The sequence below is a fragment of the Rhizobium cerradonense genome (assembly GCF_030182455.1).
Lineage (GTDB): Bacteria > Pseudomonadota > Alphaproteobacteria > Rhizobiales > Rhizobiaceae > Rhizobium.
This window is the reverse complement of the sequence record NZ_JAQJCK010000007.1, coordinates 282442-336969: the sequence shown is the minus strand read 5'-3', so window position 1 is coordinate 336969 and position 54528 is coordinate 282442. Positions and strand designations below refer to the sequence as shown.

Annotated in this window: 60 protein-coding genes (2 of these 60 cut by a window edge); 25 read left to right on the top strand and 35 right to left on the bottom strand. The window is 61.1% G+C overall.

Going from position 1 to position 54528, the window contains the following annotated elements; translation table 11 throughout:
• Together PH547_RS18410 and PH547_RS18405 are read left to right on the top strand one after the other, a co-directional pair.
• Positions 1-629, top strand: partial view of a LysR family transcriptional regulator gene (locus tag PH547_RS18410; RefSeq protein ID WP_104821722.1) — the 3' portion only. It extends 250 nt beyond the left edge of the window; only the last 629 of its 879 coding nucleotides appear in the window; the start codon falls outside the window, past its left edge; it ends in the stop codon at positions 627-629.
• A 91-nt stretch (positions 630-720) separates the two neighbouring features.
• The gene (locus PH547_RS18405) at positions 721-2355 is read left to right on the top strand and encodes a SulP family inorganic anion transporter (RefSeq protein ID WP_104821723.1); all 1635 of its coding nucleotides are present in this window, start codon (positions 721-723) and stop codon (positions 2353-2355) included.
• Positions 2356-2369: 14 nt separating this feature from the next.
• On the opposite strand, the gene PH547_RS18400 is transcribed toward PH547_RS18405, so the two are convergent.
• The gene (locus PH547_RS18400) at positions 2370-2990 is read right to left on the bottom strand and encodes a 2'-5' RNA ligase family protein (RefSeq protein WP_104821724.1); all 621 of its coding nucleotides are present in this window, start codon (positions 2988-2990) and stop codon (positions 2370-2372) included.
• A 246-nt stretch (positions 2991-3236) separates the two neighbouring features.
• Between PH547_RS18400 and PH547_RS18395 the strand changes: the two genes are divergently transcribed.
• A complete protein-coding gene (locus PH547_RS18395; RefSeq protein WP_260303290.1) occupies positions 3237-3365 on the top strand; it encodes a hypothetical protein in 129 nt (42 codons plus the stop codon).
• A 172-nt stretch (positions 3366-3537) separates the two neighbouring features.
• Positions 3538-4101 (top strand): methylated-DNA--[protein]-cysteine S-methyltransferase, encoded by a 564-nt coding sequence (locus PH547_RS18390; protein WP_104824958.1) that lies wholly within the window; start codon positions 3538-3540, stop codon positions 4099-4101.
• 32 nt (positions 4102-4133) lie between these two features.
• Here the strand turns inward: PH547_RS18390 and PH547_RS18385 are convergent, their stop codons facing one another.
• Positions 4134-4667, bottom strand: coding sequence for a hypothetical protein (locus PH547_RS18385; RefSeq protein WP_104821725.1), 534 nt, complete (start codon positions 4665-4667; stop codon positions 4134-4136).
• Between the two features lie 127 nt (positions 4668-4794).
• On the opposite strand from PH547_RS18385, the gene PH547_RS18380 reads away from it, so the two are divergent.
• Entirely contained in the window at positions 4795-5745 is a 951-nt protein-coding gene (locus tag PH547_RS18380) for a LysR family transcriptional regulator (RefSeq protein WP_104821726.1), read from the top strand.
• A 24-nt stretch (positions 5746-5769) separates the two neighbouring features.
• Here the strand turns inward: PH547_RS18380 and PH547_RS18375 are convergent, their stop codons facing one another.
• Together PH547_RS18375 and PH547_RS18370 are read right to left on the bottom strand one after the other, a co-directional pair.
• The gene (locus tag PH547_RS18375; protein ID WP_104821727.1) at positions 5770-6183 is read right to left on the bottom strand and encodes a GFA family protein; all 414 of its coding nucleotides are present in this window, start codon (positions 6181-6183) and stop codon (positions 5770-5772) included.
• Between the two features lie 140 nt (positions 6184-6323).
• Positions 6324-6695 (bottom strand): YciI family protein, encoded by a 372-nt coding sequence (locus PH547_RS18370; protein ID WP_104821728.1) that lies wholly within the window; start codon positions 6693-6695, stop codon positions 6324-6326.
• Positions 6696-6935: 240 nt separating this feature from the next.
• Here PH547_RS18370 and PH547_RS18365 point away from each other — a divergent pair, with 240 nt between their 5' ends.
• The 3 genes from PH547_RS18365 (at position 6936) to PH547_RS18355 (ending at position 9193) form a co-directional block, all read left to right on the top strand.
• Positions 6936-7283, top strand: a complete 348-nt coding sequence (locus PH547_RS18365) for a YciI family protein (RefSeq protein WP_104824959.1) — start codon at positions 6936-6938, stop codon at positions 7281-7283.
• Positions 7284-7289: 6 nt separating this feature from the next.
• On the top strand, positions 7290-8549 hold the full coding sequence (locus PH547_RS18360) for an RNA polymerase sigma factor (protein WP_104821729.1): 1260 nt from the start codon (positions 7290-7292) through the stop codon (positions 8547-8549).
• A gap of 203 nt (positions 8550-8752) precedes the next feature.
• The gene (locus PH547_RS18355; protein WP_104821730.1) at positions 8753-9193 is read left to right on the top strand and encodes a lipid-binding SYLF domain-containing protein; all 441 of its coding nucleotides are present in this window, start codon (positions 8753-8755) and stop codon (positions 9191-9193) included.
• 108 nt (positions 9194-9301) lie between these two features.
• On the opposite strand, the gene PH547_RS18350 is transcribed toward PH547_RS18355, so the two are convergent.
• Positions 9302-9937: a TetR/AcrR family transcriptional regulator gene (locus PH547_RS18350; RefSeq protein WP_285169024.1), complete on the bottom strand. Its 636-nt coding sequence runs from the start codon at positions 9935-9937 to the stop codon at positions 9302-9304.
• 107 nt (positions 9938-10044) lie between these two features.
• Between PH547_RS18350 and PH547_RS18345 the strand changes: the two genes are divergently transcribed.
• Complete coding sequence (locus PH547_RS18345; RefSeq protein ID WP_104821731.1) at positions 10045-10794, top strand: SDR family oxidoreductase; 750 nt, start codon at positions 10045-10047, stop codon at positions 10792-10794.
• Between the two features lie 98 nt (positions 10795-10892).
• Here the strand turns inward: PH547_RS18345 and guaA are convergent, their stop codons facing one another.
• From guaA to PH547_RS18330, 3 genes are all read right to left on the bottom strand, one after another.
• Positions 10893-12455, bottom strand: a complete 1563-nt coding sequence (guaA, locus tag PH547_RS18340; protein ID WP_104821732.1) for a glutamine-hydrolyzing GMP synthase — start codon at positions 12453-12455, stop codon at positions 10893-10895.
• Positions 12456-12549: 94 nt separating this feature from the next.
• Complete coding sequence (locus PH547_RS18335; protein ID WP_285169023.1) at positions 12550-13191, bottom strand: 5'-methylthioadenosine/S-adenosylhomocysteine nucleosidase; 642 nt, start codon at positions 13189-13191, stop codon at positions 12550-12552.
• Positions 13188-13634 carry a PaaI family thioesterase gene (locus PH547_RS18330; protein WP_104821734.1) on the bottom strand — a complete coding sequence of 149 codons (447 nt, stop codon included), beginning with the start codon at positions 13632-13634 and terminating at the stop codon, positions 13188-13190. The genes PH547_RS18335 and PH547_RS18330 overlap by 4 nt, the downstream gene beginning before the upstream one ends.
• 158 nt (positions 13635-13792) lie before the next feature.
• Here PH547_RS18330 and PH547_RS18325 point away from each other — a divergent pair, with 158 nt between their 5' ends.
• The gene (locus tag PH547_RS18325; protein ID WP_283048714.1) at positions 13793-14869 is read left to right on the top strand and encodes a DUF2252 family protein; all 1077 of its coding nucleotides are present in this window, start codon (positions 13793-13795) and stop codon (positions 14867-14869) included.
• A 14-nt stretch (positions 14870-14883) separates the two neighbouring features.
• Here PH547_RS18325 and PH547_RS18320 read toward each other — a convergent pair whose 3' ends face one another.
• Positions 14884-15687, bottom strand: a complete 804-nt coding sequence (locus PH547_RS18320; RefSeq protein ID WP_285169022.1) for an alpha/beta fold hydrolase — start codon at positions 15685-15687, stop codon at positions 14884-14886.
• A 327-nt stretch (positions 15688-16014) separates the two neighbouring features.
• On the opposite strand from PH547_RS18320, the gene PH547_RS18315 reads away from it, so the two are divergent.
• Positions 16015-16692 (top strand): GntR family transcriptional regulator, encoded by a 678-nt coding sequence (locus tag PH547_RS18315; RefSeq protein ID WP_285169021.1) that lies wholly within the window; start codon positions 16015-16017, stop codon positions 16690-16692.
• A gap of 6 nt (positions 16693-16698) precedes the next feature.
• Here the strand turns inward: PH547_RS18315 and PH547_RS18310 are convergent, their stop codons facing one another.
• The 6 genes from PH547_RS18310 to PH547_RS18285 form a co-directional block, all read right to left on the bottom strand.
• Complete coding sequence (locus tag PH547_RS18310; protein WP_285169020.1) at positions 16699-17784, bottom strand: DUF1513 domain-containing protein; 1086 nt, start codon at positions 17782-17784, stop codon at positions 16699-16701.
• A 5-nt stretch (positions 17785-17789) separates the two neighbouring features.
• Positions 17790-18899 carry an imelysin family protein gene (locus tag PH547_RS18305; protein WP_285169019.1) on the bottom strand — a complete coding sequence of 370 codons (1110 nt, stop codon included), beginning with the start codon at positions 18897-18899 and terminating at the stop codon, positions 17790-17792.
• Positions 18899-20458: a di-heme oxidoreductase family protein gene (locus tag PH547_RS18300; RefSeq protein ID WP_285169018.1), complete on the bottom strand. Its 1560-nt coding sequence runs from the start codon at positions 20456-20458 to the stop codon at positions 18899-18901. The genes PH547_RS18305 and PH547_RS18300 overlap by 1 nt, the downstream gene beginning before the upstream one ends.
• Positions 20459-20503: 45 nt before the next feature.
• Positions 20504-21790, bottom strand: a complete 1287-nt coding sequence (locus tag PH547_RS18295; RefSeq protein ID WP_260303300.1) for an imelysin family protein — start codon at positions 21788-21790, stop codon at positions 20504-20506.
• Positions 21791-22014: 224 nt separating this feature from the next.
• Positions 22015-23304, bottom strand: a complete 1290-nt coding sequence (locus PH547_RS18290; protein ID WP_285169016.1) for an RsmB/NOP family class I SAM-dependent RNA methyltransferase — start codon at positions 23302-23304, stop codon at positions 22015-22017.
• Between the two features lie 213 nt (positions 23305-23517).
• Entirely contained in the window at positions 23518-23847 is a 330-nt protein-coding gene (locus tag PH547_RS18285) for a septal ring lytic transglycosylase RlpA family protein (protein WP_245463961.1), read from the bottom strand.
• Here PH547_RS18285 and PH547_RS18280 point away from each other — a divergent pair.
• Positions 23741-23974, top strand: a complete 234-nt coding sequence (locus tag PH547_RS18280) for a hypothetical protein (RefSeq protein ID WP_245464004.1) — start codon at positions 23741-23743, stop codon at positions 23972-23974. The genes PH547_RS18285 and PH547_RS18280 overlap by 107 nt on opposite strands.
• 309 nt (positions 23975-24283) lie before the next feature.
• On the opposite strand, the gene PH547_RS18275 is transcribed toward PH547_RS18280, so the two are convergent.
• From PH547_RS18275 to PH547_RS18265, 3 genes are read right to left on the bottom strand one after another with little or no spacing between them, the layout of a single operon-like run.
• A complete protein-coding gene (locus tag PH547_RS18275; RefSeq protein ID WP_285169015.1) occupies positions 24284-25156 on the bottom strand; it encodes an SDR family oxidoreductase in 873 nt (290 codons plus the stop codon).
• Positions 25156-26313: a tRNA epoxyqueuosine(34) reductase QueG gene (gene queG / locus PH547_RS18270; protein WP_285169014.1), complete on the bottom strand. Its 1158-nt coding sequence runs from the start codon at positions 26311-26313 to the stop codon at positions 25156-25158. Before queG ends, PH547_RS18275 begins: the two co-directional genes overlap by 1 nt.
• Before the next feature lie 12 nt (positions 26314-26325).
• Positions 26326-27018, bottom strand: coding sequence for a glutathione S-transferase family protein (locus tag PH547_RS18265; protein ID WP_104821746.1), 693 nt, complete (start codon positions 27016-27018; stop codon positions 26326-26328).
• Positions 27019-27169: 151 nt separating this feature from the next.
• On the opposite strand from PH547_RS18265, the gene PH547_RS18260 reads away from it, so the two are divergent.
• The gene (locus tag PH547_RS18260) at positions 27170-27970 is read left to right on the top strand and encodes an undecaprenyl-diphosphate phosphatase (RefSeq protein ID WP_104821747.1); all 801 of its coding nucleotides are present in this window, start codon (positions 27170-27172) and stop codon (positions 27968-27970) included.
• 72 nt (positions 27971-28042) lie between these two features.
• Here PH547_RS18260 and PH547_RS18255 read toward each other — a convergent pair whose 3' ends face one another.
• The 7 genes from PH547_RS18255 to dnaN form a co-directional block, all read right to left on the bottom strand.
• The gene (locus tag PH547_RS18255; protein ID WP_199773511.1) at positions 28043-28207 is read right to left on the bottom strand and encodes a hypothetical protein; all 165 of its coding nucleotides are present in this window, start codon (positions 28205-28207) and stop codon (positions 28043-28045) included.
• Positions 28208-28492: 285 nt separating this feature from the next.
• Positions 28493-29473 carry a complex I NDUFA9 subunit family protein gene (locus PH547_RS18250; protein ID WP_104821748.1) on the bottom strand — a complete coding sequence of 327 codons (981 nt, stop codon included), beginning with the start codon at positions 29471-29473 and terminating at the stop codon, positions 28493-28495.
• A gap of 111 nt (positions 29474-29584) precedes the next feature.
• Positions 29585-29872 carry a DUF1330 domain-containing protein gene (locus tag PH547_RS18245; RefSeq protein ID WP_285169013.1) on the bottom strand — a complete coding sequence of 96 codons (288 nt, stop codon included), beginning with the start codon at positions 29870-29872 and terminating at the stop codon, positions 29585-29587.
• Positions 29873-29897: 25 nt separating this feature from the next.
• The gene (gene pyrF, locus PH547_RS18240) at positions 29898-30590 is read right to left on the bottom strand and encodes an orotidine-5'-phosphate decarboxylase (protein ID WP_285169012.1); all 693 of its coding nucleotides are present in this window, start codon (positions 30588-30590) and stop codon (positions 29898-29900) included.
• Positions 30587-31180 carry a histidine phosphatase family protein gene (locus PH547_RS18235; RefSeq protein ID WP_285169011.1) on the bottom strand — a complete coding sequence of 198 codons (594 nt, stop codon included), beginning with the start codon at positions 31178-31180 and terminating at the stop codon, positions 30587-30589. The genes pyrF and PH547_RS18235 overlap by 4 nt, the downstream gene beginning before the upstream one ends.
• Before the next feature lie 86 nt (positions 31181-31266).
• Positions 31267-31860: a phospholipid N-methyltransferase PmtA gene (gene pmtA / locus PH547_RS18230; RefSeq protein ID WP_283048733.1), complete on the bottom strand. Its 594-nt coding sequence runs from the start codon at positions 31858-31860 to the stop codon at positions 31267-31269.
• 163 nt (positions 31861-32023) lie between these two features.
• Positions 32024-33142 carry a DNA polymerase III subunit beta gene (gene dnaN, locus PH547_RS18225; RefSeq protein WP_285169009.1) on the bottom strand — a complete coding sequence of 373 codons (1119 nt, stop codon included), beginning with the start codon at positions 33140-33142 and terminating at the stop codon, positions 32024-32026.
• A gap of 246 nt (positions 33143-33388) precedes the next feature.
• On the opposite strand from dnaN, the gene rsmI reads away from it, so the two are divergent.
• The 5 genes from rsmI (at position 33389) to gshB (ending at position 37414) form a co-directional block, all read left to right on the top strand.
• Complete coding sequence (rsmI, locus tag PH547_RS18220; RefSeq protein WP_285169008.1) at positions 33389-34297, top strand: 16S rRNA (cytidine(1402)-2'-O)-methyltransferase; 909 nt, start codon at positions 33389-33391, stop codon at positions 34295-34297.
• Positions 34290-34658 carry a YraN family protein gene (locus PH547_RS18215; protein WP_104821755.1) on the top strand — a complete coding sequence of 123 codons (369 nt, stop codon included), beginning with the start codon at positions 34290-34292 and terminating at the stop codon, positions 34656-34658. Before rsmI ends, PH547_RS18215 begins: the two co-directional genes overlap by 8 nt.
• 103 nt (positions 34659-34761) lie before the next feature.
• Positions 34762-35757: an exonuclease/endonuclease/phosphatase family protein gene (locus PH547_RS18210; protein WP_104824961.1), complete on the top strand. Its 996-nt coding sequence runs from the start codon at positions 34762-34764 to the stop codon at positions 35755-35757.
• A 96-nt stretch (positions 35758-35853) separates the two neighbouring features.
• Positions 35854-36357, top strand: a complete 504-nt coding sequence (locus PH547_RS18205; protein ID WP_199773512.1) for a cupin domain-containing protein — start codon at positions 35854-35856, stop codon at positions 36355-36357.
• Between the two features lie 109 nt (positions 36358-36466).
• Positions 36467-37414: a glutathione synthase gene (gene gshB / locus PH547_RS18200; RefSeq protein ID WP_104821756.1), complete on the top strand. Its 948-nt coding sequence runs from the start codon at positions 36467-36469 to the stop codon at positions 37412-37414.
• A gap of 56 nt (positions 37415-37470) precedes the next feature.
• On the opposite strand, the gene PH547_RS18195 is transcribed toward gshB, so the two are convergent.
• Positions 37471-37872, bottom strand: coding sequence for a hypothetical protein (locus PH547_RS18195; protein WP_104821757.1), 402 nt, complete (start codon positions 37870-37872; stop codon positions 37471-37473).
• 133 nt (positions 37873-38005) lie between these two features.
• On the opposite strand from PH547_RS18195, the gene PH547_RS18190 reads away from it, so the two are divergent.
• Complete coding sequence (locus PH547_RS18190; RefSeq protein ID WP_104821758.1) at positions 38006-39538, top strand: YifB family Mg chelatase-like AAA ATPase; 1533 nt, start codon at positions 38006-38008, stop codon at positions 39536-39538.
• Between the two features lie 70 nt (positions 39539-39608).
• Here PH547_RS18190 and cysK read toward each other — a convergent pair whose 3' ends face one another.
• Positions 39609-40577 (bottom strand): cysteine synthase A, encoded by a 969-nt coding sequence (cysK, locus tag PH547_RS18185; protein WP_104821759.1) that lies wholly within the window; start codon positions 40575-40577, stop codon positions 39609-39611.
• A 135-nt stretch (positions 40578-40712) separates the two neighbouring features.
• On the bottom strand, positions 40713-41330 hold the full coding sequence (locus PH547_RS18180) for a LysE family translocator (protein ID WP_104824963.1): 618 nt from the start codon (positions 41328-41330) through the stop codon (positions 40713-40715).
• 128 nt (positions 41331-41458) lie between these two features.
• Here PH547_RS18180 and PH547_RS18175 point away from each other — a divergent pair, with 128 nt between their 5' ends.
• Both PH547_RS18175 and PH547_RS18170 read left to right on the top strand, forming a co-directional pair.
• Complete coding sequence (locus tag PH547_RS18175) at positions 41459-42016, top strand: cysteine hydrolase family protein (protein ID WP_104821760.1); 558 nt, start codon at positions 41459-41461, stop codon at positions 42014-42016.
• A gap of 20 nt (positions 42017-42036) precedes the next feature.
• Positions 42037-42669, top strand: coding sequence for a LysE family translocator (locus PH547_RS18170; RefSeq protein ID WP_104821761.1), 633 nt, complete (start codon positions 42037-42039; stop codon positions 42667-42669).
• On the opposite strand, the gene PH547_RS18165 is transcribed toward PH547_RS18170, so the two are convergent.
• Entirely contained in the window at positions 42670-42972 is a 303-nt protein-coding gene (locus PH547_RS18165) for an NIPSNAP family protein (protein WP_285169005.1), read from the bottom strand.
• Positions 42969-43883, bottom strand: a complete 915-nt coding sequence (locus PH547_RS18160) for a DMT family transporter (protein WP_285169004.1) — start codon at positions 43881-43883, stop codon at positions 42969-42971. The genes PH547_RS18165 and PH547_RS18160 overlap by 4 nt, the downstream gene beginning before the upstream one ends.
• Before the next feature lie 109 nt (positions 43884-43992).
• Between PH547_RS18160 and PH547_RS18155 the strand changes: the two genes are divergently transcribed.
• Positions 43993-44457, top strand: coding sequence for an Lrp/AsnC family transcriptional regulator (locus PH547_RS18155; protein WP_285169003.1), 465 nt, complete (start codon positions 43993-43995; stop codon positions 44455-44457).
• Between the two features lie 10 nt (positions 44458-44467).
• On the opposite strand, the gene dut is transcribed toward PH547_RS18155, so the two are convergent.
• Positions 44468-44938: a dUTP diphosphatase gene (dut, locus tag PH547_RS18150; protein ID WP_104821765.1), complete on the bottom strand. Its 471-nt coding sequence runs from the start codon at positions 44936-44938 to the stop codon at positions 44468-44470.
• A 92-nt stretch (positions 44939-45030) separates the two neighbouring features.
• On the opposite strand from dut, the gene PH547_RS18145 reads away from it, so the two are divergent.
• Positions 45031-46614: a peptide chain release factor 3 gene (locus tag PH547_RS18145; RefSeq protein ID WP_104821766.1), complete on the top strand. Its 1584-nt coding sequence runs from the start codon at positions 45031-45033 to the stop codon at positions 46612-46614.
• Between the two features lie 32 nt (positions 46615-46646).
• On the opposite strand, the gene PH547_RS18140 is transcribed toward PH547_RS18145, so the two are convergent.
• Positions 46647-49124, bottom strand: a complete 2478-nt coding sequence (locus PH547_RS18140) for a phospholipase C/P1 nuclease family protein (protein WP_285169002.1) — start codon at positions 49122-49124, stop codon at positions 46647-46649.
• Between the two features lie 352 nt (positions 49125-49476).
• Between PH547_RS18140 and tsaA the strand changes: the two genes are divergently transcribed.
• The gene (gene tsaA / locus PH547_RS18135; protein WP_285169000.1) at positions 49477-50001 is read left to right on the top strand and encodes a tRNA (N6-threonylcarbamoyladenosine(37)-N6)-methyltransferase TrmO; all 525 of its coding nucleotides are present in this window, start codon (positions 49477-49479) and stop codon (positions 49999-50001) included.
• Positions 50002-50081: 80 nt separating this feature from the next.
• Here tsaA and betC read toward each other — a convergent pair whose 3' ends face one another.
• Complete coding sequence (gene betC, locus PH547_RS18130) at positions 50082-51596, bottom strand: choline-sulfatase (protein ID WP_285168999.1); 1515 nt, start codon at positions 51594-51596, stop codon at positions 50082-50084.
• Positions 51597-51616: 20 nt separating this feature from the next.
• Positions 51617-52564 (bottom strand): choline ABC transporter substrate-binding protein, encoded by a 948-nt coding sequence (locus PH547_RS18125; protein ID WP_483315551.1) that lies wholly within the window; start codon positions 52562-52564, stop codon positions 51617-51619.
• Positions 52565-52661: 97 nt separating this feature from the next.
• Between PH547_RS18125 and PH547_RS18120 the strand changes: the two genes are divergently transcribed.
• Positions 52662-53564: a choline sulfate utilization transcriptional regulator gene (locus PH547_RS18120; protein ID WP_285168998.1), complete on the top strand. Its 903-nt coding sequence runs from the start codon at positions 52662-52664 to the stop codon at positions 53562-53564.
• A gap of 10 nt (positions 53565-53574) precedes the next feature.
• Here PH547_RS18120 and otsA read toward each other — a convergent pair whose 3' ends face one another.
• A protein-coding gene (otsA, locus tag PH547_RS18115) for an alpha,alpha-trehalose-phosphate synthase (UDP-forming) (RefSeq protein WP_285168997.1) crosses the window boundary here: on the bottom strand, positions 53575-54528 show its 3' portion. 423 nt of this gene lie beyond the right edge of the window; 954 of the gene's 1377 nt are visible here — the last part of the coding sequence; its start codon lies off the right edge, out of view; it ends in the stop codon at positions 53575-53577.

Genomic DNA, 54528 nt, shown 5'->3' with positions numbered 1-54528 from the left:
AGAGCGCGGTTGCGGGGCTTTCCGCCGCAGTCAAGATCAGCGCGCCGCCATCGATCGCCGCCCACCTCATCGCCCCGAAAGCGGTCGCCTTTCGTGCCGAACATCCCGATATCACGCTGACGATCGCCGGTGTTACCCGTCGCGCCGCTCTCGATCATGGAGAGGCTGATGTCGCCGTGCGCATGTCGCGGCCCGAAGAAAGCGATCTTCTGGTGCGGCGCATCGGCGTCATGCGCTTCGGGCTCTATGCTGTCCCTGAGATTGCCGCAACACCGGAGGAGAGCTGGGTCTTCATCGGCTATGATGCGGCGCTCGATCATCTGACGCAGCAGACCTGGCTGCGCAGCCTGCTTGCAGGCCGCCCGATCGTTTTCCGCGCCGGCGACGTCTTCGGTCAATTGCAAGCCGCGCTCGCTGGTCTCGGTGTCGTCGCGCTCCCCGCCTTTCTCGGCGACGGTGAAGCTGCGCTTACGCGTCTGCCGACGGAGATCCCGTCACCCACGCGCGATCTCTGGCTCGTCACCTATCCTGATCTGCGCCGCTCTCCGGCCATCCGCGCAGTGATGGATTTTGTCAGCGAAACGATCGGCAGAACGTGTCCATTGAGAGAGGCTGACGGGGCCACGTAAGCCAACGGTTCGTCATGCTTACTTTCCTGTTGCAGCCTGCCAGCGAAACTCTACACCTAGACAGATTGGCGATTCCTGTGGTCGGTGATTGATGACGAAGCTCGGCGGCTGGCCCGCGATAAACAAAGCCGATGTGATCGCGGGCATATCGGTTGCCGGCCTGATGCTGCCCGAAGCAGTCGCCTATGCCGGTATCGCCGGTCTGCCGCCGCATAGAGCGATCCTCGCCGGTATTGCCGGCTGTCTGGTCTACGCGATTTTCGGACGCAGCCGTTTCGCCATCGTCTCACCGACCTCTTCATCTGCCGCCATTCTTGCGGCGACGCTAGCGGTTGTTCCGGGAGACGCCACCGTCAAGGCGAGCCTCGCGACCATCGCCGTCGCGCTGGCCGGCATCCTCTTCGTCATCGCCGCCGCCTTGCGCCTGGGCGGCATTACCGGCTTCATCTCGCGCCCGGTGTTGCGCGGCTTTGCCCTGGGACTGGCGATTACCATCATCCTGCATCAGCTCCCGATTCTCGTCGGCGTCCCCGTGCAGGGCTCGAATATCTTCAGCTATGCCGGCGCGCTGTTGGCGGCAATTCCTAGGTGGAACATCGCAAGCGTTGCCGTCGGCATCGTGGCATTGGTCGCACTGCTATTGCTCAAGCGGCTGCCGGGCGTCCCCGGCGCCTTCCTCGTGCTCGCTGCCGGCATCCTCGCCTCTTCTGCCTTTGGCCTCGACGGCCATGGTGTCGCGTTGGTCGGGACGATCGAGGTCCTGCCGCAATGGCCTTCGCTTCCCGATGCCGGCTGGCCCGCTTATTCGCGGCTGGTGCAATTTACCGTGCCGCTGGTGCTCATTCTCTTTGCCGAATCCTGGGGTACGATGCGGGCCTTGGCGCTGCGCTACGGCGATGCTCTGGAGGTCAATCGCGAGTTGGGGGCGTTGGGCTTTGCCAATATCGCCAGCGCCGTCGTCCAGGGCATGCCTGTCGGCGCCGGTTTTTCCGCAGGTTTCGCCAGTGAGGCGGCAGGGGCCAAGACGCGGGCCACCGCCGTCTTTGCCGCCATCGGCCTTGCCATTCTGATCGCCTGCGCCGGGCCGCTGGTGGCGCGGCTGCCGGAGCCGGTGCTTGCCGCCGTGGTGATTGCGGCCCTCACGCATGCGCTCGACCCCGGCCCGATCCTTCGACTGCGGCGGCTTCATCGTGATTTCTATGTCGCGCTCGGTGCCGCGGCTGGCGTACTGATCTTCGGCGTCCTCAACGGCATGCTGCTGGCGATCGTACTTTCGCTCGTCGCAATGATGCATCGATTGGCATCCCCCTATGTCGCCCGCCTCGGACGGCTGGGAGGCAGCCATAATTTCGTCGACGTCAGCCGCCACCCGGAGGCGATAGAAACGCCCGGCATTGCGATCTGGCGTCCCGGCGAGCCGCTGTTTTTCGGAAATGCCGATATGATCCTTGGCGAGATTCTGATGCGCAGCCGCGCCGAAACGGGACTGAAGGCCGTGGTGCTGAGTCTGGAGGAAAGCTTCGATCTCGACAGCTCCGCGCTCGACGCTTTGATGGAATTCGACAATGCCATGCGCATTGCCGGCATCCGCGTGCAATTCGCGCGTGCTCATGATAAAGCCCGCGACCTCATGGCCGCTGCCGGAATGACCGATCTCGAAAATCGCTGCAGCTTCAGCGTTGACGACGCGGCCGCGGTGGTTGCACCGGCGGTGGGGAACGGCTGACCTCTGTAGCCGGCTTAGTTCAGCAGCCAGTAGCAAAGATGCTCGTGCCTGCCTTCCCCCTGGAGGCTATGGACCAGCACAAAATCCCGGACGGTCCACCCTACGGGTTCGTCAAGCACGACTTCCGGAATCAATTGACCCCGATATAGCAAGGTCATATGCGGCTCAAATTCCCTTCTATCGTTATTTGCAAAGCCGGTGAACCGCATTGCGTCATCCAGTTCTTGACGCAGCGCTTTCAGTTCCGCATTTCCTTCCTTGCACCATAGGACAAGGGGGCGATTGTCGCCATTACCGAAGCTGACGGCTCGATCGAAAACCACTTGGAATGATGGCTTCCTGACGGTCGACGCCGCTTGCATTGCCGCAAATGCGATCTCATGCGGTGGCTCATGCATGCCGGCGTAGGAGCCCAACTGGTAAAGCGTAATATGAAACAGATCCGAGGGGCGCGGCTTTGCGAAGAAACGGTATTGCCGATGCAGATCGCTTGCTAATTTGGCACTTGACGAAGCAACCTCCCGATCAGGCAGTACAGCAAAATAAAGACCAGCCGAATGCATCGGATCGGCTTCAGATTTCCTGACTCGTGATCCTCCGCCAAGATTGAGCGAAAGCTGTGCGTTGTTCTTCATGAGATCGCTTCAAAGCCAGCCGGCCTTGCCTCGTGCTGTTCTTGCTGAGCGCTGATATCCTACGGTCGCCTAGTCTTAAAATCAAGAACAAATAGAGAACAAATTGAAGTGGCCGCAATTGGCCGGGAAGATCGGATATTTCATCGCATCCCTCGATTTGGAAAAAGCACCGAATAAAACTGCCCTTCGATTGTTCACCGCAGGTCAGGGCATTTTGGCCCGCTCTCAACAAGGGAATGACCTCACATGTTGATCAAAACCATCTTCTCCGCCGTTCTTTTCGCCTTCATCGGTCTCGGCGTCTCCGCCTGCTCCACCACCGGCTCCGGCGGCGGCATGACGCAGAATTCGGCTCCGGCCGGCGGAGGGTATTGATAAGCTCCCAAGCTGGGTGGGAAGTGGTGTGGCGGATGTTGCCGTCGCAGCATCGGCATCGCTTCCTTCACTCCGCAAAATGTTGGCAACAATCGGCCTGCGCAAGAATCGGGTTGAATTCGGGTGCCAGAGGCACGATTTTCATGGCAAGTGGAAACACGGAGACTTTGCCATGAGCGAGACAAGGCAACATTATCTGATCTTCGAAACCGTCGGTGGTTTCTGTGGGATTGCGTGGAACGACATCGGTGTCACTCGCTTCCAATTGCCGACGAAAAGCGCTGAGGCGACCGAGCGCCTCATGCTTCGCCGTTTGCCAAATGCACGACCTAGCGCGCCGACGCCCGATGTCGCCGATGCGGTTGCCGCCGTAAAGCGTTATTTCGCTGGCGAAACAATCGATTTCTCCGGCGTGAAACTGGATCTCAGCGAGCAGGACGATTTCTTCAAGCAGATCTATGCCGCAGCGAGGCAGGTAGGGTGGGGGCACACCACCACCTATGGCGCGCTAGCCAAACAGCTCGGCGCCGGTCCGGAAGCGGCGCGCGACGTCGGCCAGGCCATGGCCAAGAACCCCGTGGCGCTGATCATTCCCTGCCACCGCGTCTTGGCCGCCGGCGGCAAGATAGGCGGCTTCTCCGCGCCCGGCGGTTCGACCGCCAAGGCTCGCATGCTGGAACTGGAAGGCGTCCAGCTCGCGCCGCCGAAGCCCGTGCAGCAATCCCTGGGTTTCTGAACGTTGGTCGTGTGCATAACGCGCCCGGAGGGTCACGCGTCCGTGGATGCGGCCGCATCTCCGGCGATGGCCCGAGCCGTTCCGGGCTGAGGACGCAGCAGCAGATAGAACGCGGCGACATGCGTGATCATCAATAGAGGCACATAGATGATCGGGATTGCGTAGGTGGCGCCCAACTGTCCGGCGAACCCGGGAAGGTCGAATTGGGTGCCATTATAGTAGTCGACGATGAGGTCGACTGTCCCCACAACATTGAAGGCAATGGTGAACAGCCAAAAGAGCGGACGTATCCTTACGGTGAGAAGCGCCAGCATGGCGAGCAGGCCGGTTGCAAAGTCACCATAAGCGGCTGATATCGCGAAGCCGGCGGGCAGATTGGGGCCGACGACGCCGGGAACAATGAAGACCAGCCCGAAGAAACGGAAACTGTGCAGCGTGGCGATGGCGCGTTGCGCTTCGACCTGATCCATGGATTTGAGCTTCGGCCAGACGTAGGCTCCGAAGCAGAGCAGCCAGGGGACGTAACCCAGAACGAGATGTAGCTGGAAGATGATTGCGGGCGACATGTAGCCTCCTATGGTGTGCTAGCTCATGCGGTCTCAAACACGGTGGTCGGAATGCCGAGCCGGGCCGTCCGGGTCAGATGTACGACCGCTATCGCCTGGCGACTATTCGCTATAATGTTGACGGGCCATGAAGCAGAATTTCACAGTCAGACGAGGCGCGCTCGATGGGGTGGAGGCGTTCCTGAGCGTTGCCGAGCACCGCAGTTTTCGCAGAGCGGCCGCGGAACTCGGGGTAACTCCATCGGCGATCAGCCAAGTGGTGCGCGCACTTGAGGCGCGCGTCGGCGCAGCGCTCTTCCTGCGCACCACGCGCAGCGTAGGCCTGACCGAAGCAGGAGAACGATTCCTGTCGCGCGCAAAGCCGGCCTTCGAAGAGCTCGTCGCTGCAAGCGAGGTCGCCGGTCAACTCGGAGAGCGGCCGGCCGGATTATTGCGCCTCGCCGTGCCGCGTTCGGTCGTGCCGATCGTGCTGGAGCCACTGATCGCGTCCTTCTGCGAGGCCTATCCCGCGATCGAGGTGGAGATCGCCGTAAGCGAGAAGCTGGTCGATCTCGCAGCCGAAGGATTTGATGCCGGTGTCAGGCTGGGCGAGTTCATCGACGCCGACATGGTCGCGGTACGGCTGACGCCGCCGTTCCCGTTTGTAGTCGTTGGCAGCCCCGATTACCTGTCTCGGCACAAGCGGCCGGAGCGTATCGACGATCTGCGTGACCACGCCTGCCTGCGCATGCGCCGCACAAACGGGTCGGTCGCGCCCTGGTCCTTTGTCGACGGCGGCAAGGCGGTCGAGGCAATCGTCTCAGGGCCGCTCATCGCGCATGACTACCCCACGGTCCTGGGAGCTGCCATCCAGGGTGCGGGAATTGCGCAAGTGCCAAGCCCGCTCGCCGAAGCGGCTCTTGCCGATGGCCGCTTGCAAGTGCTGCTCGCCTCCTTCGCCGTCACAACCCCCGGGGTTTTTCTGTACCACCCGGGCAGAAGCCAGGTTTTGCCCAAACTGCGCGCATTCATCGAGCATGTCAGATACCGCAGCAACGACGCTCCGCGCAGAGGCGACCCAGCTAGATCGCACCAATGATCACATCGATATGCCCGCTTGGACTCAGCTCGGCATGTTCTCGAATTGCGGAAGGTCGAGCGGCTTCACCCATTCAAGACGTCGCTTGGTGAACATCTCGAGCACCGGTTCGATGCCCGCGGAACTATCCAGGCAGCCGATCGTGGCGAAGATCATTCCGGGGAAGCTCTCCAGCTTGCTGCTGAAGACCCTGGCGCCGCAATTGGGGCAGAAGTTGCGATCCAGGCCCTTGCCGGATTGGGCGATGTAGTGAAACGCCTTCGGCTCGCCGCTGACCAGCGCAAAATCATCCTCGGGCACGCCGAAGAACGTCGCCGCCTCGCCGCCTGACGCCTTCTTGCAGTCGAGGCAGTGACAGACGGCAACAAAGGTAGGATCGGTATCAAACTCGAATTTGACGGCCCCGCATGCGCACTGACCGGTGTGCTTCTTCGCCATGTATCAGCCCTCCATATTTGACTGGCAAAGCATCCGCGCCGCTCGTCGGCTGTCAATCGCTGTATTTCAGGGATTATGCAGAAGCATCGGGCATGCGGATAAAACAGGCAAAGCCCCGCGCGTAACTTCTGCCCGTCGGATTATTGCTGCAAATCAGCCATCTCGTATAGTGGCCGGATTTCGATCTCGCTCGGTCCCGGCATGGGATTGGGGCAGCGCTTCACCCAGGCGATTGCCTCGTCCATGTCCTTGACGTCCCAGATCCAGAAGCCGGCGACCATCTCGCGACCACCGGCGAAAGGCCCATCAATGACCGCACGGCCGGGGCCTTCGAACGCAATGCGCTTGCCCTGCGAGGTGGGCTTGAGGCCGCCGGCGTCGAGCATGATGCCGGCATCTTTCAGCTCGTCATTGAATCTGCCCATCGCTTCCATCATCTCCGCCTCCCAGGCCGTGTGGAGGAACCCCTTCTCGCTGTCTTCCGTAGCCTTCACGATCACCATCACACGCATCGTCCGTCTCCCTGTTTGAGCTGGCCGCATCGGCCTGACATTGGAATGACGAACGGAGTTTTTGGAAACCGACACCGTCTCGCGATTTTTTAGCGACACGACCGTTCCCATGAGAGTAGCGTCGAGGATATCGATGGATGCCCCTAGTTTCTTCCAGTGCCCTGTCAAAATCTCGCCGGTTCAAACGTCTTTGTCGCAGCGGGCCATCAGGCTGCGCGTATCGAGAGAAAGGAACGCATCATGCAATATATGCTGTTGGTGTATTGGAACGAAGCCGAGCATAAGAATGCTAAGAAGGAACAGAAAGCCGAGACGTTTGCGGCCTATGCGGCCTATACGGAAACGTTGAAAAAGGCCGGAGCCTACGTTGCGGGTAGTGGATTGCAGGATTCCTCGATGGCAACCGTGGTGCGTGCGCCGGAGGGCAAGGCCACCGTTCTCAACGGCCCCTATATCGAAAGCAAGGAGCAGTTAGGCGGCTATTATATTATCGAGGCTGATGATCTCGATAGCGCCGTCGCCTGGGCGGCGCGCTGTCCCGGCGCCCGGCAGGACACGGTAGAGGTTCGCCCTCTCATGGTCTATTGAACTATCATGTCGCAAGGAGATGACCGGTCCGCCATCAAAGCTGCCGAAGCGATGGCGCGTCGAAGCTATGGCAAACTGGTCGCCATCCTTGCGGCCCGCACACGCGATGTGGCCGGCGCCGAAGACGCCCTGTCGGAGGCCTTTGCGTCTGCCTTGGCCGATTGGCCGGCCAATGGCGCGCCGCTAAACCCCGAGGCTTGGCTGCTTGCCGTTGCCCGGCGCAAGATGATCGACGCCGTCAGGCGCAGACGAGTAAGCGCCGTTGCCTCCGAGCATCTGAAGCTCATGGCGGAAGAGTTGGAGGCAACGGCGAGCCTCGCACCAGACATTCCAGACGAGCGTCTGGCTTTGATGTTCGCCTGCGCGCATCCGGCAATAGAGTCTGGAGTGAGAGCGCCGTTGATCCTGCAGACGATCCTTGGGTTTGACGCCCAGACAATCGGTTCCGCCTTCCTGGTCTCGCCGGCGGCAATGGGCCAACGGCTGGCGCGGGCCAAGAACAAGATCCGTCGCGCCAGGATTCCCTTGCGTGTGCCCGACAGGGCAGACATGCGCGCACGCCTGGCGGCGGTCCTGGAAGCGGTCTATGCGGCCTATACGGAAGGCTGGAGCGACCCGGCCGGCACCGATGCGAGCCTGCGCAACCTCGCGGAGGAGGCGATTTGGCTTGGCCGGCTGATCGTCGCGCTCTTACCGAAGGAGGCTGAAGCGCTCGGCCTGCTTGCACTGATGCTCTATTCGCATGCTCGGCGTGGCGCCCGGCGCAGTCCGGCCGGCGAATTCGTGCCGCTGGCCGATCAGGATCCCGCTCTATGGGACGAAGCGTTGATCGACGAAGCTGAAGATCTGCTTATTCGCGCCAGTACGCTTGACGCCTTCGACCGCTATCAATTGGAAGCGGCAATCCAATCGGCGCATGTCGTGCGACGCCGCACAGGCGCGACCGATTGGGTGGCTATCGAGCGCCTCTACGATGGCCTTTGCGCAATTACCGGCTCGCCGGTGGCGGCAATTAATCGCGCGATCGCCGTGGCGCAGACGCGCGGGCCTGCGGCAGGGCTGGCGGCGCTGCCGATACTGGCCCCTGGCAGCCGGCTGGTCGAATATCAGCCATATTGGGCAGCGCGCGCCGAACTCCATGCGAGAACGGGGGAAATGGCAGCGGCCCGCGAAGCCTATGACCAAGCGATTGCGTTGGAAATAGATCCTGTCGTCCGCCGCTTTTTGCAAAGGCGGCAGACCGAAAGCCTAACGCCGCCGCGCTGAGCTTGGTGTTCCGCTCGGACCGGTCGAGCTCGCCTTCTTGGCTGGAAGGTGTAACCCCTCATTCTCGCGCGATTATTTTGATATGTTACTATTATGGCTTGGAACTAATGACGCGCGAGACTGTTCAGTTATAACTTTGATACGACGCTAACGTCGTGCCCGGCCGGCTGGGGTAAGCGGCGCTTTTTCAGGAGTCTCTCATCATGAAGATTTCGTCCGGATTTCGTTCAGTCGCGGTTGCCGTCATCGCCGCCGCGGGAATCAGCTTTGCCAGTGCCGCGCATGCCGACAGCGGCACGATCCGCTTCGCCGTCTACAAGGCAGCCTTCTTCGTCGGTGGCTCCGGCGGCGAGGGCACGCTGACCTTCCACGGCCGGCGCTACCCCATCACGATCGGCGGCATCTCGGGCGGCCTCGCCTTCGGTGCCTCCAAGACGTATTTCAGTGGTACCGTGCGCCACATTCGCCGCGCTCGAGATGTGTCGGGAGTGTACGGCGCAGTGGGCGGCGGCGGCGCGGTCGTCAAAGGAGCCCAGGTGATCGTCATGACCAATGACAAGGGCGCTCAGCTCGAACTCACAGGCAGGCAGGTAGGCCTGCAAATCAATGCCGATATCAGCGGTCTGAGCATCACGGTGAAGTAAGGGGCTGTTGCTCCGTTCGTCATCTCCCCGGAGAGGCCCGATTTGCTGAGTTTGGCGATCGGGCACTTCCGGAAAAGTGCATTCAGGAAGTGGCTTTCGCCACTTGTGCTATGCCGCAGTGCTGCTCGCGACGAGATAAGAGTGAAACATTATCGTTAGCTGTTTTTCGGCCTCGCTTCCCACAGCCGGGGGCATGACCCGTTTGCAGAATGCCGGGACCGTTCCGTAAATCACTGCCGTCATTGTTTGGGCGATCACGTGCGGATCGGCGAAACGGCCGTCGCTGGCGGTGGACAGCATCGCCTCGATCGCCCTTTCACTCCGCCGGGACGCCGATTCGATCAGCTCGCGCGCATCAAGCTCCGTTGCAATGAGATAGAGGGCGGGCGCGACCTCGGTTTGCGCCATCCTTGCGTCAAGATAGGCCTTCACCACCGCCCGAGCTATTGTCTCCACCGGAGCGTACAGGTTTTCGTCGCTCGCTTTCTCCACGGCCTCGGCGAGAAGCGCGAGATGCCGCTCCAGCACAGCGAAAAGCAAGGCCTGCTTATGCGGGAAATATTGGTACAGCGTTCCGACCGAAACGCCGGCACGACGCGCCACGCGCGTCGTGTTCAGGCGGATCGGCCCATCGCTCAGCAAAACCTGAATGGTCGCCTCGAAAATAGCGTTCACGGTGACGATGGATCGGACCTGACGCGGTAGTTTCCGGCGGTTTAGCGGTGACGGAGTAGCGTTTTCCATATGCGAATCCAAAAACTGAATAATGCTTCATATATTACAGCCGTCGCCGATGCTCTAGCCCCGTGTGGTTGCCGGTGACGCCTTAGGAAGCGAATTAGGAGACGAATATGGGTAAATTGGACGGTAAGATCGCTGTCATCACTGGCGGTAACTCAGGAATGGGACTGGCGACGGCCAAGCTGTTCGCACGCGAAGGCGCAAAGGTGGTCATCACCGGCCGCGATCAAGCGGCGCTCGACGCTGCCGTGCAAAGCATCGGAAATGGCGCCGACGCGGTCCGCAGTGATATTTCCAGGATGTCGGACATCGAAGCGCTTCGCGAATATGTCGAGAGAAAGCATGGCCGCGTCGACATTATTTTCGCGAACGCCGGGGGCGCGCGACCGAACATGTTTGAATACACGTCCGAAGAAGAATTCGATTTCACGGTCGCTAACACGTTCAAAGGGACGTATTTTACGGTGCAGAAGCTCCTACCGCTGATGGGTTCCGGCGGCTCGATAATCCTGAACACCTCGACCCTGAGCAGACAAGGCCGCCCCTATGTCAGCGTCTATTCGGCGGGGAAAGCGGCCATCCGCTCACTGGCACGGTCGCTCACCGCGGAGCTGACCGACAAGGGCATACGGGTAAATGCCCTGGCGCCTGGCTACATCGATACGGACCAAGCACGTAAAGCCGGAGTGAGCGAGGAGATGATCGAACAGACGAAGACCCAGGTGCACGCCCAAATTCCCATGCACCGCAGCGGAACCGTCGACGAGATCGCCAAAGCCGTCCTGTTCCTCGCCTCCGATGACTCGGCTTACATCACAGGCAGCGAACTCTGCGTCGATGGTGGCTGGGCTCAGATCTGAGTGTCCCGGCGGCGCGGAGGGGGAGATACAGCGAGTGACTGCAAAAGTTCGGCAGCGAATATCGCTGCCGAGACTACGCTATGGCCGCAGCTTGCCCCTCATTCCCACTCGATCGTGCCGGGCGGCTTCGACGTCACGTCGTAGACCACGCGGTTGATGCCACGGACCTCGTTGATGATGCGGGTCGCGGCGCGGCCGAGGAATTCCATGTCATAGTGGTAGAAATCGGCCGTCATGCCGTCGACGGAGGTGACCGCGCGGAGCGCACAGACGAATTCGTAGGTGCGGCCGTCGCCCATGACGCCGACGGTCTGGACCGGCAGCAGCACGGCGAATGCCTGCCAGATGGCGTCGTAGAGGCCAGCCTTGCGGATTTCGTCGAGATAGATGGCGTCTGCCTCGCGCAGGATCTCCAGCTTCTCGCGGGTGATGCCGCCGGGGCAGCGAATGGCGAGGCCGGGGCCGGGGAAGGGGTGGCGGCCGATGAAGCTGTCGGGCAGGCCGAGCTCCTTGCCGAGCACGCGCACTTCGTCCTTGAAGAGTTCGCGCAGCGGCTCCACGAGCTGCATCTTCATGCGCTCCGGCAAGCCGCCGACATTGTGATGCGACTTGATGGTGACCGAGGGGCCGCCGGTGAAGGAAACGCTCTCGATGACATCCGGATAGAGCGTGCCCTGGCCGAGGAAATCGGCGCCGCCGAGCTTCTTCGCTTCCTCTTCGAAGGTCTCGATGAAGAGCCGGCCGATGATCTTGCGCTTGGTCTCGGGGTCGCTGACGCCCTCCAGCTCGCCAATGAAGCGGTCGGAGGCGTCGACATGCAGCAGATGCAGATTGTAGTGCTCGCGGAACATGGCGACGACATTGGCCGCCTCGTCTTTGCGCATCAGGCCGTGGTCGACGAGGATGCAGGTGAGCTGGTCGCCGACTGCCTCATGGATCAGCAGCGCGGCAACGGAAGAGTCGACGCCGCCGGACAGTGCGCAGATGACGCGCTTGTCGCCGACCTGATCGCGGATCGCCTGCACCGCCTTGGCACGATAGGCCGACATCGACCAATCGCCCTTGATGCCTGCGATATTGTGGATGAAGTTGCCGATCAGCTTGGCGCCGTCAGGCGTATGCACCACTTCCGGATGGAACTGCACGCCGTAATATCTGCGCTTCTCGTCGGCGATGAAGGCGTAAGGCGCGTTCGAGGAAGTGGCGACGACTTCAAAGCCCTCGGGCAGCGCGGTGACGCGGTCGCCATGACTCATCCACACTTGATGGCGCGAACCGTGCGACCACAGCCCTTCGAAGAGGGCACAATCCTTGTCGACGTCCAGGAAGGCGCGGCCGAATTCGCGATGGTGGCCGCTTTCCACCTTGCCGCCGAGCTGCATGCACATGGTCTGCTGGCCATAGCAGATGCCAAAGACCGGCAAGCCGCTGTCGAAGATGATCTGCGGCGCCCGCGGCGAGCCCTCATCCACGGTCGAAGCCGGGCTGCCGGACAGGATCACGGCCTTCGGCTGCAGCCGCTTGAAGCCGGCTTCGGCGGATTGGAAGGGGACGATCTCGCAATAGACGCCCGCTTCGCGCACGCGCCGTGCGATGAGCTGCGTCACCTGGCTGCCAAAATCGACGATGAGAACGGTGTCTGGATGTGCTGTCTGGGTCATGGCGAGCCTTTAATGAAAAGCGCTTTCCCTGGCAATCCGGCAAATCGCGCGAGGGCCGATTTTATTGTCCCGATTGTATCAGCCGCCGCGCCGTTCAGAACCAGAAAACGCCGTCTTCCAGCGCAGTGAACAGTCCGTCGACGGCGTAGGAGAGCTTGCGGTCGATGACGTGCAGATATTCGGTCCAGCCGGAAATGTGCTGGAGCTCGACTAGGCCATCGGAAATACCGCGCAGTCCGATCAGCGGCCGGTCGTAGAGCTGGCAGACACGCAGTACGGAGAAGGTCTCCATATCCACCATGTCGGCGGCGATCCGGCCATAGGCATCGGCGCCGGAGATGACATTGCCGCCGGTCGAGAGGCTCGCTTCCGGAATGGCGGGAATGCGCAACGGCAGCTCGATCGTGGCGGGCAGGTCGAGGAACGGCGTGCGGCCTTTCTCAAAGCCGAGCGGCGAGGCGTCCATGTCGCGATAGGAAACGGAGATGACCTGATAGACCTCCGTCTGCTCCAGCTTGGAGGAGCCGGCCGAACCCAACGAAACCACCATGTCCGGCAAATCGTCCTGCGCTTCGAGCTGAGCGAACGCTTTCGTCATGGCGATCGCCGCCTCGACTGGACCGACGCCGGTCATCAGCGGGTCGATGCGGGAGCGCAGGAAGGGGCCGTATTCCGCCTCCGCCGCCATGACGAACAGGATCGACTTTCCCGATACGCGTTTCAGTTCGAATTTCATCCGGTAATTCCCTCTCGGCCTCGGATGACCATCATCGTTCCGGTCATGGAGGCAATCAGCTTGGCAGGCCCGTCGCTGATGGCATAGGCTCGCCCATCGGCGACGATAATGGTGGAGCCGGGCTTGGTAACATCGCCGCGAAACAGAAACCGCTCGCCGCGTCCCGGGGACATCAGGTTGATCTTGAATTCGATTGTAAGAATTGATGCTGTAGGATCGATGACGCTGTAAGCCGCAAATCCGCAGGCCGAATCCAGCGCGGCGGCAATGATGCCGGCGTGTAGAATACCGTGCTGCTGCGTCAGCTTGACGTCGAACGGCAACTCGATCTCGACCGTGCCATGCTCGACGCGCGTCAACTCCGCGCCGATCGTCGTCATCGCCGCCTGTCGCTCGAAACTCGTCCGAATGCGCGCTCGAAAGTCGCTGCTTTCCCCAGTCATCCCATTCCCTTTCGCGGGGTGCGAAATTGGCATGACAGGAGGATTTGGACAAGGGCACTGCGGTGGAATTCGCCTCGCGGAAATAACGCGCGATCGACATTGTTTTCCCATGATGCTGGGTATTCGATACGCATCAACAGATTCGAGATGGAACCGAGATGACGACGATCCTGCAATCGACGAGAGCCTATGAGACCTGGATGCGGACGCAATTGGGGGACGATCTGGTCGATGCCGATCTCGACAAGAAGCACAAGAAAATGAAGAGCGGCGGTTTTGTCTTTCTGCGCGCCACCTATTGGCGCTGGGCCGAGACCATCTTCGACATCTGCCCCCATCTTGCGGGCGCGCCGCAGGTGCTGGCGATCGGCGATACGCATCTGGAGAATTTCGGCACCTGGCGCGACGAGGAGGGGCGGCTGGTCTGGGGCGCCAACGATTTCGATGATGCGGCGGTCATGCCCTATGCGCTGGACCTTGTGCGCCTGGCGACGAGTGCGATCCTTGCGCGAGGCGCCACCGCGCCGACGCCGCGCGCCATCGCCGAGGCCATTTTGGGCGGCTATCGCCGTGGGTTGAAGACGCCGTCACCGGTCATTCTGGAGCGTGATTACAAGTGGCTGCGCAACGACGTCATCCTTTCGAATGGCGAGCGCAAGGCTTTCTGGGACAAATATCGCGATCTGCCGCCCTCCGCCAAACCGGTTCCTGCGCCTTGCCTTGAAGTGCTGCGGCGATCGCTGCCAGATGAGCAGCTCCCTTTTGTCGCCAAGCCGCGCACGGCCGGCACCGGTAGCCTCGGCCGCCCGCGCTTTGTCGCCGATGTCGAATGGCGCGGCGGGCCGGTGATCCGCGAGGTCAAGGCGCTCGCCCAATCCGCCTGGTCGCTCCGACACAATCCGTCCGACACGACGATCCACACGGGCGTCATTGCCGCCGGACGCGCCCGCTCTCCCGATCCGCATTATCAGGTGGTGGGCAAGCTGCTGGTCCGTCGGCTATCGCCAAACAGCAGAAAGATCGAGGTCGAGGGCGATGCGCAGCTCCTGCTGTCGCCGGCGATGCTCGACCTGATGGGTTTCGAGATCGCCAACTGCCATGCCGATGACGCCTCCCGCATTCCAGGCATTCTAGCTGACCTCGACAGGAGGGAGGTGGACTGGCTGAGGAACTCCGCCAAGGCGGCTGCGGTCGCGATCGGCACGGAGCAGGCGGAGTTCGCGGCGAAGGGCTAAACCGGCAAAGCCGGTCAATGCCCAGCGGCTTCCAGGATCAGACGGGCGATCGTATCGGGGTGCGAGATCAGTGAGAGATGGCTGGCCTTTACCTCGATGGTCTTGGCGCCCATGCGCTTGGCCATGAAGCGTTCCAGATCCGGATTGATCGTCCTGTCTTCGGTGGAGACCGCATACCAGCTCGGCTTGCTGCGCCAGGCGGCCTGGGTGGTCTTCCCGGTCAGCAAGGCCTTTTGGAAGGGCTCCTGCACGGCATAAAGCACCTCTGCCTTGGCCCTGGGCAGGTCGCCGGCGAAATCCCGCAGGAAAGCTTCCTCTGTCAGTCGTCCTTCATCGCCGTCGAAGACAATGCCTGCCGATGCCGGAGGCGTCGGATATGTCTTGGCGAGCGCCGTATAATCTTCGCCTGCATCCGGTGCGCGGGCTGCGACATAGACCAGCGAAGAAACCTTCGGATGCACACCGGCTTCCGTCACGATCATGCCGGAGAAGGAATGGCCGACGAGGACTGTCGGGCCGTCCTGGCGATCGAGAACGCGCTGGACGGCCGCAACCGCCTCGGGAAGCGTCGTCAGGGGGTTCTGCACCGCCGTGCACTTCAGCCCCTTGGCCTGCAGCCGCGCGATGACTTCCGTCCAGCAGGAGCCGTCTGCGAAGAGCCCATGGGCAAGGACGACGTTGCGAGCCTTTGGCGGCGCCGGGAGCGCGGAACCCGAACTCGAGGCCGCGCTGCTGGCGGCCATGGCGCGCGTCGAAACTAAGGAGGTGGCGGCGCCGGCAATGAGCGCGGTCGAGAAATTCCGTCTGGTCATCATCATCATCGTGATCCTTGTGGTTAGAGGATAAACGGGCACCAGAAAGCCGTCCGCGCCGCATGTCGGAGCGGTGAGCTTCTTGAAGGTTTCGTATTTCTGGGAGCGGCATTTGCCCGAACGGATCAAATGTGCCCCGTCTTGCATTCCGGATGGGTATTCGAGGCTGCTTTATGTATGCAAGAGCGCTCTCGTTGATCGTTTTTGTATTCTCACTGGTGATATCCGTCAATATTTGGATGCGTAACAGTTGCGTGATGGAGAATTTGCATGCAAAAATGAGGCGGAGAGATGTTTTTGCATACAAGCGGTATGGGCGCGGGAGAATGAGAAATGGCTGATAGATCGGATGACACTGAGGATCGCGAATTGTTGTCTGATCGTATCCGCAACGCGCTGGCGGACGAGATCGCGGCCGGTAAGCTGAAGGCGGGCGCTGCGATGGACGAGCAGCACCTTGCCGATCGCTTCGGCGCTTCGCGCACGCCGGTTCGCGAGGCATTAAGGCAACTGGCGGCAAACGGCCTAGTCGAAGTGCGAGCGCGGCGGGGCGTCGTCGTCGCCCGTATGACGCCCGAGCGCATCATGGACATGTTCGAGACGGCAGCCGAAATCGAAGCCATGTGCGTCAGGCTCGCCACCTATCGCATGACGCCCCTGGAGCGTAGCCACCTGATCGAACTGCACGATGCATCCGAAGCTATTGTGAAAAAGGGCGATTTCGATGCCTATGATACCTTCAACCGCGCCTTCCACGAGGCGATCTATCAGGCGACCCACAATAGCTTCCTCGCCGAACAGGCAATCGCGATCCGCAATCGTCTAATGGCCTTCCGCCGCGCTCAATTGCAGCAGGAACAGCGCCTCGATCGATCCCGGGCGGAGCATGAAGCCATCATGCAGGCAATCGCAGAGGGTGACGGGGAAATGGCGTCGCGGCGCATGCGGGCGCATATGCTGAATGCGGCGACGGCGTTGCGGCGTTTCATTGAAGGCAACAAGCTAGTTTAGGCAGCGTCAGCCGCGGGTGATGCGCACGATATGCTGATCCCAGGCGACGTCGCTGTGCTCGCCCAGGAAATCGCCGCGATAGGAGGAAACGGCAAAGCCATGCCGTGCCGGTGCGATGCCAGCGGCGTCGGCGATGCTTTCCACCTTCAGCACCCTGCCTGTCTTCGCATCGAGCGTCACCGACGTGCCTTCGACCGGCGAGGCGACGCCGACGAGGTTTTCGGCGCGATTGACGGCAATGGCGCCCACATAATTTCCAAGCGCCCGGGTCGTATCGTCGGGCAGGGTTACGAAGGTCAGGTCTTCGCCCTTGGAGAAATGGCCGATGAGCGGCGGCAGGTCGTTGCGATGGCCTTCATATTGGCAGGCGAACCAGATGCGGCCTTGCACGTCGATATCGACATGGCGGGTGGAGACCCGGGCATATTGTGGCGGCAAGGCGTGCTTTTCGATCAGCCGGCCGCTGGCCGCGTCGATCAGGGTGAGCGACGGCTCCATATGATCGAGGTTGAGCTTGGTGCGGCCGAAATCCGGATGGGTCTCGATGCCGCCATTGGCAACGACTAACAGCGTCCCGTCGTCGGAAACTGTCATGTCATGCGGGCCGGTGCCGTAGGTTTCGTATTCGCCGATCCGCGCGAAGCGATTGCGGGCGTCGTAGATGCCGATCATGCCCCTGTTGTTGTCGAAGTCGTTTTCGCTGGCGTAGAGCAGCTTTCCATCAGGGGAAAACGTGCCGTGGCCATAGAAATGCCGGCCCTCGCGCGAGGTGATGACAATGGGCTCGCCCTTGTTCCAGGGATCGAAGATCATCGCATAGGTGCCGGGGCGGCGGGCGAAGGCGACGGTCTTGCCGGTTACCTTAGAAAAGGCCATGCCGTGGGCGCGGGCGGGCAGTGCCACCTGATCAAGGATCTGGCCGCGCTCGGTGACCGTCGCCACGGCGAAGGAACCGTCTGATGCGCGGATGCCGGAGGCATAGACTGCATCGGCCCGCTCCAGCGCCATCAAGGCACCGGGCTTGAGCGCCGCGAGGAAGGTCAGCCCCGCCGCCTTGACGAAAGCTCTGCGATCGATCAGGCCGCTGCGCATCGCGCTCAGTCTCCGTCTGCGAAGGAGAAGCCGGCCGAGAGCCCGATGGCGCCGCCATACTCGTCGCTGAAGCTGGTGGCGAGGTCGCGGCTGACGGAGAGCAGCTTGTCGATCTTGGCGCGCTCCGCGTCGTTGCCGATGGCGGCCTCGATATCCGGATTGATTGTCGTCGCCGTCGTCGCAAGCTCGTTCAGGAGGCCGTCGATCTTGGCGGCGACGGCGGGTTTGTCTGATGGCAGCAAGCTTGCCATGTCGGCCTTTTCCCAGAGCGTCTTCAGACCCTCGATATTGCCTGATAACGAGGTCCAGGTATTGGCCGAGCGCCAGTAGATCGCCATCTTCGGCCGGGCCGCTACCTGATCGCCCTTATAGAAGGTTTCCAACCGCTGGTCGCGGACATTGGCAGCTCCATGCACGAGGATGCCGAGCAGCGCCGTTACCGCTTCCTTGTTGTCCATGAAGTCGTTGCTGGTCTTGCCCGGAAACTTCCAGGATTTCTGCACGCCGTTCGGATCGTCCCATTCGTCGGCGATGTCCTTGGCCGTGTTTTCGATATTGCCGGCGACGGCCGCGCCATAGCGGCAGCGGAATCCTTGCTTTTCGGTGCTGAGAACGCTGGAGCCGTTGCCGTAGAGCACGTATTCCAGCGCCGTTAGGCTCATCAGTGCCACGCTCTTGCCGGCGACCGCCTCGACCGTGGTGTCGTGCTCGTCGGCCTTGGCGATCAGCGCCTGCACTTGTTTCAAGCCGACGCCCTTGCGGTCGGGATAAAAGAGGATGTGTTCGAAACGGTTCTTTTCGATGATCGGCCCGGTCTGCACGATCTCGATGCGCGACCAGCTTTTGATCGTATCGCCGAAGGCGGACTGCGCGTTGGCAAGGCTTGCGGCGGAAGGATCAGTGCAGAGCGCCTTCATCGCCGTGGTCAGCTTCGAGGCGCTGTCATGCATGGCGCGGTATCCGGGGCGGATGACATCGTCGACCGCCTTCTGCAGGACCGCCGGCACGGCTGCTTCGTTCAGCCCGGCGCCATTGGCCGTCGCGTCCTGGGCGCTTGCGGGCAGTGCCGCAAGGCTGAGGAGCAGGCTGGCCGCGAAAGGTTTCCAATGGCGCATCAAAGGGACTCCAGAAAATCGATGAGTGCTTGCCTGTCGTTCTGCGGCAGGTTTGCGAATGTATTGCGGGCCTTTTCCGCCTCTCCTCCATGCCAGAGGATGGCTTCGGTGAGCGTGCGGGCGCGGCCGTCATGCAGGTAGGCTTGCTGGCCGCTGACCGTTTGCGTCAGCCCTATACCCCAGAGAGGCGGCGTGCGCCAATCGCGTCCCGATGCCACACCGACCTGCTGGCCGTCCGAGAGCCTATCGCCCATGTCGTGCAGCAGGAAATCGGAATAGGGCCAGATGAGCTGAAAGGCCTGCGCGGCAGCCTTGCCGTCGCTTCCCTTGAGATCGTCGCGGGTGACGAATTTCGGCGTATGACAGGCAGCGCAGCCGGATTGATAGAAGATTTCCTTCCCATGCAGCACATCGGGAAAGCTCGCCTTGCGGCGCGCGGGCACGGCGAGGTTCTCGGAATAGAAGGTGACGAGATCGAGGATAGGCCCTGGTGCTTCCGTGTCGCCAAGACGCTTCTGCACGCCGGTCGGCATGGCAAGGCAGTGTGCTTCCTTGGCCGTGCAATCGCCGTGGGCGTTCGGCTGGTCGGGCGTGGAAATGCCGATATCGTTGAGGAATGCGTCGGCGACCTGATCGCGCACGGTGGCGTTCTGCGCCTTCCAGCCGAAGCGGCCGAGAGCGAGCTGGCCGGTGCGATGATCGCGGACCACGGCGGCGCGGCCGCGAATGCCGTCGCCATCCTTGTCGTCGGGGTCGGCATGGGCGAGGATATCGGCATCTGGAATGGCTTCGATCAGGCCAAGGCCGATCATCGGCGGCGCGACACGCGCCGAGACCGTCGTCGTCTGGCCGAGAGGACCGTAGGCCAGCGCGGTCACGGCATAATGGGGCTTGCGCAGCGAAATAGCTTCGCCACCTGCCAGCGTCACCGGCTCTTCCGCATAGGTGACAGCCACCTTGCCCTCGGCCGCGAGACCGGGAACGGCAAGGTCCTGCAACTGAGCGCCATAGGTCGAATCCGGAAAATTGAGCGCCTTGGAATCCTTGACGACCTGTTCTTCTTCCGGCGTGATCGCCGGCCGCGCCAGCCGCAGCACCATCGACGTGGCGGGGGCTCCCGCCGTCTCCGGCGGATGGCCACGACCGTCCCTGATATGACAGCTCTGGCAGGAGCGGGCGTTGAACAATGGCCCCAGCCCGTCGGTCGCCTGCGTGGAGGAGGGCGAGGAGACCCAGAGCTGGCGAAACAACGCGTTGCCGAGATGGAAATTCTCTTCGCGCTCCAGGCCCAGATTGGCGGAAGGCTGGGAAAAGATATTGCGGCTGACGGGGGCAATCGACGTCGTCGCGCCACTCTCCATCGCCTCATAGGGCTCGGCTTTGGAAAAATCCGCCGTCGGGCGGGTAACGTCCTGAACCCGTTTCAGCGTATCGGCCGACAGATCGGTGCGGACGGTTGGGAAATTCAGCGCATCGGCTGCCGCCAACGTCACTGCAAAAACCACAAAGCCCGCTGCGAGGGCGGGCAAGAATGCGCGGCTGACCGGAATGCGGATCATCTGGATCAGGGCGGCAGCATCGTCAGATACCGCCGCCCTCCTTTATTACTTCTTGAAGACGGCGTTAGGATTATCAAGGCTGTCCGAGCCTTCAAGCTTGATCGTGCCGAGATCGAGGTCGGCGACGACGCGCTGGATGCTCTTCGTCTGATCGAGCAGGCCGTCGATCGCTTTCTGAACGGTGGCGTTGCCGACCTTATTGCCCTCGGCGATCATCTGGTCGTACTTCTCGACGGTCTCTCCGCGATGAACCATGGCCTTCATGGCATCGAGCGTCGCGTTCAGCTTGCCTTCCATCTCCTTGTCCAGCGCCTTGTCCTTGGCGGCAACGAGATCGTGCAGCGACGGACCCTTCATCTTGGTGCCGTCGACGCGCGTGTAATTGCCGTTATAAGCCGCGGCAATGCCGATGGCGGCATTGTTGTGGGAGTTGTAGGTGTTGTCGGAGAAGCAATCATGCTCCTGCTCGGGATCATGCAACAGCAGGCCGAGCTTCATGCGCTCGCCTGCGAGTTCGCCATAGGAGAGCGAGCCCATGCCGGTCAGGATGGCGGCGAGACCGGCCTTCGGATCGGCTTCGATATGCTTGGTGGCTTCGCCATCCGGCGCCCAGTCATTGGTCATCTCCTGCATGGCGGAGACGAGCAGGGTCGAGGCCGATTTCAGGTATTCGGCGCGGCGATCGCAATTGCCGTGCGTGCAATTCTTCAGGTCGTAGTCGGTGGCGGGACGTTCGCCGGCGCCCGGGCCCGTGCCGTGCAGATCCTGGCCCCAGAGCAGGAATTCGATAGCGTGGTAGCCAGTCGCGACATTGGCTTCGACGCCGCCGGCCTGCTGCAGCGTACCGGAGAGGAATTCCGGCGTCAGATGCGAAGCGTCGACATCCTTGCCGTTGATCTTGATCGTCTTGTTGGCGATGACATTGGCGACATAAAGCGAATTCTCATCGCTCTCGGTGCCGTAGGAGGCATCGACATAGTCGATCAGGCCTTCGTCGAGCGGCCAGGAATTCACCGCGCCTTCCCAATCGTCGACGATCGGATTGCCGAAGCGGTAGACTTCTGTTTGCTCGTAGGGAACCCGCGCCTTGATCCAGGCAGCCTGGGCAGCCTTCAGCGTCTTGTCGCTGGGATTGGCAAGCAATGCATCGATCGCCTTGTCCAGCGTCTGCGCCGTGGTCAGCGCGTCCTGATACTTGGCATGCCCCACTTCGGCGTAATGCTTGATGATGGCGGCCGGCTCGGGTGCGGCTGCGAGCGCCGGAAGGGTGGACATGGCAGTCGAGGCGACGGCCAGCGCCAGGCCGGCGCCAAAATTGATTTTCAGTTTCATGATCCTCTCCTGTGACGGCGGGGGCGCCGTCAGAAACTTGGTAAATCGTCTCATGTATTAAAAACAAACTGGTGTCAAACACTCTAGTTTGGAATGATTTTAAAACGGGAAATTGATAGTTCCAGCATTGGCAAAGCAGCGCATTTGCCTGGAAAAAGCGGCAGATGTCGCGCCGTCTCGTTCCGCCGAACCAGCAAACGCGCCGCGAGCGGGATAAGCCTTGCCTATCCCTTCCGCCGCAGCCGGCAGAAGAAGAAGCCGTCGGTATCCGTCGATGCCGGCGTCAGGGTAATGGTCTTGCCATCGGAAGAGCGCGGCTTGGGCGCATCCTTTCCGAACAGCTTCTCCCAGGAGCTCAGCGCCTCGACCACTTCGAAGTCCGGATTGTTGGCTGCGAAGCGGTTGACCTGCGTTTCATTTTCTTCCGGCAGGACCGAACAGGTGACATAGAGCAACAGGCCGCCGGGGCGGACGAATTCGCCGGCCTGAGCCAGCGCTTCCTGCTGCTGGCTGGTGCGCTCGTCGAGGTTCTTCTGCGTCAGCCGCCACTTCGTATCGGGGCGGCGGCGCCAGGTGCCGGTACCGGTGCAGGGGGCATCGACCAGCACCTTGTCGAATTTGCCGCGCAAAGGGAGCAGGCCGTTTCTTTCGTCATGCACCTGAACATTGCGCGTGCCGGCGCGCTTCAATCGCTCGATAATCGGTGCCAGCCGCCGCCGATCGGAATCATAGGCATGGACCTGGCCCTTATTGTGCATCGCCGCCGACATGGCGAGCGTCTTGCCGCCGCCGCCGGCGCAATAGTCGAGCACCTGGTCGCCTTCTTCAGGCAGGACGAGATCGGCAACGATCTGCGAGCCTTCGTCCTGCACCTCGAACCAGCCTTTCTGGAAGGAAAGTTCGGCGGTGACATTCGGCAGGCGCGATGCGCCTTCGCCGGCGGGAATGCGGATACCGTAACGGGCGATCTTCGAGGCATGCGCTCCGGCGCGTTCCAGTGCCTTCACGGCCTTGTCGCGGCTGGCCTTCAGCGCGTTGGCCCGCAGATCGAGCGTCGGCCGCTCGGCTAATGCCTGGGCCTCGGCAAGCCAGCTATCGCCGAAAGCCTGTTGGAAGGAATGCTCGACCCATTCCGGAATGTCGCCCTGGATATGGCGCGGCGCATCTTCGATCTTTCGGGCGGCAAAGGCTTCCAGCGCCTCGGCGCTTGGCGGCTCGGGCGCGAATTTGTCGCCCTCGAATTCGGCGGCCAGCACTTCGGGCGTCAAGCCCCATTGGCGAAAGAGCACGGCATGGGCAAGCGCGGAGGGGCTGTCGTCGCCCATCAGCCAGGCATGAGACAGCCGCATGCGCAGAGCATCGTAGACGATGTTGCCGATTGCGGCGCGGTCGCCGGAGCCGGCGAAGCGATGGGCCAGTCCCCAATCCTTCAGGGCGTCGGCCACTGGTCGCTTGCGCGCTTCGATATCGGCAAGAACTTCGATGGCCCCCTGCAGCCGGCCGCCCAGACGCATTCACTATTCTCCTGCTTGCGCATGGCTCCGAAATCACCTGGATCACCGGAAAGGCTCATGCACCACCAAAGTGTCACTGACACCTCATCAATCCGCACGAAAAAAGCACGTGGCGGCAGATTATTGAGACGTCTCAACCGCGTGGTAGCCGCGATTGACGGAGAGAGCAAGCGTCAGGCCGAAACGCCGGGTCGTTCCCAGCGGATCCGCCGGTTATTTCGAGGCGACGACGTCGTAGCAAACACTCGCTGTGCCGGAGGCAACCATGCCGATATCCTGCGCTGCAGCACGGGAGAGATCGAGCACGCGTCCGCGAATGAAAGGTCCGCGATCGTTGATGCGAACGACGACGCTACGACCATTGTGGCGGTTGGTTACCTTCAGGCGTGTGCCAAAGGCAAGCGAGCGATGGGCGGCAGTAAAATGGGAGGAACTCATGCGTTCCCCGGAAGCAGTCTTGGAGCTTCCCCCGTACCATGATGCGCCCCCGCATCCCGTTGCTGCAAATGCGTCCGTCGAGAGGATAGCAAAAGCGGCGGATATAGTTGCGATGATCGCAACAGAACGATTGATTTTCTTCAAACCGATTTTCCCTCAAACAATTGAACTTGCGCCTGGTGAGCGGCGGGGGCTTAAATCGGGCGAAAAATGGCAAAAAAGTGCCTGCTAATATCACGGAATGTTACAGGATGTAACATTTGTGATTTATGACGATTGATATCGAGTACCGCTAAAACTAAGGTTTGATGGAAAAAACACAATAAATTCAGTTAAAAACCGAATGAATTTTCCCAAATCGATGCTGCAATGCAGAAGATCACGAAATTTGAAAAAATAATTTTCCGACTTCGCCTTATTTGCTGCCGCATTTGTGCAATTTCAGAGATCATTAACCATAAATGTGGAGCAAATTGAACTAGCCAATATGGGTTAGTAGGAATTTTCGTGCGATTGATCCGGGGGGTGAGGTCGAATTCCCTTAGCCGCGCCAGCGCCCCGAGGACCACAGTTGGGTCAGCGACATGCGGTAGTCCGGATAGCGGAATGGGAAGCCCAGCGCGCGCAGTTTTGCGTTCGAAACCCGCTTGTTCTCACCATAGAACGAACGCGCCATCGGCGTCAGCTCCGCCGTTTCGAAAGCCTGTTCCGGCGGCGGCTCGACACCCATCAGACGGGCGGCCTCGACGATGACGTCCTGCGGCGGACCGGGCTCGTTATCGGTGACATTATAAATGCCGCCCAGTTTGCGGTCGGAGAGGAACTTGGCGCAGGCGCCGATGTCCTCGACGCGGATGCGGTTGAACACCTGGTTCGCCTTGATCAGCCGCCGTGCCGTTCCCTTTTCCAGATTGCAGAAGGTGTTGCGGCCAGGACCATAGATGCCGGCAAGCCGGAGCACGGCAACCGGAATGCCGAGCCTGATTCCGACGCGGTGCCAGCCATCCTCCGCTTCGACGCGTTCAACCGAGCGGTCGGAAACCGGATGCAGCGGCGTTTCCTCGCTGACCCAGGCGCCCTTGTGGTCGCCATAGACGCCGACGGTGGAAAGATAGCAAACCCATTCGAGCTTCGGCATGAGCGCGCGGATATTCAGATGCGCCAGCCGCAGCAGCGGATCACCCGACTTGCCGGGCGCGATCGACTGGACGAGATGCGTGGCGGATTTCATCACCTCGCTCAATGCGGGATCGAATGTCTCTCCGTCGAAGACGAAAGCTTCGATGCCTTGCTCGCCAAGAGGGCCGGTCTTTTCGGGCGAACGAGTCGTGCCGGTGATCCGAATGCCCGGGCCGGCGAAGGCCTTGGCGATAGCCGTTCCCGAATAGCCGCAGCCGAAAATCATCACATGCATCACGCAACTCCCGCCAGTATCCACTCCGCGCGGACATCCGCGTCCGGTTCGTCACCTCTTTCTGCCGCAAAAGTGCGGAACTCGCCAGCCGTCATCAACCGCGACAGCGCCCAGACGGCCATGCCGCGCACGACGGCCGAGGGATCGTCCGACAGGCCACCGCACGCCGCGATCAAGCCTCGATCCCCGGAATTGCCGGCGGCGATCAGTACATTGCGAATGAAGCGGTCACGCCCGATGCGCTTGACCGGCGAGCCGCTGAAGAAGGCGCGAAAGGCGGCATCGTCGAGATCGAGCAGAAAGGCGATCGACGGCTCCCTGAGGTCGTCGCGAGCGACCAGCTTCATCTCGGCGGCCGCACTGGCGAATTTGTTCCAGGGACAGGCGGCAAGGCAGTCGTCGCAGCCATAGATGCGGTTGCCGATCAACGGCCGAAGCTGCGGATCGATCGGCCCCTTATGCTCGATGGTCAGGTAGGAGATACAGCGGCGCGCATCGAGCTGATAGGGGGCCGGGAATGCGGCCGTCGGGCAGACGTCGAGACAGGCGCGGCAGGAGCCGCAGTGATCGATCTCGGGCTGATCCGGTTCGAGATCGGCTGTTGTGAACATCGAGCCGAGAAACAGCCAGGAACCATGCGTCCGGCTGACGAGATTGGTATGCTTGCCTTGCCAGCCGAGGCCCGCTGCGGCAGCCAGCGGCTTTTCCATGACCGGCGCCGTGTCGACGAAGACCTTGACGTCCTCCTGCGATCGCGCCGCAAAGCGGGTGGCGATCTCCTTCAGCCGGCCCTTGATGATGTCGTGATAGTCGCGGTTGCGGGCATAGACGGAAATGGCCGCTTTATCGGGCTTCTGCAGAATGCCGCGCGGGTCTTCCTCGGGACCGTAGTTGAGGCCGAAGACCGCGATGGAGCGGACATCGCCCCAGAGCATGTGCGGATCAGCGCGACGTTCGCGCGTTTCCTCCATCCACGCCATGGTGCCGTGGTAGCCTTGTTCAAGGAATTGGTTGAGCCTGATCCCCGCGTCGGGAATGGCGTCCGGCCGGGTGATGCGACAGAGATCGAAACCCTGCGCCCGCGCTTCGTCGCGAAGAAAGGCCGTTAGCCTATGCCGTCGCTTGCTTTCTTTATCTATGGCACGGTCTTCGGGCATATGCAGCCCTCGTCAGAAATCCAGATCGGCGTAGTGCGATACAGGCGTGATGCCGCGCACGCGTTCCGCCAGGATCGGCCGGAACGACGGGCGCGATTTCAGCCGCTGATACCATTCCTTGGCAACGGGTGATTCCATCCAGTCGATCTCGCCGAGGTAATCGAGAACGGAAACCGAGGCGGCAGCAGCGAGATCCGCATAGCTCAGTCGATCACCGGCGAGCCATTGGCGGGAACCCGCAAGCCAGGAGAGATACTTCATGTGTTGGCGGATGTTGCCGCGAGCCATGCGCATCACCTTGGAATCGGGAGCGCCGCCGCCCTGGTCGGCAGTCATCTGCAACTTGTAGACCCGTTCGCGCACCAGAGGCCGCGTCACGTCCTGTTCCATCTTCTGCATGAACCACTCCGTCAGCCGGCGGATTTCGGCGCGCTGGAACGGGTCTTCGGCCAGAAGCCGGCGGTCTCGCTTCAAAACGCCATGCGTCTCGTCGAGATATTCGGAGATCACGGTCGCGCCGCAGAGCGCCCGCATGCTGTCGTCGACATAGACCGGCAGGGTGCCGGCCGGATTGAGCGCCAGGAAATCGCGCCGTTTTTCCCACGTCTGTTCCTCGATCAACTCCGTCTGATAGCCGTATTCGGTCAGAATCAGACGGACGAACCGTGACGGAGATGACATGGAATGATGATACAGCGTCGGCATTGATACTCGGGCTTTTGCAGTTGATGCTTATAAGAGTCTCGGGCCCACCATCTTGCGGCCCTAGTCATACGTCATCGGTTGAAGCTATAGGAGTTTGGCCTAGCTATTACAAGCGAATCGGGCCACCCCGCTCTTTGACAAAGGACACAATATGGCTGAACAAATTGTTATCGCGTTGTTTTTGGGCCTTGTGGAAGGCCTGACGGAGTTCATTCCCGTATCCTCCACGGGTCATTTGATATTGATCGGACATTTCCTCGGTTTTGATGAAGCTGCCACTTTCGACGTTCTGATCCAGCTCGGTGCTATCCTCGCCATCTTGCTCGTCTATTTCAATCGTCTCGTTCAAATCGCAAAGGCGCTGCCGGTCAGCGTCAAGGCTCGCCATTTCGTGCTGGCGGTCCTTTTCGGCTTCCTCCCGGCTGCCGTGATCGGCGCGATCGCGCATGATTTCATCAAGACGGTGCTGTTCGATTCGCCGAAGGTTATCTGTATCTCGCTGATTCTTGGTGGCATCGTTCTGCTGGCGATCGACAAGATCGAGTTCAAACCCAAATATACCAGCGCCTATGAGTTTTCCTGGCCGATGGCGATCAAGATCGGCTTCTTCCAATGTCTGGCAATGATCCCGGGAACATCGCGTTCCGGCTCCACCATCGTTGGTGCCCTCTTGCTTGGCGCCGACAAGCGCTCGGCTGCGGAATTCTCTTTCTTCCTTGCCATGCCGACCATGGCTGGCGCCTTCGCGCTGGATTTGTGGAAGAGCCGTCACGACCTCAGCACGGACCAGGGCCTGCTGATCGTCGTTGGCTTCTTTACCGCTTTCATATCGGCATTGTTCGTGGTCCGGGCTCTGCTCGACTTCGTCTCGCGCCGCGGCTATGCCCCCTTCGCCTGGTGGCGCATCGCCATTGGCGTTCTCGGCCTGATCGGGCTTTATACGGTCGGCTGAGGCCGATCGCCGGGGAGGGGGAATCTTGAGAAAAACGAAGGCCGGTGAGAACCGGCCTTTTTTCATGCTCGATCAGTTCGAGGATGAAGGCTCGATGGAACCCGTCGTGCAGGGATCGACGCCATAGGTCGGCGTGCATTCACCCTTGACCGAGGCGATGCTGCCGCGGGCCACGAACGAGCCAGCGAGGATCACCAGTGCCGCGCACGCAAACAAAAGCGCGATAGACTTACCCATCGAAGAATGCCTTTCCGCAGAAGTGAAACGCGCCACGATTGGCCCGTGCAGGGCTTGGCGACGCGCGGTTGTGTTAGTCAGTGAAATGATGAATAGCAATAAAGGTTCATGTTAAATTTGACGTTAATGCTACTATTTTCAGTGTGCGTCTTTTGAGCAACGCCAAGCTGTGAATCAAGACGGCAAAGCTGGCTCTCCCGGTGCCGAAAACGCGGCCAGAGGAAACGAAAACGCCGCCTGGATGAACCAGACGGCGCTTCAATTTTTCCGAATCGCTACAAAGCGTCACGCGGCCTTGCCGGAGCCGGTGAACTGGCCCTGCGGGCGATAGCGTACCAGGTAGGACGGCAGCACGGAGACGAGCAGGGTCGGCATCAGGCCGATACCCTGCAGGGTCCGGCCTTCCGCCTCGGCTTCCTTGGAGACGACATTGTCGTGCTTCAGCAGGCGAACCTGATCGGGCGTGATCGGCGGCGTGATGAGCGGCACCAGCGAAGCAGCCGAGCCGATGAGCGAAGCGAGGCCGAAGGGGATGGAGACCAGCGACTTCTTCCGGTTGATAACGGCAAGCGTCGTTTCGAGACATTCGCGGAAAGAAAGCACCTCCGGACCGCCAAGCTCGTAGATCGTGCCGGCCTTCAGCTTGCCGTCGACGCCGCGGGCGACTACCTCGGCGACATCCTCGACATAGACCGGCTGGAACTTCGTCTCGCCGCCGCCGATGAGCGGCAGGAAGGGCGCGGTGCGCGACATATCGGCGAATTTGTTGAAGAAGCTGTCTTCCGGACCGAAGACGATCGATGGCCGCAGGATGACGGCATCGGGCTTGATCGACAGGATGCCGGCTTCAGCGCGAGCCTTGGTGCGGGCATAGGCGGAAGGCGAATTGGCATTGGCGCCGATGGCGGAAATATGCGTCAGCGAAGCGCCGGCGCCGCGTGCAGCTTCCGCGATTGCCTTGGCGCCGAATTCCTGCACGGCATCGAATTTATTGCGGCCGCTTTCGGCGAGGATGCCGACGCAATTGACCACATGCTGTGCGCCTTCGACGGCGCGATCGATGGAGTTGCGGTAACGCAGGTTCGCCTGGACGATCGAGATTTGGCCGAGATTGCCGAGCGGCTGCAGAAAACCGGCGAGATCGGGGCGGCGCACGGCGACGCGGATGCGATAGCCGCGCTTGGCGAGCACGCGGACGACATGCCGCCCAATGAAGCCCGATCCCCCGAACACGGTCACGAGCGGTGGAAGGTTGGACAGGGTCATGGCAGGCTCCTCGAAAGGCTTAAATAGGGCTGATCTGGTTTCGTCTTAACCGATCCGAGGGCCGAGGTGAAGTGCTATCACACCGCATGTTCCGGCTGCTTTTTAAAAGCGTTAGATGCCTTCGACGACCACCATTTCGGCGTCCGCGACTTCATGACGAATCTTGGCGGCGATCTGATATTCCGGCGAGTTGTAGCAATCGACAGCATGCTGCAGCGACGGGAATTCGATGACGACATTGCGGCTGCGCGCCTGGCCTTCCAGTGGCGTGAAAGCGCCGCCGCGGGCGAGGAAAACCGCGCCGTATTTCTCGAAAGCCTGCTTGGCGGCGGCAACGTAGTCCTTGTAGCGCTCGGGGTCGCGTACATCCACGCGTGCGATCCAATATCCCTTTGCCATGTCCGGTCTCCCTGTTTCCTGCAATTTAGAGCGCGGCGTCCATCTCCGCGAGGATGGCGCGGGCCGCTTCCTTCGGATCGGCCGCCTTGACGATCGGCCGGGCGACGACGAGATGGCTCGATCCGGCCTTGATGGCCTCGGTCGGCGTCATCACGCGCTTCTGGTCGCCCTTGTCGCTGCCGGTCGGGCGGATGCCGGGGGTCACCAGCGCCATGTCCGGACCGATGATCTTGCGCACGGCAGAGGATTCTTCGGCCGAGCATACGATGCCGCCCATGCCGGCGAGGAGCGCCTGTTCGGCGCGGCGCAGCACCAGCGTATGCGGGTCATATTCGTATCCGGCGGCGATGAGGTCCTCTTCATCCATCGAGGTCAGCACGGTGACGCCGAGCAGGCAAAGATCGGAACCCTTGGCTGCGGCAACGGCGGCGCGCATCGCCTTCGGATAGGCATGCAGCGTCAGCATCGACATACCCATTTTGACGATGTTTTCAACGCCGGACGCAACCGTGTTGTCGATGTCGAGCAGCTTCATGTCGAGGAAGATCTTCTTGCCGTCGGCGGCAAGGTCGCGGGCAAACTCCAGGCCGCCGGCGAAGGCGAGCTGATAGCCGATCTTGTAGAAGAGAATATCGTCGCCGAGCGTCGTGACGACCTTTTCGGCCTCCTGAAGGTTTGGAACATCCAGTCCAACGATCAAGCGGTCGCGTGCGGTCATCTCAACTCCACCCCCTGCCAATCTTCCATAGGCGTCCAGTCGCATGAGACGGCGCGCTTCGCAAGGTCGAAACAGAAAAGATTGCCGCCGCCGGGCGGCTGATCGCCCTGGCGCGCGATAGGCTTGCCCTCGAGATGGCATTTTAGCAGCGTACCGACGCCACCATGGCCGACAAAGGCGATGGGCATGCGCGGGTCGTGCCGCGAAAGAACGGCCTCTACCTGCGAGACAATCCGCGCCTGCGCATCGATCGCGCGCTCCCAGCCTTTGAAGCTTTCATGCGGATGGGCGAAGAACCAGTCGGCCGCCTTCTCGAATTCAGGCGGGGCCAGGAAGCCCGTGGCGCTGCGGTCGTTCTCATGCATGGCTTCGATGATCTGGACAGCTGCGCCGCTGGCTGTCGCCAGGATTTCGGCAGTCTCGATCGCCTTGCGCTCGCCGCTGGAAACGATCAGGCCGAGCTCACGCGCCCATGCGCGATTTGCCGCCAGTCTGGCGCGTTCTGCGCCGATATCGGAAAGACCCCAGTCCGGAACCGGCACAGAGGGATCGATGCGCACCTGCGGGTGCGTAATATAGAGAGCGAACATCGGAGCAGGATTCCATACTGAAGGGTCTCGGAACAGGAATATGTCCAGCCGAAACGCGGTGGCAAGATGACTCTTCCTGGATAGCCTCAGCCCCGGCTATAAACCCAGAGCTGGGCCGGCGGGATATTACGGACGATGAAATCATAGTGGCGGATATGATAGCGATCCGGCCGGGCAATGATCGGCGAGACCGGTCCGTAGGAGATCTGCACCACAGGCCTGCCGGGTGGGATGCGGTCCAGCAGGCTTTCGAGCAGAGCGACGCGCGCCTTCATGGGAAAGTTCAGCAGTGGAATACCCGAGACGATGGAATCGAAGGTCTGGCCGCGCAACACCCCAAGCGTCTTGTCGAGATCGAAGGCGTCGCCATTGATGAAATGGACGCCGGGATAAAGACGGACGAGATGATTATAGAAGTCGGTGGAATATTCGACGGCGACGAGATTTTCCGGTTCGACGCCGCGCGCCAGGATCGCCTTGGTGATCGCACCCGTGCCGGGGCCGAGCTCCAACACCGGCAGGCCGGAATGGATATTGACGACGCTCGCCATCTTGCGGGCGGTAATCGAGGAGGTCGGAACGATGGAACCGACCGTTTTCGGACCCTGCATCATACCCTTGAAGAAACGGATTTCTTCGTCGAACTTCTTGCCCAGCCGTTCCTTGAGACGCAGCGCCATGCTCTCCCCCACCAGTTTTAACAGTTACGGCTTACATATCGTTTATCTCTCATCTTGCAATGCCATGGCGCAATACAAAGAGAAAATGTCGCAAGCTGCACAGGCTCAAAGAAAAGCGCCCCTCTGTCGTTCCGAAGAACGCATGAAGGGCGCTTCGGTTTCGCTAGACGCGCATCGGCATCAGGACATAGAGAGCATCGTCGCCGGCCGTGTCGCGGATCAGCGTCGGCGAGCCAGCATCGGCAAGCAGGAAGATCGCCGCATCGCCGGACAATTGCGCGGTGATGTCGAGCAGATATTTGGCGTTGAAGCCGATTTCCATCGCGTCCATGTCGTAGCCGACGGCGACTTCTTCGGTCGCGCTTCCGGAGTCGGGGTTATTGACCGTCAACAGGAGCTGGCCGTCCGACAGTGCCAGCTTCACGGCGCGGCCGCGCTCCGACGAAATGGTCGAGACGCGGTCGACGGCCTGGGCGAAGCTCTGGCAATCGACCCGCATTTCCTTGTCGTTGCTGGTGGGGATGACGCGCTGATAATCGGGGAAGGTGCCGTCGATCAGCTTCGAGGTCATGACGATCGAGCCGATCGTCAGGCGGATCTTCGCATCGGACACTTCGACGGTGACGACAACATCGGGGCTGTCGACCAGTTTTTGCAATTCGCCGACCGTTTTGCGCGGGATGATGATGCCCGGCATGCCTTCCGAACCCGAGGGGGCGTCGACATCGGCGCGGGCGAGACGGTGACCATCGGTCGCCACCGCTCTCAGCTTCAGGTCGCCCTTGCTTTCGATCGTGTGGAAGAAGATGCCGTTCAGATAATAACGCGTCTCTTCGGTCGAAATCGCAAACTGCGTCCGATCGATCAGCATCTTCAGGTCCGACGCCTTCAGCTTGAAGGAATGGCTGAAGCTGCCGGCGGTCAGGTCCGGAAAGTCGGATTCCGGCAGGCACTGCAGCGAGAATTTCGAGCGGCCCGAGGCTACCGTCATCGAGCTGCCGTCAGGATTGGTGGCGAGAAGCACTTCCGAACCGTCCGGCAGCTTGCGCACGATGTCGTAGAGGAGATGCGCCGGTACGGTGGTGGCGCCGGCCTTCTCAACATTGGCGGGCGTCGCCTCGGTGATTTCGAGATCGAGGTCGGTCGCCTTCATGTCGAGGCTTGTACCCTCGGCCTTGAGCAGCACGTTGGACAGGATCGGGATCGTGTTGCGACGCTCGACCACGCGATGCACGTGGTTCAGCGATTTCAGGAGGTTCGACCGCTCAATTGTAATACGCATGATGCTACCGCTTTCGACCGTTACTCCCGGGCAGCCACAGGCGCCCGAAGGATGCTTTTTCGGACAAGGCCCGAGATTGGACGGGCAAAATGACAGAACTCAGCATGCGAATGCAAGAGGCATCCGGGTATGCTGCACCTCATTTCGGTATTTGGCCGACAATGCTCACAGGATTTGCACCGCTCTTGCCGTCAGGCCATACCTCGCCCATAAAGACGATGAATCCGAGGCGAATCCAGGGTCGGCATGAGCGACGAACATACAAGCGGCGGAGCGCGCAGTTTCCGCCTGCATAATACCACGGTTCCTGCCCGTCCGCTGGAGCCGGCGCTTTATCTTGTCGCCACGCCGATCGGCAATCTCGGCGACATCACGCTCCGGGCGCTGGAAACGCTGGCCGGCGCTGATGTTCTCGCTTGCGAGGATACGCGCGTCACCCGCGTGCTGCTCGACCGTTACGGAATACAGAACCGACCCTTCGCCTATCATGAGCACAATGCCGACGAGGCAGGGCCGCGGCTGCTGCAGGCGCTGGAAGCTGGCCGCTCGGTGGCGCTGGTGTCCGATGCCGGCACGCCCCTGGTCTCCGATCCCGGCTACCGGCTGGCGCTGCAGGCGATCGAGGCGGGCTACCGTGTCGTGCCGATCCCCGGGGCCTCCGCGCCGCTCGCCGCGCTGGTCGGCTCCGGCCTGCCCAACGACGCCTTTTTCTTCGCTGGCTTCCTGCCCGCCAAGGACAAGGGCCGCCGCGACCGGCTGGCCGAACTCGCCGCCGTTCCCGCTACCCTCATCTTCTTTGAATCGCCCCATCGCATCGCCGCGACGCTCGCCGCAGCCGCCGATGTACTTGGCGGCGAGCGCAAGGCGGCCGTCTGCCGCGAACTCACCAAGACCTTCGAGGAATTCCGTCGCGGCACGCTCACCGAGCTTGCCGTGTTCTATGAGGCCGTCGAGCATGTGAAAGGCGAGATCGTGCTGCTCGTCGGCCCGCCGGCGGAAAGTATTACGGCCGAGGCGGATGTCGAGGCCATTCTTGGGGATCTCGCCCGCAGCATGTCGACCGCCAAGGCCGCGGCAGAAGCCGCCCGCATCACCGGCCTGCCGCGCAAGGAGCTTTACCAGCGACTGCTCGATATGAAGGAGCGCCATGGCTGAGACCGGCGAGAGGCTGAAGCGGCGGGAGGCGTGGCGGCGCGGCCATGTCTCGGAATATGCCGCAGCACTTTTCCTGTTCTTCAAGGGCTACCGCATCCTCGCCATTCGCCATCGTACCAAGCTCGGCGAAATCGACATCATCGCCCGCAAAGGCGATCTCGCCGTCTTCGTCGAGGTCAAAGCCCGGCGCGGCGAACAAGAGGCGATCGATGCCGTCTCTTTTTCCGCGCAAAGGCGCATCCGTGCTGCGAGCGACCTCTGGCTTGCCCGCCAGCCAGACTATGCGCTGTTGTCGCAGCGCTACGATATCGTTGCCATCCTGCCTGGCCGCTGGCCACGCCATTTTCCGGATGCTTTTTAACGTCTGCCATCATGGCAACGTCACAAAGCGCAACTATTGCCGGGCTATCGCGCTTCAGCCCACTTCCAGGCATCGCGCCTCACCCATTTCGACAGGTCTTATGATGATCCGCAGTACCGTTTCCGCCTTCGCCGTTCCCTCGCAGGAGGAACGCAAGGGCTTCATTTCGTTGGAAAAGACCCCTGACATTCACGCGGCAACATTGGCGTCGCTTGCCTGTATGAACACGGTGCGCGTTGGTGGCGTGACTGGCGAGGATCGGCCGCTTGCTTTCCCCTTCACGGTGGCTGCATGGAATTTGGAGCGCTGCCTTTTCCCCCTCGAATCCGCCGCCAAGCTGAAGGCGACCAAAGCGCCGCTGATCCTGCTCTCCGAGATGGACGAGGGCATGGCGCGCACCGAACAGAATGACCCGACCGCGATCGTCGCCGGCGAACTCGGCATGAATTATGCTTATGGCGTGGAATTCCTGGAACTCAGCCTCGGCTCGGAAATCGAGCGTTCCTTCTGCCGCGACGATTTCAACGAGAAGGGCTTTCACGGCAACGCCCTGATGTCCTCCGTTGCCCTGAAGGATGCTTTCCTCTTCCGCCTGCCGGGCGAGGCCGTCTGGTTCAACGACGGAAATGAGCAGCCGCGCATCGGCGATCGCTGTGCTGTCGGCGCCATCGTCGGGACCGAGGCCGGTCCCCTCGTTGCCGTGTCGGTCCATCTCGAAAGTGTCGCGACCGCTGCCTATCGCGAGCGGCAGATGGCGGCGTTGATCGACGCTGTCGAGGCCTTCGCGCCCGGTCTTCCGATCCTGATCGGCGGCGATCTCAATACCGGCAATCACACCGGCGGTGATTTCTCGACCGATACCCTGTTCGCCACGGCCGAAGGCCGCGGCTTTGAATGCCATGGTGGCCCGCTGGATCAGACGAGCACGCGCCCGAGCCTGATCACGCGTTTTCCCGATCGCACCATGAAGCTCGATTGGTTCATCACCCGCGGTTTGAAGATCGGCGAAAGCCACCTTGTTTCCTCCCTCAATGAGGAGGGCAAGCCGCTATCCGATCATGACATGGTCGTCTGTACAATCGAAGGTTTTTCTGCCTGATCTCTGCAATCATTAAAATGCGCCAGATTTCATGAACCGCGCCGTTACCTCTTCCGTGCAATGGAAACTGAGACGCGCTTGGAATTGGGGGATTGCATGGTTTTGAGATTAATGTTGGCGAGCATGGCGGCCTTTGCCGCGCGTGCGGTCCCGGTTGTTGTTGCCTTGCCGCAGTCGAAGAGCTTCGTGGCTGGCGCCAGCGATGAGATGGAAATGAAGCCCTCGCCGATCGAACCGTCCTGGATCCTGGCCGGCGATCCGGTTGCGCGCATTGCCGAGCATTCGCGTGGGCGGGATGATGCCGCGATGACGGCGCTGTGGGATTGCACGGCAGGCGAGTTTCGCTGGTATTTCGGCTGGGACGAAACGGTGATGATCCTTGAGGGCGAGGTGCATATCACGACGGAAGACGGCGTCGAACGCACGCTCAGCGCGGGCGATGTCGCCTATTTCGCCGGCGGAACCTGGGCCACATGGCGCATTGATCACTATCTGCGCAAGGTCGCCTTCTGCCGCAAGCCATTCCCGAAGCCTTTGACCATGGCTTATCGCCTGCGCAACTTCATCCGGCAGGGCGGCGCACAGGGCCTTGCCGCCTGAGCGCGGCCAGCCCAGACGAAAGACGTCTCTGACGGAAGCCCTTGAATAGCCGTTGCGTTTGGATGCGGGCCGACCTACATCTGTCCGCAAATTCGAGCGAGGGCTGACTATGGCTGGTATCAAGAATGTTGCGGTCCAGATGGACCATGTGAAGAGCATCAACATTGCGGGTGACTCGACCTTCGCCATGAGCCTGGAAGCCCAGACCCGCGGCTACAAGCTCTTCCATTACACGCCCGAGCGCCTCAGCATGCGTGACGGCAATGTCTACGCGACGGTTGAGCCGATGATCCTTCGCGACGTCAAGGGCGATCACTTCGAGCTCGGCGAGCCGGAGCGCGTCGATCTCTCGACCATGGACGTGGTGCTGCTGCGCCAGGACCCGCCCTTCGACATGGCCTATATCACCTCGACGCATCTGCTGGAGCGCATCCACCCCAAGACGCTCGTCGTCAATGATCCGGCCTGGGTGCGCAATTCGCCGGAAAAGATCTTCGTCACCGAATTCGCCGACCTGATGCCGAAGACGCTGATCACGCGCGATCCTGCCGAAATTCGCCGCTTCCGCGAGGAGATGGGCGATATCATCCTGAAGCCGCTTTACGGCAATGGCGGCGCCGGCGTCTTTCATTCGACGCGGGACGACCGCAATCTATCCTCTCTGCTCGAAATGTTCGGCCAGCTCTTCCGTGAGCCCTTCATCGCTCAGCAATATCTGCCCGACGTGCGCAAGGGCGACAAGCGCATCGTCCTCGTCGACGGCGAGGCGGTCGGCGCGATCAACCGTGTGCCGGCCGAGCATGACAGCCGCTCCAACATGCATGTCGGCGGCCGCGCCGAGGCGACCGAACTGACGCCGCGCGAAAAGGAAATCTGCGAGCGCATCGGCCCGGCATTGAGAGCGCGCGGCTTCCTGCTCGTCGGCATCGACGTCATCGGCGACTATATGACCGAGATCAACGTCACCTCGCCGACCGGCCTGCGCGAAGTCAAGCGCTTCGGCGGCGCCGACATCGCCAGCCTGTTGTGGGATGCGATCGAAGCGAAGCGGGCTTGAGGGGCGCCAGCCCTCTAGGAATCGTGACGCCACCCCTCCGCTCGCCGCAAGGCGGGCTATATCGCGATGCCCATCCGGCGGCAGGTTAGGATCACTGCCGACGGTCCGGTGGAGCTATCGTCTGCGATGACCGTCGGCACGAAGCCGAAAAGTGGTTTCACGTCGACCATCATGCCGACGTAAGGCCGCTTGTCCATGACACCGTGCAGGCCGCCAAAGGAGCTGATGGTGCCGCAGACGCTGACGTAGCCCTTGCTATCCTTGGAAGCCGCCATCGGCCCGAAGATCAGCACGCCCTCATAGGGAAGCTGCTCGTGCAAACCCTTTTCCACCGCGGCAATTTCCTTGGCGCTTAATTGATAGGGAGCGCCTTTTTCCAGATTATCCCCGCCATCGATAGATTGGCAGCCGGCCAGAACAGCGCTCAGTAGAAGGGATAGCGATACTACAAGTCTCATATTTGCTCCGATTGTAGAAATCGTCCCTTCGTTCTTTTATTGTTCTTGTTTTATTCCATGTTTTCTGCCACTATGCAACCCATAGTCTGTTATGAAAAATTGATAACGGTAAACGAGTTAAAAGAGGGCGGGGATGGTAGCGCGCGTCAGCACGATTGCGTTTCAAGGCATTGAGGGCGTTCCTGTCGAAGTGCAGGTGATGATTTCCCCGGGCAAGGTGCTGATGCATATCGTCGGTCTGCCGGACAAGGCCGTGGCCGAAAGCCGCGAACGGGTGCAGGCAGCTCTTCATGCCTCTGGCCTGTCGCTGCCGCCGAAGAAGGTCACGGTCAATCTCGCACCCGCGGACCTGCCCAAGGAGGGCAGCCATTTCGATCTTCCGATCGCGCTTGGGCTGATGGCGGCGCTGGGCGCCATCCCGGCGGATGCGCTTGCGGCCTACACCGTCATCGGCGAGCTCAACCTCGATGGCACGATCGCGCCGGTCGCTGGCGCGCTGCCGGCCGCGATCGCCGCCAATGCCATCGGCAAGGGGCTGATATGCCCGTCCGAAAGCGGTCCTGAGGCCGCCTGGGCCGGCGCCGACATCGATATTCTCGCGCCGCGCAGCCTGATCGCGCTCGCCAATCATTTCCGCGGCACCCAGGTTCTGTCACGCCCCGAACCGGCGATCCGCGCCAATGCCGCCAACGTCCCCGATCTCGCCGATATCAAGGGCCAGGAAAGCGCCAAGCGGGCGCTGGAAGTGGCGGCGGCCGGGGGACATAATCTGCTTTTCGTCGGCCCGCCCGGCTCCGGCAAGTCGATGCTGGCCTCGCGCCTGCCATCCATTCTGCCGCCATTGTCGACGGCGGAGCTGCTGGAAGTGTCGATGATCCATTCCGTTGCCGGTCAGCTTTCGGGCGGAAAGCTCTCCGACCGCCGGCCCTATCGCACGCCGCATCACTCCGCCACCATGGCGGCGCTGGTCGGCGGCGGCTTGCGTGCCCGCCCGGGCGAGGTCTCGCTTGCCCATCACGGCGTCCTTTTTCTCGATGAATTGCCCGAGTTTTCGCCGCAGGCGCTGGACGCGCTGCGCCAGCCGCTGGAATCGGGCGAATGCGTCATCGCCAGGGCCAATCATCGCGTTTCCTATCCGGCGAGCATTCAATTGGTTGCAGCGATGAATCCCTGCCGTTGCGGCATGGCCGGCGAGCCGGGTCACACCTGCGCCCGCGGCCCGCGCTGCGTCGCGGATTATCAGGGCCGGATTTCCGGACCGCTGTTGGACCGCATCGATATCCGCCTCGACGTGCCCGCCGTCTCTGCGGCCGATCTCATCCGCCCGACGACGGCCGAAAAGAGCGCCGATGTCGCGCTTCGTGTCGCCCGTGCCCGCGAGCGGCAGCGCGAACGCTTCGAGGCTGCCGGGATGAAGGGAATTTCCACCAATGCCCGCTGCTCGACATCGATGATCGAAACGATCGCCGAGCCGGACGCCGCCGGCCTGCAATTGCTGCGCGACGCGGCCGAGAAGATGAAGTTTTCCGCCCGCGGCTATCATCGCGTACTGAAAGTGGCCCGCACGCTCGCCGATCTCGACGACAAGCAAACCGTCGGGCGCATCCACCTCGCAGAAGCCATTTCCTACCGCATTGCCGGCGAACGGCTGACCGCTGCGGCGTAAGCGCAAACGGCTGAAATGACAAAGGGCACCGCAGCGCCCTTTGAATCCCTGACGATCGAAGCTGACCGTGTCAGCCGCCCAGCCCTTCGAACAGCGCCGTCGAGAGATAGCGCTCGGCGAAGGAGGGGATGATGATGACGATATTCTTGCCTTCGTTTTCGGGACGCTGGCCGATCTTAATTGCAGCCGCCAGGGCCGCACCGGAGGAGATGCCGACTGGCACGCCTTCGAGCTTGGCGATGTGGCGTGCATGCTGGAAAGCTTCGTCATTGGTGACGGTGACGACTTCGTCATAGATATGCGTATCGAGAATCTTCGGGGCGAAGCCGGCGCCGATGCCCTGGATCTTGTGGGGACCCGGATTGCCGCCGGAGAGGATAGGCGAGTCAGCCGGCTCGACGGCGATGACCTTGATATTCGAATTGCGGGCTTTCAACACCTGGCCGACGCCGGTGATCGTGCCACCGGTACCGATGCCGGACACGAGGATATCGACTTGGCCGTCCGTATCGTTCCAGATTTCCTCTGCTGTCGTCTTGCGGTGGATTTCCGGGTTGGCCGGGTTTTCGAACTGCTGCGGGATGATCGCGTCGGGCAGCGTCGATGCCAGTTCCTCGGCCTTGGCGATCGCGCCCTTCATGCCCTTCGGACCCTCGGTCAGCACCAGCTCGGCACCGAGCAGCAGCAGCATCTTGCGGCGCTCGATCGACATCGTCTCCGGCATGGTGAGGATCAGCCGGTAGCCCTTAGCGGCGGCGGCGAAAGCGAGTGCTATGCCTGTATTGCCGGAGGTCGGCTCGATCAGCACGCTTTTGCCGGGGGTGATCTTGCCCTGTGCTTCAAGGCTCTCGATCATGGCAACGCCGATACGGTCCTTGACGGAAGCGATCGGGTTGAAGAACTCGAGCTTCGCCAGCAAATTGGCCTTGACGCCCTTCTCCTTGGCCAGCTTGTCGAGACGCACGATCGGCGTGTCACCGATGGTGTCGGTGATCGAGGCATAGACGCGGCCGCGGCCTGGTTTGCGGGTGTCGGACATGGGTAGCTCTCCCTCCATTGGAATTGTACAGGCACAATAGGATTAAACGTCGGCGGAAACCAGTCTGGGATCACTCTGCCGATCCTCTACCGTGGGAAAAGAATCTCCCGCGTCGTTGTGCCGAGAAAGGTTTTTTCAGGCCGCGCGGGCAGCGATGAAGGCAGCCGTGCCGGCGAGAATGCTGGCGGCGACCCGGTTCAAAATCTGCAGCGCTTTTGGCCTCTTAAGGAAGGTGCGGGCCCGGGAAGCGAGCAGCATATAGGGGATCAGCACCACCAACAGCACGATGAAGGTCGCCGCAAGCAGCGTGGCATATTCGCGAAGCCCGATGCTGCCGATGTCGATCAGGGTTGGCACGAGCGCCACGTAAAATAACATGACCTTCGGGTTGCCAAGGGTCACCAGAAGACCGGAGAGGAAGGACATGCCGGCGCTCATCGATTTTTTCGCTGCGACATCGGTGGAGAGCAGCCCAGCGGTCCAGAGCTTCCAGGCGATATAGCCGAGATAAAGCGCACCGGCAATCTTGATGACGATGAAGATCTCCGTAAAGGTCTGCGCCACGAAGGCTAGGCCGAGAATGACCGCTGTCAGGTAGATCATATCGCCGAGCACGAGCCCGAGACCCATGAAAAAGGTCTCCCGGAAGCCGGAGCCGAGAGCGCGGGCAACAATCGCGGTGATGCCCGGCCCGGGAATCGCGGCGGCGATGAAAAGCGCGCCGCTATAGGCGAGCAGGGCTGCAAGCGTCATGGTGCGATCCTCCAGGAATAGGCAATTGCTGTATCGCAGCACTCTTGCGTTTTCAAGCGATTGCGCAAACGGCGCGAACATACTACCAAGGGTAACGGCCCGTCGAAACCGTGTTGCATAAGGCTCCCATGTCGTCCGCATTGCTCCTGATCGACCTTCAGAATGCCATTTTGAGCGGCCTCGGCTCGCCAGAGCGCCAACCAGCGATCGACGCCGCTCTGGAGGCGGTCGTAGCCAGGCTTGCGGAATTGAAGCGAAAGGCCCGCGCCGCCGGAATTCCTTCCTTCATCGTCCAGCATGATGGCCAGGGAACGCATCGCCTGGCAAAGCGCGGCGAAGGCTGGCAGTTGCGCCGCGAAATCGCACCGGAAGCCGGCGATGTGGTCGTGCATAAAACGAGCTGCGATTCCTTCTTCGAGACCGATCTCGAGGCGCGCTTGCGCGCAAAGAGGATCACCCATCTCGTCATCGGCGGCTGCATGACGCAATTCTGCGTCGACACGACTGCACGACGCGCGGTTTCGCTCGGCTTCGATGTGACGCTGCTCTCGGACGGTCATACCACCGCCGATATGGGCAAGCTGACATTCGAGGCGATCATCGCTCATCATAATATGCTGCTGGACGGCTTCGATGCCGGCCCGCATGAGATCAAGCTTATCCCGACCGCCCAAATCGCCTTCTGAATTCCCCCCCGGAGACCTCCATGCCGCATCTCGCCAGTATCATCACCTTTGCCCTGATCGCTGCCGGAATGGTGCTGACGCCCGGGCCGAACATGATTTATCTGGTGTCGCGATCGATCTCGCAGGGGCCGGGGGCCGGGCTGATCTCGCTCGGCGGTGTGGCGCTCGGTTTCGTCTTCTACATGCTTTCGGCCGCGCTCGGCATCACGGCCTTCTTGTTCGCCGTGCCCTTTGCCTATGACGCGCTGCGTCTTGCCGGTGCCGCCTATCTCGCTTGGCTTGCTTGGAATGCGCTGAGGCCGGGCGGCCGTTCGGCCTTCCAGGTCCGCGATCTCCCGAAGGATGGACCGCGCAAACTCTTCGGCATGGGCCTGGTGACCAGCCTGCTGAACCCGAAGGTCGCGGTCCTTTATCTCTCGCTGTTGCCGCAGTTTATCGATCCCACGATCGGCAGCGTCTTCAACCAATCCGTCATTTTCGGCTTTACCCACATTGCCGTCAGCGTGACGCTCAACTCCATCATCGCGCTGACGGCCGGCTCCGTCGCGCTGTTCTTCTCAAGCCGTCCGTCCTTCATGCTGGTGCAGCGCTGGCTGATGGGCACGGTCTTGGCCGGGCTCGCCATGCGCATGGCCTTCGAGGCGCAGCGCTGATCAGAACACGGGCCGCATGAAGCTGCGTTCATAGCTGACAATGCAACGCGTCTCCTCCGCATAGGCAAAGGCGGCGCGGCATTCGGCATCCTCGGCCATCGCCTGCCGGTAGCCCTCGTAGGCAGCAAGGCTCGGGAAGCTGAAGAGCGCCAGTGCGATATTGTTGGCGCCCTCGTGCGGCAGGAAATAGCCGTGATGCGTGCCACCGAGCCGGTTGACCAGCGGGATCCAGAGTTTCGCGTAATGTTCGAATTCCGCAAGCTTGTAAGGATCGATCGTATAGCGAATATAGCAGGTGATCATTCGGTGGCTTCCTTTGAAAGACGACCGCTTTTAGGACGCGGCAAGGCGATCGTCCAGCCGAGGTTCATGCCGGCCGCCGCGGCCAAAATGATCACAGCGCCGATGATCTGCGCCATGCCGAGCACATGGCCGAAGGCGAAGCGATCGACGACGATGGCGGCGATCGGATAAATGAAGGACAGCGCGCCGGTCAGATGCGTCGGCAGCTTCTGGATCGCGCCGTAGAGCAGCACATACATCAAGCCGGTGTGGACGATGCCCATCGTCATCAGAATGGACCATCCGCCTGCGTCCCGCGGCAGAGCCGAGAAATCGGCGAAGGGCGCAAGCATCAGAATGCCGGTCGAAACCTGGATCAGGGCGATCAAATGCGGCGGCGTGCCCTTCAGCCATTTGGCGGCCAGAGCGACCAACGCATAGAAGAAAGCGGCGCCGAGCGAAAGCAGGATGCCGATGGCATAGCTGCCGATGCCCGCCGTCTCCGCGGGTTTGCCTTCGACGATGACAGCCATGCCGGCAAAGGCGAGACCCAGCCAGAAAAGCTTGGTGAGCGTGATCTTTTCGCCGAGAAACAGCGCGCCGAGGCCGAGCAGCATGAATGGTTGCGTATTGTAGACCGTTGTCGCGATCGAGATGGAGGCATGCGAATAGGCAGCGAAAAGCAGCAGCCAATTGAGGACGATAGCGATACCGCCAGTGACGGCGATCGCAAAGGTCCTGAGGCTGAGAATGCCGGGGCGCAACAGACCCATGGCTCCGCAGACAACAAGAAGCGTGAGTGCACCAAACAGGCAGCGCCAGAAGACGACGCCGGTAACAGGCTGCCCCGACATCAGCACGAACCAGCCGATCGTCCCCGAAATCAGCATCGCTGCTGTCATTTCCGCTGTGCCGCGTCTTATCTCGTTCATTGTCGGGCTCCCCGTTTTCCGGAGCCTGATAATATTGCGGGAAGGAAGCGGATGATATAATCTGAATAAACAATAGTGGATAGAGCGCCTAATTATATGAGGTGGAAATATGGGTGCGCCTAATGCGACCATAGAGCTCGACGCGATCGACCAGCGTATGCTGGAGGCCCTGGCCAGCAATGCCCGGATTTCGCTGAAGGAGCTGGCTGAAGTCGCTGGATTATCCTCGCCGAGCGCTGCCGAGCGGCTGCGTCGGCTGGAGGAGCGTGGCGTCATCGCGGCCTTCACCGTGGATATCGCGCCAGAGGTGATCGGCTATCCCCTGCAGGCGATCGTGCGCATCCGGCCGCTGCCCGGTCAATTGCATGTGGTCGAGCGTATCATCCAGGAGACAGCGGAATTCATCGAATGCGACAAGGTCACCGGCGACGACTGCTTCATCGGCCGCCTTGTGGTGCGCTCGATGGGCGAACTGGACGGCATCCTGGACAAGATCGCCGAGCGCGCCGAGACGAACACGTCGATGATCAAGGCGACCCCGGTCAAGCGGCGCCTGCCGCCGCTCTCCCGCTAAAATTCCGCCGTCACACGCCGGTAGAGCCGAAGCCGCCGGCGCCGCGCGTCGTTTCGCTGACGTGGGCGATTTCCGCGACACGCGCCTGCGTTACCGGCGCGATCACCATCTGCGCGATGCGCATGCCGCGGGTGATGTCGAACGGCTCGTCGCCAAGATTGATCAGCAGCACCTTCACTTCGCCGCGGTAGTCGCTGTCGATCGTGCCAGGCGTGTTGAGGCAGGTTATGCCGTGCTTGAAGGCGAGGCCGGAGCGGGGGCGGATCTGGGCTTCGAAACCATCGGGAATCTCGAAGATGAAACCGGTCGGCACCAGCGCCCGTTTGCCGGGCGCGAGCGTCAGCGTCGCGCCTTCCTCGACGGCCGCGCGCAGGTCCATGCCGGCCGCGCCTTTGGTCTCATAGGCGGGCAAATCGAGGCCTTGGCCATGGGCCAAGCGGATGAGGTTCAGCGTCGGGCGCGTATCGGTGTGAATGGTCATGCGGCATTAGTTTGTGCTGGAATCGCTGAGGTCAATTGCAATCCCGTCTTTGAATCGCTAGATACAGCCGCAATTCACAGGATTTCACAAGCATGGCCGAAAGTCTCGCCGAGGCGGTCTCCCGCCGCCGCACATTCGCTATTATCGCCCACCCGGACGCGGGCAAGACGACGCTCACCGAAAAGCTGCTGCTGTTCGGCGGCGCCATTCAGCTTGCCGGTGAGGTCAAGGCAAAGAAGGATCGCATGCAGACGCGGTCCGACTGGATGAAGATCGAGCGCGAGCGCGGCATCTCGGTCGTGACCTCGGTCATGACCTTCGAGTATGACGGCAACGTCTTCAACATTCTGGATACGCCCGGTCACGAAGACTTCGCCGACGATACCTATCGCACGCTGACCGCGGTCGATGCGGCCGTCATGGTCATCGATGCTGCCAAGGGCATCGAGCCGCGGACGCTGAAACTGTTCGAAGTCTGCCGAATGCGCGATATCCCGATCATCACCTTCATCAATAAGATGGACCGCGAAAGCCGCGACCCCTTCGAAATTCTCGATGAAGTGGAAGAGAAGCTGGCACTGGACACCGCGCCGGTCACCTGGCCAATCGGCCGGTCGAAGACCTTCTGCGGCTCCTATCATCTGGCTGATAATACCGTCCGCGGCTCCGACACAGAAGTAGAGGCTGCCCGGGTCAATGGCCCGCAGGCCGTCGCCGACCGTCTGCCGGAAAATGAACGGCAAGCCTTCATCGACGAGACCGAGCTTGCTATCGAAGCCTGCCGTCCCTTCGACCGGGAATCCTTCCTGGAAGGTCACATGACGCCGGTCTTCTTCGGCTCGGCTCTTCGCAATTTCGGTGTGCGCGATCTCATCAACGCGCTCGGCGCTTTCGCGCCGCCGCCGCGCGATCAGGTCGCCGATATCAGAACCGTGCAGGCGACTGACGACAAGATGACGGCCTTTGTCTTCAAGATCCAGGCGAACATGGACCCGAACCACCGCGACCGCATCGCGTTTGCGCGCATCTGCTCCGGCAAGCTGGAGCGTGGCATGAAGGCCCGGCTGTCGCGCACCGGCAAGCAGCTTGGTTTGACCGCACCGCAATTCTTCTTCGCCTCGCAGCGTCAGCTCGCCGACACCGCCTATGCCGGCGACGTGGTCGGCATTCCGAACCATGGTACGCTGCGCATCGGCGATACGCTGACGGAAGGCGAATCCCTCGTCTTCCAGGGCGTACCGAATTTCTCGCCGGAAATCCTGCGCCGCGTTCGTCTTGAAGACGCGATGAAGGCAAAGAAGCTGAAGGAAGCGCTGCAGCAGATGGCCGAAGAGGGCGTCGTGCAGCTCTTCTCGCCGGAAGATGGCTCGCCCGCTATCGTGGGCGTCGTCGGCGCGCTGCAGCTCGACGTCTTGAAAGAGCGGCTGATGGCCGAATACGGCCTGCCGGTCTCCTTCGAAATGTCGCGCTTCTCCGTCTGCCGCTGGATCTCCGCCGATCAGACCGGCGATCTCGACAAGTTCGTCACCGCGCGCCGCGGCGATATCGCCCGTGACCTCGACGGCGATCCGGTCTTCCTCGCCCAGGACGGCTTTTCGCTGCGCTACGAATCTGAACGTTATCCGGCTATCAAGATGGTCGCCATCAAGGAATATCACGCCGTCAAGGCGGCGTGATATCGGTTCTTTGCCGGCACGACGGCAGTGCTCTATGCCTGCACTTTCCGTGTTATCTTTGACCAATCGGAATTCCAATCGTCCGGATATCGGTCGAGCGCTACCGATGGCATCTTATCTGGATCGTTGTAGAGTGCCATGATGGTCGCCTCGGTGATAGCGGCGGCTGCCTGGATATTGGCGTCGCCATTGCCTTGCTCCCAGGCGGCCTGCCAGATCTTCGCCAGATAGCGGGTGCCCCGCGCCATGCAGCTGATGGTGCGGTCACCGAAGTCATCCCACATCGCCGCCGCCTTCTCCTTGGCTGGTTTGCCGATGAACTCAACCCATTTGTCGACGATATCTCGCGGCGCTATATCCCTTTGCGTCGCGCTAATGAGAGCTATGACCGCCTTGCTGGCCTCATAGCCATTGGTGATCAACGGCATCGGCTCGGCGGCAAGATCCGATATGCGCTGTGCGAGTTCCGCGCCGAGGTTCTTCTGCTGATAACCATAGGCGATCATGTCGTCTTCGTAGCCCACATGGACGCCATCGGCTTCAAGTTTCATTTTGCTGGATCGCGGGCGCGGGACAACCTTGGCCGGATCGCCCTGCGAGAGATAGGAAGTGTGCAGCGGCTGGCAGGCATCGCCCATATAGTGGATGAGGACGCCGCCGGCGCAGAGAAACATCGCTGCATCGCCATCCCTCGCCGCCTTCACCATGATGTCGAATAGCTGGTGAACTCTGAAGGGCAAAGCTCCCCAATGTTTGTTGCGCAGGTCGGCATTGGGATCGAGCAATTGCGCCCAGGCATCATATTGGGGCTTTATCTCGGCAAAATAGTCGATCCAGGCTTTAGGATTGAGGTAGGTGTCCGGCGCGGATTGATTGAGAGCGAGAAACGTCTCGCCATTCTCATAGGGGAGATCCAGATCGGCAAAATGGTTCGGATTATCGTTCTGTCCGCGACTGCCGGGTCCAACCTTGCGCTGCTTCTTGCCGTCTGGTCCTTCCACCATGATGAAATTGACATTGCTTTTCCAGACATTGTCGGGAACGTCGGCCAGCGGCACGAAATGAACCTCGTCATCGTCCTTTTCGAGAACGCGCGGATCGTTGCCGAGCGCAGCGTCCGGCGTGAGCGCCAAGAGATCGAGATTATTGTCGAGGAAGTCTTTCAGCTTCTGTGATGTCACGAGATCTGCGGACAAGGGCAGGGAGCGGCCGATAATATAGTGTCCAACCCATCCCCAGATGAAATCTTGATCCAGATTGATGTCGCGTACGAAATCAAGATCCAGGTGATCGAGCGCCGTGCTGAGGGATGTGGCGAGCGCATAGGGCTGGGACAGGCTTTCACCGTCTTCGAAGAACTCTTCTTTCCCCCACAACAGCGCGAACGGATAATAGCTGATCTTTTTAACGGCCTTTGTATCCTCGCTGTCGGTCTTTTCAACATGCTCGATGAAGAGAACTGTGCCGGAATCGCCATGATGAACGCCGAGACCGATATTCTCAGTCAGATTGCGCGCTTCAGCATCTTCCTCGCTCTTCAGGCGCTCCTTGTCGATGCCATAGGTCTCCGGGCCGATCAGGAAATCGCTGATATATTCCGATCCGCCCATCGCCTTGTAACGATAGAACAGGCCGTGGATTTCGCCTCTGATGGTGCCGGTGACCGCGGACTGGCCAATCACTTTCATGGTGATCAGCTTGAGGCTGAAGCTATTGTCGTAAAGGTCCAACACCGGTCCGATGGGGGCGATGCCTGGAAACTCGGTTTTCCATTGCAGGATGTTGTCAAGTTCCACCAATCCGACGTCCATCAGCAGGCGCTGGTTCGTTGAGGCGAAATTCGGATAGATCGTTCGAAAGTCCTGCCGGCCCAGACCCTTTTTCGCGCTGACACCGATCTTGGGGCGGCGATGGGTCTGCAAGGCGCTTATCTCGGTCCCCGGTTCGCCGACGACATGCCGATTGGTCATCACGAAATAGCGTTCGCTATCGCGCACGACGCAGCCCGCGGTCGCCAGACGGGTCATGCCCTGACCATCCTCGTTGATGATGGCCGAGCCCGGCGCAAGCAGATTGCGCGGTGTCCTGCTGTCGAGCTTGATCTTCAGGTCCTTGGATAGCGGCTGTTTGCGCGCTTCGATGACGCAGACCGGCACGGTTCGCCCGTCCGGCAGATAGAGCGTCTTGGGGACGACATCGGAAGGGTTCGTCTTCGCCAGATCCTTCTCATATTCCCAACTGGACACGAAGACATAGACACAGGGCCAGGAATAGGGGCGTACTTCCGAGTTGAAAAGCGTTCGTCGCTCGCTCTCCGGAGAACGCTTGCGCGTCGCGTCCTCACGCTTGGAGGGCCAGGGATCGCTCTTGCGAATTCTATAAAGACCCAGCGCGGTCGCCACCACGTTCTTCTTGTTCATCAAATGGTAGTGGAAGAGATCGCGCGCCTCCACCAGGTCCTTAAGGGAAAGAGAGGCGAAGTTGCTGCTGCTTTTGAAGAGGATATCCATGGGTCCGCCCACCAGGTTTCAGAGTTGTTTGGATGTGGCTTTCGAAAAGCATGCGCCGCGAGCGAAATGATTGCATCAGACGGCATTTCATCACGATTGGTGTGATGGCATTCTGCATTAGAGACACATGATCCTACAATTTTTGTGACAGTTTATCCATCGGCAATACAACTGCCGTAGAGGCCAAAAAGCCGGCTAATATTGCCGATCACAGAACACGGCGCAGCGATCAGGGAAATTGCACTTTCGCGATATTCTATCGAATATAACGCCATGCCGTGCTACGGCTTTACGAGCTATTCTATCGGGTGGATTTAGCGGATGATCGCGCCGCAACGCTTCGGAGGGAAATATGGTCCGCGAAAACGAAATTCGGGAAAACGAAGTGGCGATTGAGCCGCCGGCAGCGACAGATGCCGGTCTTGTCTTCATCGGCCGCATTTCGACACCGTGGACCTCTCGGATGGAGACGCCGCGTCAGGGGCGGCATGACGGGCCGCTCTGCCGCATCGAGATTTTCGAGCCCTGGGTGCCGGCGCTGAAGGGGGTGGAGACTTTCGAGCGGCTGGAAATCCTCTATTGGCTGGACCGCTCGCGGCGCGATCTCGTGCTGCAGAGTCCGGCCAGCAACGGCAAGGTGCACGGTACTTTCTCGCTGCGCTCGCCGGTGCGGCCAAATCCGATCGGCACCTCCATTGTCAAGCTGGAGGCGGTCGAAGGTGGCATCCTGCTTGTGCGCGGTCTCGATTGCCTGGATGGGACGCCGCTGCTCGACCTTAAACCGGATCGGAGCCTGTTCAAACCGATCGCGCCGCCGCAATCTGGCGATTTCCAGACCGGCGACGGCGAGACGGCGCATTATTGTCAGAAGGCGTGAAGCATGATCCCGAAAAGTGTGAAGCGGGTTTTCGGACAAGATCATGCTCACCTTGGGTGTCAGCCGACAGCCACTATGACTTATTCGCCCCGTGGAAAACGCTGGTTCTCCTCCAAGACGTTCAGATCCATATGGTTGCGCATATAGCGCTCGGATGCCTTCTGCAGCGGCTGGTAGTCCCAGGGATAATAGGCACCGTTGCGCAGGGCCGCATAGACCACCCATCGCCGCGCCTGGCTTTCGCGCACGGCGGCGTCGAAGGTGGAAAGATTCCAGCGCTGTTTCGCTTGTGCCGTCAGCCGCGCCAGAATTTCGGCGTGCGCCGGATCGTCGGCAAGATTGATCAGTTCTTTGGGGTCGGCGTCGAGATCGAAAAGCAGGGGCGGGTCCTTGTCGCAGAGCGCCAACTTGTAGCGGCCGTCGCGCAAGCAGACGAGCGGCGCTTCCGATCCTTCTGCCGCATATTCCATTGGCACCGGGCCACGGCTTCCGGTGCCATGAACGAGGGGAGCAAGGTCCTCCCCATCCGTCCAGTGCCGCAGCGAGGCGATATCGAGCCCGGCAAGGCCGGCAAGCGTCGGTGTCACGTCGAGCGTCGACACCGGCTCGTCGATGCGTCGGGCATTCCAGCCGGGCGCGGCGATCATCAGCGGCACGCGCGCCGAGCCTTCGAAGAAATTCATCTTGAACCACAGTCCGCGTTCGCCGAGCATATCGCCGTGATCGGAAACGAAGAGCACGATGGTGTTGTCGGCCATGCGGCCGCGCTCCAGCGCGTGGAGGATTTCGCCGATCTTCTCATCGACATAGGAAATATTGGCGAAATAGCCGCGGCGCGCCTGGCGGACCTGCTCAGGCGTGATGTCGAAGGCGGTATGATCGCTCGCCTTCATCAGCCGCTGCGAATGCGGGTCCTGCTTGTCAAAGGGGATTTCGGCGACATCGGGGTCAAGCGCCGGGCAGTCTTCATAAAGATCCCAGAAACGGCGGCGGGCGACATAGGGGTCGTGCGGATGGGTGAAGCTGACGGTCAGGCACCAGGGCCGCTCGTCGTGCCCGCGCGACAGGTCGAGCAGTTTGCGCGTCGCGTGATAGGCGACTTCGTCGTCATACTCCATCTGATTGGTGATTTCGGCGACGCCGGCCCCGGTCACCGAACCGAGATTGTGATACCACCAGTCGATGCGCTCGCCCGGTTTCGTATAGTCGGGCGTCCAGCCGAAATCGGCGGGATAGATATCGGTCGTGAGCCGCTCCTCGAAGCCGTGCATCTGGTCCGGCCCGACGAAATGCATCTTGCCGGAAAGCGCCGTCTGGTAGCCCGCCGCCCGCAAATGATGCGCGAAGGTCGGGATATCGGAGGCGAACTCGGCGGCATTGTCATAGACGCGCGTGCGGCTCGGCAATTGCCCCGACATGAAGGAGGCCCGCGCCGGCGCGCAGAGCGGGCTTGCCGTATAGCTGTTGGCGAAGCGCACGGAGCGTTTCGCCAGTGCCTTCAGCACGGGTGCATGGAGAAAATCGGCCGGGCCATCGGGAAACAATGTTCCGTTCAACTGATCGACCATGAGGATAAGGATGTTCGGGCGCGCCATGTTGGATGTCCTTTACTGGATCAGAGGCCGACTGCGACCTTGACGGCATCGAGACCGGGCTTGCCGTCGATCGTCGTCACGCCGGCGAGCCAGGGTGTCATAGCCTCCGGATGCGCCTTCAGCCAAGCGGTTGCCGCGGTCTTTGCATCCTCGCCGCCGAGGATCGAACCCATCAGCGAGTTTTCCATGCCGATGTCGAAGGTTAGATTGTGGAACAATTTCGCCGCGTTCGGGCAGGCGGCCGCCCAGCCCGTGCGTGCCAGCGTGTAGACCTGTGCGCCGCCGTAGTCCGGACCGAAATAGGCGTCGCCGCCTGCGAGATAGGCAATCTGGAAACGCTCATTCATCGGATGCGGCGCCCAGGCGAGGAAAACGATCGCTTGCTTGTCCTTGCCGGCGCGCTCGACCTGCGACAGCATCGCCTGCTCGCTCGATTCCACCAATTCCCAGCCCTTCAGGCCGAAATCGTTGGCATCGATCATCTTCTGTATATTGGAATTGGCCGGCGCGCCGGGTTCGATGCCGTAGATCTTGTGGTCGAATTCGTCGGCATGCTTCTGCAGGTCGGCAAAATTCTTGACGCCCTTGTCGGCGACATAGGTCGGAACGGCGAGGGTGAATTTCGCGCCCTGAAGATTGCGGTTCAGCACTTCGATGGCTTTGGCCTTGTTGAGGTCGTCGACGAAGGCCTTCTGCGCCGGCATCCAATTGCCGAGGAAGACGTCGGTTTCGCCGGTCTTCATCGATTGATAGCCGATCGGCACGGAAAGTGTCTTGATGTCCGGCTCATAGCCGAGCGCGCCGAGCAGCACGCCCGTGACGCCGTTGGTCGAGGTGATGTCAGTCCAGCCCGGATCGGACAAATTGATGGTGCGGCAGGCATCGCCATCGGCTCTGGCGATGCCGGCGAAGGACAATGCGGAAAGGAGTGCGCCGACAGCAAGCCGGCCGATAGTAGAAATTCGCATGATGACAGTTCCCTTTATATTTGCTCATTTTATTGAACATCACTAGCATTCGGCCTGTGAAGCGGGCTTTTTTCGATGGATGGTAAAAGGAATTTCTATGGCTGAACGGCCCGTGGACCTCGGATGGCTGCGGATTTTTGTCGAGGTAGGGCGCTCGGGCAGCCTATCGTCCGCAGCGGCAAGCCTCGGGCTGACCCAGCCGGCGGTCAGCTATCAGATCCGGCGGATCGAGGAGCAGATGGGCGTGACGCTCTTTCATCGCCAGCATCGCGGTGTTGAACTGTCCCCGGAAGGTCGCCGCCTGTTCGAGGTCGTGGAGAAGGCGGTTGGCGGCGTCGATTCACTGGTGCGCAGCTTTCGCGCCGAGGCGCAGCGGCCGACAGTGCGGCTTCGGACCGATTATGCCTTCTCGGCGCTATGGCTGATCCCCCGTATGCATCGGTTTCGTCTCCTTCATCCGGAGCTGGATATTCAGATCGTCGCGACGCAGCGACAGGAGCGTGGCCATGCGGAAAGCGACGACGTCGCCGTCGTCTTTGGCGCACGGGAGGAGTTCGGGCCGGAAGCCTTATTGTTGTTGCCTGAGAGGGTGGCGCCGATCTGTGCGCAGGGCTTCGTCGACAAATACGGTCCTTTCAGCGATCCAAGCCGCCTGGCGCAAGCGACGCTTGTGCATCTGGACACGGAAACACCGTCGCCCTGGTTCGATTGGAAGAGCTATTTCGCCGAACTTGGCATCAGCCGCGACAGCTATGCCGGCCATGGCGATCTGCGGTTCAACACCTATTCACTGGTCGTTCAGGCGGCGATCGGTGAGCAGGGATTGGCGCTCGGCTGGATGGGACTGGTGGATTCGCTGCTGGCCGGGCGCATGCTGGTGACCGCCGGTCCGGTGCTGGACGGATCGAACCGCGGCTATTGGCTTCTGCCGCCGAAGTCGCAGAGCATGCATGCGGAACAGTTGACGGAATGGCTCGTCAGGGAAGCCGCGGCTATGTAGCCGGTGCCCGTCACTCTGCCCGCAGATCTGCGAGGAAAGTATCGCACCAGCGCGAAACATCGTTTTCCAGCAGATGGTCCATCATGCCGCGCCAGCGTTCACGCCGTTCTTCCAGCGGCATATTGATGCCCCGCGCCAAGGCATTTGCCGTGCCGTCGACATCATAGGGGTTGACCAGCAAGGCGCCTTTCAGTTCGCGCGCCGATCCGGCGAAACGCGAGAGCACCAGCACGCCGGGATCGTCCGGGTCCTGCGCCGCCACATATTCCTTGGCGACAAGGTTCATGCCGTCGCGCAGCGGCGTCACCAGGCCGACTTTCGCCAGTCGGTAGAGGCCGGCCAGCACCGGACGGCTGATCGAGCGGTTGATATAGCGGATCGGCACCCAGTCGACGGTGCCGATCGCGCCGTTGACCCGGCCGGCCTGCTCGGCGACGGCATGCTGCATCGCCTCGTATTCAGGCACTTCCGAGCGCGATTTCGGCGTGATCTGCAGATAGGTGACGCGGCGCTGATGGGCCGGATTGTTAACGATGAAACGCTCGAATGCGTCGATGCGCTGCGTGATCCCTTTGGAGTAATCGAGCCGATCGACGCCGATGATCAGGTCGCGGCCTTCGATGCTTTGCTGCGCCTTGCGCACCATGCTGTGGGCTGCGGCCTTGCGGGCGAAGGCGGCGAAGGCAGCGGTCTCGATGCCGATCGAATAGGCACCGCCGCGGAAGTTGTGGCCGTGGGCACTGAAATGGCCCGGACTGTTTTCGACCCCCATGCCCTCGCGCTTCAGGCAGCCGGCGAAATTTTCCAGATCGTATTTGGTCTGGAAGCCGAGGAGGTCATAGGACGAGAGGCCCCGCATGATTTCTTCGTGCACCGGCATGGTGAAAAGCACGTCGGCCGGCGGCCAGGGAATGTGCAGGAAGAAACCGATGCGGTTCTTGAACCCCATTTGCCTCAGCTCCGC

Coding starts and splice junctions, on each gene's coding strand:
- PH547_RS18405 (WP_104821723.1), top strand. CDS start 721: ATGACGAAGCTCGGCGGCTGGCCCGCGATAAACAAAGCCGATGTGATC.
- PH547_RS18400 (WP_104821724.1), bottom strand. CDS start 2,990: ATGAAGAACAACGCACAGCTTTCGCTCAATCTTGGCGGAGGATCACGA.
- PH547_RS18395 (WP_260303290.1), top strand. CDS start 3,237: ATGTTGATCAAAACCATCTTCTCCGCCGTTCTTTTCGCCTTCATCGGT.
- PH547_RS18390 (WP_104824958.1), top strand. CDS start 3,538: ATGAGCGAGACAAGGCAACATTATCTGATCTTCGAAACCGTCGGTGGT.
- PH547_RS18385 (WP_104821725.1), bottom strand. CDS start 4,667: ATGTCGCCCGCAATCATCTTCCAGCTACATCTCGTTCTGGGTTACGTC.
- PH547_RS18380 (WP_104821726.1), top strand. CDS start 4,795: ATGAAGCAGAATTTCACAGTCAGACGAGGCGCGCTCGATGGGGTGGAG.
- PH547_RS18375 (WP_104821727.1), bottom strand. CDS start 6,183: ATGGCGAAGAAGCACACCGGTCAGTGCGCATGCGGGGCCGTCAAATTC.
- PH547_RS18370 (WP_104821728.1), bottom strand. CDS start 6,695: ATGCGTGTGATGGTGATCGTGAAGGCTACGGAAGACAGCGAGAAGGGG.
- PH547_RS18365 (WP_104824959.1), top strand. CDS start 6,936: ATGCAATATATGCTGTTGGTGTATTGGAACGAAGCCGAGCATAAGAAT.
- PH547_RS18360 (WP_104821729.1), top strand. CDS start 7,290: ATGTCGCAAGGAGATGACCGGTCCGCCATCAAAGCTGCCGAAGCGATG.
- PH547_RS18355 (WP_104821730.1), top strand. CDS start 8,753: ATGAAGATTTCGTCCGGATTTCGTTCAGTCGCGGTTGCCGTCATCGCC.
- PH547_RS18350 (WP_285169024.1), bottom strand. CDS start 9,937: ATGGAAAACGCTACTCCGTCACCGCTAAACCGCCGGAAACTACCGCGT.
- PH547_RS18345 (WP_104821731.1), top strand. CDS start 10,045: ATGGGTAAATTGGACGGTAAGATCGCTGTCATCACTGGCGGTAACTCA.
- guaA (WP_104821732.1), bottom strand. CDS start 12,455: ATGACCCAGACAGCACATCCAGACACCGTTCTCATCGTCGATTTTGGC.
- PH547_RS18335 (WP_285169023.1), bottom strand. CDS start 13,191: ATGAAATTCGAACTGAAACGCGTATCGGGAAAGTCGATCCTGTTCGTC.
- PH547_RS18330 (WP_104821734.1), bottom strand. CDS start 13,634: ATGACTGGGGAAAGCAGCGACTTTCGAGCGCGCATTCGGACGAGTTTC.
- PH547_RS18325 (WP_283048714.1), top strand. CDS start 13,793: ATGACGACGATCCTGCAATCGACGAGAGCCTATGAGACCTGGATGCGG.
- PH547_RS18320 (WP_285169022.1), bottom strand. CDS start 15,687: ATGATGATGACCAGACGGAATTTCTCGACCGCGCTCATTGCCGGCGCC.
- PH547_RS18315 (WP_285169021.1), top strand. CDS start 16,015: ATGGCTGATAGATCGGATGACACTGAGGATCGCGAATTGTTGTCTGAT.
- PH547_RS18310 (WP_285169020.1), bottom strand. CDS start 17,784: ATGCGCAGCGGCCTGATCGATCGCAGAGCTTTCGTCAAGGCGGCGGGG.
- PH547_RS18305 (WP_285169019.1), bottom strand. CDS start 18,899: ATGCGCCATTGGAAACCTTTCGCGGCCAGCCTGCTCCTCAGCCTTGCG.
- PH547_RS18300 (WP_285169018.1), bottom strand. CDS start 20,458: ATGATCCGCATTCCGGTCAGCCGCGCATTCTTGCCCGCCCTCGCAGCG.
- PH547_RS18295 (WP_260303300.1), bottom strand. CDS start 21,790: ATGAAACTGAAAATCAATTTTGGCGCCGGCCTGGCGCTGGCCGTCGCC.
- PH547_RS18290 (WP_285169016.1), bottom strand. CDS start 23,304: ATGCGTCTGGGCGGCCGGCTGCAGGGGGCCATCGAAGTTCTTGCCGAT.
- PH547_RS18280 (WP_245464004.1), top strand. CDS start 23,741: ATGCGTTCCCCGGAAGCAGTCTTGGAGCTTCCCCCGTACCATGATGCG.
- PH547_RS18275 (WP_285169015.1), bottom strand. CDS start 25,156: ATGCATGTGATGATTTTCGGCTGCGGCTATTCGGGAACGGCTATCGCC.
- queG (WP_285169014.1), bottom strand. CDS start 26,313: ATGCCCGAAGACCGTGCCATAGATAAAGAAAGCAAGCGACGGCATAGG.
- PH547_RS18265 (WP_104821746.1), bottom strand. CDS start 27,018: ATGCCGACGCTGTATCATCATTCCATGTCATCTCCGTCACGGTTCGTC.
- PH547_RS18260 (WP_104821747.1), top strand. CDS start 27,170: ATGGCTGAACAAATTGTTATCGCGTTGTTTTTGGGCCTTGTGGAAGGC.
- PH547_RS18255 (WP_199773511.1), bottom strand. CDS start 28,207: ATGGGTAAGTCTATCGCGCTTTTGTTTGCGTGCGCGGCACTGGTGATC.
- PH547_RS18250 (WP_104821748.1), bottom strand. CDS start 29,473: ATGACCCTGTCCAACCTTCCACCGCTCGTGACCGTGTTCGGGGGATCG.
- PH547_RS18245 (WP_285169013.1), bottom strand. CDS start 29,872: ATGGCAAAGGGATATTGGATCGCACGCGTGGATGTACGCGACCCCGAG.
- pyrF (WP_285169012.1), bottom strand. CDS start 30,590: ATGACCGCACGCGACCGCTTGATCGTTGGACTGGATGTTCCAAACCTT.
- PH547_RS18235 (WP_285169011.1), bottom strand. CDS start 31,180: ATGTTCGCTCTCTATATTACGCACCCGCAGGTGCGCATCGATCCCTCT.
- pmtA (WP_283048733.1), bottom strand. CDS start 31,860: ATGGCGCTGCGTCTCAAGGAACGGCTGGGCAAGAAGTTCGACGAAGAA.
- dnaN (WP_285169009.1), bottom strand. CDS start 33,142: ATGCGTATTACAATTGAGCGGTCGAACCTCCTGAAATCGCTGAACCAC.
- rsmI (WP_285169008.1), top strand. CDS start 33,389: ATGAGCGACGAACATACAAGCGGCGGAGCGCGCAGTTTCCGCCTGCAT.
- PH547_RS18215 (WP_104821755.1), top strand. CDS start 34,290: ATGGCTGAGACCGGCGAGAGGCTGAAGCGGCGGGAGGCGTGGCGGCGC.
- PH547_RS18210 (WP_104824961.1), top strand. CDS start 34,762: ATGATCCGCAGTACCGTTTCCGCCTTCGCCGTTCCCTCGCAGGAGGAA.
- PH547_RS18205 (WP_199773512.1), top strand. CDS start 35,854: ATGGTTTTGAGATTAATGTTGGCGAGCATGGCGGCCTTTGCCGCGCGT.
- gshB (WP_104821756.1), top strand. CDS start 36,467: ATGGCTGGTATCAAGAATGTTGCGGTCCAGATGGACCATGTGAAGAGC.
- PH547_RS18195 (WP_104821757.1), bottom strand. CDS start 37,872: ATGAGACTTGTAGTATCGCTATCCCTTCTACTGAGCGCTGTTCTGGCC.
- PH547_RS18190 (WP_104821758.1), top strand. CDS start 38,006: ATGGTAGCGCGCGTCAGCACGATTGCGTTTCAAGGCATTGAGGGCGTT.
- cysK (WP_104821759.1), bottom strand. CDS start 40,577: ATGTCCGACACCCGCAAACCAGGCCGCGGCCGCGTCTATGCCTCGATC.
- PH547_RS18180 (WP_104824963.1), bottom strand. CDS start 41,330: ATGACGCTTGCAGCCCTGCTCGCCTATAGCGGCGCGCTTTTCATCGCC.
- PH547_RS18175 (WP_104821760.1), top strand. CDS start 41,459: ATGTCGTCCGCATTGCTCCTGATCGACCTTCAGAATGCCATTTTGAGC.
- PH547_RS18170 (WP_104821761.1), top strand. CDS start 42,037: ATGCCGCATCTCGCCAGTATCATCACCTTTGCCCTGATCGCTGCCGGA.
- PH547_RS18165 (WP_285169005.1), bottom strand. CDS start 42,972: ATGATCACCTGCTATATTCGCTATACGATCGATCCTTACAAGCTTGCG.
- PH547_RS18160 (WP_285169004.1), bottom strand. CDS start 43,883: ATGAACGAGATAAGACGCGGCACAGCGGAAATGACAGCAGCGATGCTG.
- PH547_RS18155 (WP_285169003.1), top strand. CDS start 43,993: ATGGGTGCGCCTAATGCGACCATAGAGCTCGACGCGATCGACCAGCGT.
- dut (WP_104821765.1), bottom strand. CDS start 44,938: ATGACCATTCACACCGATACGCGCCCGACGCTGAACCTCATCCGCTTG.
- PH547_RS18145 (WP_104821766.1), top strand. CDS start 45,031: ATGGCCGAAAGTCTCGCCGAGGCGGTCTCCCGCCGCCGCACATTCGCT.
- PH547_RS18140 (WP_285169002.1), bottom strand. CDS start 49,124: ATGGATATCCTCTTCAAAAGCAGCAGCAACTTCGCCTCTCTTTCCCTT.
- tsaA (WP_285169000.1), top strand. CDS start 49,477: ATGGTCCGCGAAAACGAAATTCGGGAAAACGAAGTGGCGATTGAGCCG.
- betC (WP_285168999.1), bottom strand. CDS start 51,596: ATGGCGCGCCCGAACATCCTTATCCTCATGGTCGATCAGTTGAACGGA.
- PH547_RS18125 (WP_483315551.1), bottom strand. CDS start 52,564: ATGCGAATTTCTACTATCGGCCGGCTTGCTGTCGGCGCACTCCTTTCC.
- PH547_RS18120 (WP_285168998.1), top strand. CDS start 52,662: ATGGCTGAACGGCCCGTGGACCTCGGATGGCTGCGGATTTTTGTCGAG.